This is a genomic window from Streptomyces sp. MMG1533 (assembly GCF_001279775.1).
Lineage (GTDB): Bacteria > Actinomycetota > Actinomycetes > Streptomycetales > Streptomycetaceae > Streptomyces.
In genome coordinates this window covers 57,231-100,581 of record NZ_LGDG01000210.1, presented here as the reverse complement: position 1 = coordinate 100,581, position 43,351 = coordinate 57,231, and the positions used below count along the sequence as shown (strand labels likewise).

Genomic DNA, 43,351 nt, shown 5'->3' with positions numbered 1-43,351 from the left:
CCCGCACTCGAATCGCCCGCACCCCCACCGGAAACCGCCGCCCCCGAGCCGGCGACCACCGCCACCCCCAAGCCGAAGCGCCGCTCCCTCCGCCGCCCCGCCTCCGCCGCCCTGCTCGCCACCCTCCTCGTCGGCGGCATATGGCTGGGCACGTCCTCCTACCTCACGGAGACCGAAAGCGGCTCCGCCGCGAAGCTGCCCCGCACCCCCGCGGCCCTCGACCCCTCTTGGACCACCCGCCGCGAGCCGGGCATGAACGCCACACTCGCCCTCCCGGCCGACTACAAGGAAGCCGCGCGAGAAGGCGGCGCGAGCGACCCGCCCCGTGTCGTCGTCTACGACCACGACGACACCATCCAGATCCGCCTCACCCAGTGGGACAAGGCCCCCGGCTCCCCGATGGCCCAGGCGCAGAAGGCGCACGCCACCTGGAACGGCTACAGCGGGGACGCGAGCACGCAGACGACCCCCACCAGCTTCCACGGCTACGAGGCGGTCCTCGCGGACACCACGTACGACATGGACGAGCATCCCACCCGGGTCATGCAGCTGATGATCCTGACCTCCGACAGCCGGATGTACGAGCTGCGGGTGGACATGCCCAAGGGGACCCCGGACGAGAAGAAGGGCACGGCGGTGTTCAAGTCGACCCGTGACCGTCTTGAGATCGAAAACACCGGAAGCGACTGAACTCCCGGCGGCCGCCACCGGCCAACGCCCTGATCAGCGCATTCACTGCCAGCGACCACTGGCACCATGTGAGCACTCGGTGAATCCCGATTACCGACGGGTACACAAAGCCTTCCCCGCGTCATACCCTGCGGCTCATGACCGACGCGCAGGCCCCGGCCAAGACCGGTACCAACCCCATCGCCCCCGCCCCCGAGGGCGCCCGCACCGCAGCGGACGTGGTCACCCCGGAGCTGGTCGCCCAGCTCACCAAGGGCGTGGCCGGCTCCGGCCGGACCGCGAACCACACCCCGTTCACCGGCGAGAAGCTGGCGGACCTGCCCGCGTCCACGCCCGAGGACGTACAGAAGGCCTACGAGGCGGCCCGCAAGGCACAGTCGGTGTGGGCGCAGACGCCGGTGCGGCAGCGTGCCGCCGTGCTGCTCCGCTTCCACGACCTGGTCCTCGAACGCCAGGCCGAGGTCCTCGACCTCATCCAGCTGGAGACCGGCAAGGCCCGCCTGCACGCCCACGAGGAGGTGCAGGCCGTGGCCGTCGCGGCCCGGCACTACGGCCGCAGGGCCACCGCGTACCTGAAGCCGAAGCGGCACGCCGGCGCCGTACCGACGCTCACCAAGGTCACCGAACTGCGCCACCCGCGTGGTGTCGTCGGTCAGATCGCCCCGTGGAACTACCCCCTGGAGCTGTCGGTCGGCGATGCGCTCCCCGCCTTCGTCGCGGGCAACGCGGTCGTGATGAAGCCGGACACGGAGACGTGCCTCACCGCGCTCTGGGCCCGCGATCTGCTCATCGAGGCCGGTCTGCCCGCCGACGTCTTCCAGGTCGTCCTCGGCGAGGGCCCGGTCGTCGGCCCCGAGGTGGTCAAGCACGCCGACTACGTCTCCTTCACCGGCTCCACCCGCACCGGCCGCGAGGTCGCGCAGGGCGCCGCCGCCCGCCTGGTCGGCGTCTCCCTCGAACTCGGCGGCAAGAACGCCATGCTGGTCCTTCAGGACGCCGACATCGAGAAGGCGGCGGCGGGCGCCGTGCGCGCCTGCTTCTCCTCCGCCGGCCAACTGTGCATATCCATCGAGCGGTTGTACGTCCACGAGTCCGTCGCCGACGCCTTCCTGGAGCGCTTCGCCGCCCGCACGAAGGCGATGCGGCTCGGCACGTCCCTCGCGTACGGCGCCGACATGGGCTCCCTGGTCGGGGAACGGCAGCTGGAGACCGTCACCCGGCACGTCGAGGAGGCCGTCGCCAAGGGTGCGAAGGTCGTCGCCGGCGGGGTGGCCCGCCCGGACATCGGCCCGTACTTCTTCGAGCCGACGATCCTCGACGGCGTCGAGGCGCCGATGTCCGTGTGCGGAGAGGAGACCTTCGGCCCGGTCGTCTCGATCTACCGCTTCACGTCCGAGGACGAGGCGGTCGAGCAGGCCAACTCCACGCCCTACGGCCTCAATTCTTCCGTCTGGACGAAGGACGGCCGACGCGGCCGCGAGGTCGCCGCCCGCCTGCGCACCGGCACGGTCAACATCAACGAGGGCTACGCCCCCGCCTACGGCAGCGTCCAGTCCCCGATGGGCGGCATGAAGGACTCCGGCCTCGGCCGCCGCCACGGCTCCGAGGGCATCCTCAAGTACACCGAGGCCCAGACGGTGGCCCAGCAGCGGCTGCTGCCGATGGCCCCGTCCCTGGGGATGGACGACGAGAAGTACGCGCAGTTCATGAGCCGCAGCCTGCGGCTCATGAAGGCATTCCGGTTCCGCTAGACCGCACCCGTTCTCAACGAGGAGAGCACGTGTCCCAGGACGCTTACGACTTCGACGTCATCGTCGTCGGATCGGGCTTCGGCGGTTCGGTGACCGCCCTGCGCCTGACGGAAAAGGGCTACCGCGTGGGCGTCCTGGAGGCCGGCCGCCGCTTCACCCGCGAGTCCCTCCCCAAGAATTCCTGGGACCTCAAGAACTACCTCTGGGCGCCGAAACTCGGCATGTACGGCCTCCAGCGCATCCACCTGCTGGGCAACGTCATGGTCCTGGCCGGGGCGGGCGTGGGCGGCGGCTCCCTCAACTACGCCAACACCCTCTACGTACCGCCGAAGCCGTTCTTCGAGGACCCGCAGTGGCATGACATCACCGACTGGCAGGAGGAACTGGCGCCGTACTACGACCAGGCGCGGCGCATGCTCGGCGTACGCCTCAACCCGACGATGACTCCGTCCGACGTGCACCTCAAGGCGGCCGCCGAACGGATGGGCGTCGGCGACAGCTTCCACATGGCGCCGGTCGGGGTGTTCTTCGGCGACGGCGAGGACGCGGACGGCACCACGAAGGCCAGACCCGGCGAACAGGTCGACGACCCCTACTTCGGCGGTGCGGGCCCGGCCCGCAAGGCCTGCAAGGAGTGCGGCGAGTGCATGACCGGCTGCCGGCACGGCGCGAAGAACACCCTCAACGAGAACTACCTGTACCTCGCCGAGAAGGCCGGCGCGGTCGTGCACCCGCTGACGACGGTCGTCTCGATCACGGACGACTCGCAGGGCGGCTACGCGGTGGCCACGCTGCCGACCGACCGGAAGAAGAGCGAGGGCCGGACGTTCAAGGCCCGCCGGGTCGTCCTCGCGGCCGGCACCTACGGCACCCAGACGCTCCTGCACCGGATGAAGGCGGGCGGCCAACTGCCGTACGTCTCCGAGAAGCTGGGCGAGCTGACCCGCACCAACTCCGAGGCGCTGGTCGGCGCGCAGACCAGCGACCGCCGCTACCGCAAGATGACGGGCGAGCAGAAGGCCGACTTCACGCGCGGGGTGGCCATCACCTCGTCCATCCACCCGGACGCCGACACCCACATCGAACCGGTCCGCTACGGCAAGGGCTCCAACTCGATGGGCAGCCTGTCGATCCTCCAGGTCCCGTACGCCGAGGGCTCTTCCCGTGTCCTGGCCTGGCTGCGCAACGCGGCCCGCCATCCCGGCCTGGTCCTGCGGTCCCTCTCCAACCGCCGCTGGTCGGAGCGGACCATCATCGGCCTGGTGATGCAGTCGCTGGACAACTCCCTGACTACGTACCTGAAACCGGACGGAGTCGGCAAAGGCCTGCTGACCGCCCGTCAGGGCCACGGATCCCCCAACCCCAAGCAGATCAAGGCGGCTTCGGAGGGCGCGTCGGCGATCGCCGCAGAGATCAACGGCTTCGCCGGCTCCAACGTGGGCGAACTGATGGGCACCCCCCTCACCGCCCACTTCCTCGGCGGCTGCCCGATCGGCTCCTCCCGCGACACCGGAGTCATCGACCCCTACCACCGCCTCTACGGCCACCCCGGCATCTCGGTGGTCGACGGCGCCGCGGTCTCCGCGAACCTCGGCGTGAACCCCTCCCTCACCATCACCGCCCAGGCCGAGCGAGCCATGTCGTACTGGCCCAACAAGGGGGAGGCGGACCCGCGTCCGGCCCAGGGCGGGACGTACGAACGTCTCAAGCCGGTCGAGCCGAAGTCCCCGGCGGTCCCGGCGGACGCCTTCGGCGCACTGAAGCTGCCGTTCCTGGGGATACCGGCGGTGCCGCCGAAGAAGTAGGCACCCATGGCACGGAGAAGGACCTGCACCCCCCTCCGAGTGCAGGTCCTTCTCTGTTCTTGCAATGAAGCCTTGCTGAGTCCTACTGAGCCCTACCGGACCCTTACGCCTCGGCCCCGGCCTTCCGGCGCCGCACCACGAACACCGCGCCCGCACCGGCGACGACCGCGACACCGCCCACCAGGCCGATCATCGGCAGTGCCGAGCTCGAACCGGTCTCGGCGAGGGTGCCGGTGGCGGAGACCTCGTTCACGTCCGTGAGGTCCGTCTTGCCGCCCTGCGGCTTGGCGTCGTTCGGGTCACCGGCGTCGGAGCCGGCGGCGAGGATGTCGAAGAAGTAGATCCAGCCGTTCGGGTCGTCGGCGACCCAGCAGCCCTCGTCGTCCGCGTACTGGGCGAGACCGCCGGTCAGGCCGAGGGAGTCCGGCACCTTGCCGCTGACGCTGAGCCGCAGCTTGTACGAGATCGACTGGCCCGCGCCGAGCGAGAACGCGGGGAACGTGCCTCCGTCGCCCGCGGCGTCCGCGATCGTGTCCCACGAGTGGGTGGCCGTGTTGAAGACCTGGACCTTGATCTCGCCGGAGTAGTCCTCCGCGTCGTCCCAGCCGATCGCGGCGACGCCGATGAGGGGCTTGATGTCCTTGATCTCGTCGTCGCCGTGGTTGGACACGTTGAACGAGAACGCGGTCCAGCCGCTGCCGGCGACGATCGTCTCGGGCAGTCCGGCCAGGCCGCTGGTGACCTCGTCGCTGAGCTCGGCGGTGCTGTTGCCGTCTTCGTCCAGGCAGAGCTCGGGGTCCTCGGGCGTGCTGGCGCTCGGCGACGGGGAGGTGGCCGGGGAGCTCTCGGCGCCGGCCGGGGTGCTGGTGTCGGCGGCGGGCGTGCTCGTGTCCGCGGCGGGGGTGCTGGTGTCCGCCGCCGGGGTGCTCTGGTCCGCGGCCGGGGTGCTGGTGTCGGCGGCGGGGGTGCTGGTGTCCGCGGCCGGTGTGCTCACCTCGGCTGAGGGAGTGGTCTCCTCGGCCGCAGGGCTGCTCGTCGACGTGTCCGGAGTCCCGTCCGTCGCGAACGCGGCGGGCGCGGAGAGCAGGGCGAGCGGAGCTATGACGGCCGTCGCGGCCGCTGCGGCCATGGCGCGGCGAAGCTTCATGAAGACCTCGAAAATCCGGTGTGCCACGGATGGCAGCACGCTTGGGAGGCCTCCGCTGTGGGGCGCGGGTGTGGCCTTTGATTCGCATGGTTTGATCCGCGAGACCTGTGAATGGTTGCCCCCGCCTTCACAGGGTTTTTATGTGACCTGGCTCACTGTTCGGGCCGGGCGGGAGCTGACGTACGCTCAGCTGCCCGGAATCCACTCGCAGAAAGGCCTACGGCGCCGTGGCCGACAGATCGTCCGAAGAGCCGAGATCCGGTTCGGGTGAGGGGGGCGACTCCTCCGGTGACTCCTCCGGTGGCTCCTCCTCCATGCCCGACGAGGTGTGGGAGAAGTTCATCCGGGACAGCGAGCTCGACATACGTGCCGCGGCCCCCAAGGAGCCGTCCGCCCGCGCCCGCATGGTGACCGAACGGCTGCGGCAGCAAGAGGCGCGGGGTGAACGGCCCGAGGGCTGGCGCACGGTTCCGGCCCGGCAGGAGAGTCACGGGCGGAACGCTCGGCGCCGCAGGCTGTGGGCGGTCATCGGCGTGCCCGTCGCCATCGCCGTGGCCGTCGTGGCGCTGAAGCCGTCGCTGCTGCCGGGCGACCCCTTCGGCGACGGCACACCGGACGCCGCCGCGGCCTCGCCCCTGGGCGAGGAAACCACGGCCCCGACCGCGCCCCCCGCCGCCATGGACCCCGAAATCCCCACCCTGGACGAGCCGTTCGCCGGTTCCCCGGCACTGCGGTGGGCCGACGGGGCGGCCGGCATCGTCCTGCCGAAGGCGACAGCGGTCGGCGGAATACCGAAGGACCGGGTCGAGTCGGCGCTCCGGCTGACCAGGAAGCTGCTGGTCGGGGCCAACCTGGACCCGAAGACCGTACGAGGTGAACGCCCTGAGGCGGCTCTCGCGGTGCTCGACCCGAAGCAGCCGGAGTTCGTCGACGACCTGAACCGGTCCCTGCGCGCGCCCGACGAGGAACACGACCCGCTGGACCTGCTCACCCGCTTCGACCCCGCGGACGTACGACTCGTCGGCGACGTGATCAAGACGCGGGGCCGGATGACGTTCGAGAAGGGAGACCAGGAGGGGGTGGCCGTGCACGCCGACTACACCTTCGTCTACCCGGTCGTCCGCACCGACGGTTCGACCGAGGTCACCCGCACCGTCGTGCGCCGCGTCCTCGACGTCGAACTCCTCGACCCCGCCCGCTATGTGGCCACCCCCGACCGCCTGAACGTCCTGCACTACGACCGCGACGTCGGCAACACGGCCTGCGAGGTCCACGACGGCTATCTGCACCCGCAGTTCCCGTCGGCCGCCCCCTCGGGCGAACCGGCGAGCGGCCCGACGGTCGATCCGTACGACCGCAGCCGTGACATCGCGGACGGCGACGGGAGGTGCGGGACGGTGTCGCGAACCTGACGCCGGACGCTTGCCGAGGCATGCGGAAGGGCCCCGCAGACCGCAGTCGCGGGGCCCTTCTTTCGTCAGCACCGACGTCAGGGCAGCGTCGGTGCCTGGGAGCGGCGCCGGGGGGTTGCGCCGCTTGCCTGTTGCCCTCGGTCGGCGCCCCGGCGCATTCGGGGCGCACAGTTGGTCTCGACCTTTGGCAGTACGGCCGTGCACGTCAATGCAATTGTCTACGGGGGGACTTGGGGGCTTTCCAGGCATCGTGCTCGATGGATGCCGCCACCGCAACCGTTTGACTCAGACTTGGACATTTTGACTCGGACACTTTGACTTGGACGTCCCGCCGGTCGGCCCCGGGCGTCCCCGGAGCCGACCGTTCTCTTGGGTGACCGGGCTGCTGTCCCCTGCCGTCCGGTCACTTACCTGGAGCGAGGTCCCACGACGCACAGCACGATCCGTACGTCTCATCGCTCCAGCGAGCCACGCGTGGTTCTTTCGGGCCCGCCCCTGGCTGGCACGGACACCACCACCAACGAAGCGCTTCGCGTCGCGGTCACGCGCCGTACGGGTGAGAGCGGGCCCGAACTCAGATGCGACCCCGGCACAGTTCGAGGAGCGTCATCGCGAGGGACGTACCGGGCTTGCCCAGCGCGTCCCTGTAGTGGCCGAGGATGTCCATCTCGCGGGAGAGGTTCACGCGCCGGCCGCCGGAGGAGATCCGCGCCTCCTGGATGACGGCGGACACGGCCATCCGTTCCTGGATCAGCCCGATGATCCGGTCGTCCAGGGCGTCGATGCGCTCACGCGCGCCGGAGATCACATCGGCGGCCTCGGAGGTACGGGCGCCGGTCACGTCGGTGGCGGTCATGTCGGGGCTCCTCATGGGGTGGGGATCGGGGTGAGGTGCCCCGGAGCGACAGGACCCGGAGAACGCCAGACGCCCCGGGCCTTGTCGGCCCGGGGCGCCTGGGAAGTCGCTTGTCAGTTGCTCAAGCAGTACGACCATGGCAGCCGGCGGGCCGGGTGCCATAGGTAAAGACGAAGGTCGGGTGCGTGAGCATGGGGGTCAGTATGCCACGGAACTTTTCGGCGTCGGTCCGTGCATCTCGGGTGCCCGGGGCCCCGCCCCCGCCCACCTCGGTAGAATCGGGTAACACAGAGACCCCGCCCCACCGCCGGAAGGCCCCCGTGTCATCAGCGACCCCCGCCCCCGACACCGTCCTGGTCGTCGACTTCGGCGCGCAGTACGCCCAGCTCATCGCCCGTCGCGTCCGCGAGGCCCGGGTCTACAGCGAGATCGTGCCGAGCACCATGCCGGTCGCTCAGATGCTCGCCAAGAACCCGGCGGCGATCATCCTCTCCGGCGGCCCCTCCTCGGTGTACGCCGACGAGGCCCCCCGCCTCGACCGCGAGATCTTCGAGGCCGGCGTCCCCGTCTTCGGCATGTGTTACGGCTTCCAGCTGATGGCCACGACCCTCGGCGGCATCGTCGACAACACCGGCGCCCGCGAGTACGGCCGTACGCCGCTGCACGTCTCCAAGTCCGGCTCGACCCTCTTCGAGGGCACCCCCGACGAGCAGTCGGTGTGGATGTCGCACGGCGACGCCTGCTCCGCGGCCCCCGAGGGCTTCTCCGTCACGGCCTCCACGGACGTCGTCCCGGTCGCGGCCTTCGAGAACGACGAGAAGAAGCTCTACGGCGTCCAGTACCACCCCGAGGTCATGCACTCCACGCACGGCCAGCAGGTGCTGGAGCACTTCCTGTACCGGGGCGCGGGCCTGACCCCGGACTGGACCACCGGCAACGTGATCGACGAACAGGTCGCGGCCATCCGCGAGCAGGTCGGCGACCGGCGCGCCATCTGCGGTCTGTCCGGCGGCGTGGACTCCGCCGTCGCCGCGGCCCTCGTGCAGAAGGCCATCGGCTCCCAGCTGACCTGCGTGTACGTCGACCACGGCCTGATGCGCAAGGGCGAGACCGAGCAGGTCGAGAAGGACTTCGTGGCGGCGACCGGCGTACAGCTGAAGGTCGTGGACGCCGAGGAGCGGTTCCTCACCGCGCTCAAGGGGGTCAGCGACCCCGAGGAGAAGCGGAAGATCATCGGCCGGGAGTTCATCCGGGTCTTCGAGCAGGCGCAGGCGGAGATCATCGCGGACGAGGGCCCGGCGGTCGAGTTCCTCGTCCAGGGCACGCTGTACCCCGATGTGGTCGAGTCCGGTGGCGGTACCGGCACCGCCAACATCAAGTCCCACCACAACGTCGGCGGCCTGCCCGAGGACCTCGAGTTCAAGCTCATCGAGCCCCTCCGGAAGCTGTTCAAGGACGAGGTCCGGATGGTCGGCCAGGAGCTCGGCCTGCCGGACGAGATCGTCCAGCGCCAGCCGTTCCCCGGCCCCGGCCTGGGCATCCGTATCGTCGGCGAGGTCACCAAGGAGCGGCTCGACCTGCTCCGTGACGCCGACGCCATCGCCCGCGAGGAGCTCACCGCGGCCGGCCTGGACCGGGACATCTGGCAGTGTCCGGTGGTCCTGCTCGCGGACGTCCGCAGCGTCGGCGTCCAGGGCGACGGCCGTACCTACGGCCACCCGATCGTCCTGCGGCCCGTCTCGTCCGAGGACGCCATGACGGCCGACTGGTCGCGACTGCCGTACGACGTCCTCGCGAAGATCTCGACGCGGATCACGAACGAGGTCGCGGACGTCAACCGGGTCGTGCTCGACGTGACGTCGAAGCCGCCGGGCACCATCGAGTGGGAGTGAGCTCCTGCTCGAAGGTCAGGTCCGCCTGAGCGTGCGCACCGGCTCCGAGGGCTTCCAGACCTGGACGACCAGGTAGGTGTCGTCCTCGACGCAGGTCCGCACGACCTCCGTCAGCTCGGTGCGGAAGAGGTGGAACGGCTGCGGCGGTCCCACCTCTTCGACGTATCCGGCCCTCGCCTGCGGGTCGTCCACCTCGATCGCCCGCCCGCTGATCCGGACGTCGCCGCCGCCCATGCCGGTGCCGTCCCCGGGGTTCGCCTGGAGCGCGAACCGCGGGTCGCGGCGCAGGTCGAGCGCCTTGAGCGAGTCCGGCATCATGCCCAGCCACAGCTCACCGTTCAGGAAACGCACCTCCAGGCCGGTGGTGCGCGGCGACCCGTCCGCGCGGAGGGTCGCGAGGACATGGTGGGTGTAGGCACCGAAGCGTTCTTCGACGGTCTTGGCCAGGTCGGGTTCCGCGGAGGAGAAAGCTGCCCAGTTCATATCAGCCAGTCTCCTGCCGATACCCGACATCTTCTGTCGGGTATCGGCCGGGTGCGCCATCTTTACCCACCAGCGCTGTTCTCCTGCGCTGACCGACGGTAACTTCCGCCCCGTAAACCAACCCAGTGCTGGAGGACGACACATGCACGGGACGCCCGAAGCCGGGCCCACTCCACCCCAGCCGCTCCCCACCGACCGGCTCCGCTTCGCCATGCCGCCGATGCACGAATCGGTCGACGACGAGCGCCGGCACCGCAAGGAACGGCTCGCGGGCGCCCTGCGGATCTTCGGGCGGCTCGGCTTCGAGGACGGAGTCTCGGGGCACATCACCGCCCGCGATCCGGAGTACAGCGACTGCTTCTGGGTCAATCCGTTCGGGATGCCGTTCAAGCACGTCACCGTGAGCGACCTGGTCCTCGCCAACGCCGACGGCCAGGTGATCGAGGGCCGTTACCACGTCAACCAGGCGGCCTTCACCGTGCACGTCCAGGTGCACGCCGCCCGCCCCGACGTCGTCGCCGTCGCCCACTGCCACTCGGTGCACGGCCGTGCGCTGTCGGCCCTGGGCGACTTCCTGGACCCGATCACACAGGAGAGCTGCGCCTTCTACGAGGATCACGCCCTCTACGACGCCTACACCGGCGTCGCCGTCGACGCCGACGAGGGCCGCCGCATCGCCACCGCCCTCGGCACCCGCAAGGCCCTCGTGCTGCGCAACCACGGGCTGCTGACCGTCGGCGACTCGGTGGACGCGGCGGCCTGGTGGTTCCTGTCCCTGGAACGCTCCTGCCAGGTCCAGCTCACCGCGAAGGCGGCCGGACGGCCCGTCCTGATCGATCACAAGGCGGCGGTGGCCACCCGGGAGCAGCTGGGCGGCGACCTGGTGGCGTGGATCAACTACCAGCCGATGTGGCAGGACATCAGCCGCAGCGAGCCGGATCTGCTGAGCTGACGCTTCAGATTCGTCCCGGAATCCTCGGATCGTCTCAGAATCCTCTCAGGACGGCGGCTTTCGTCATCGCGAACTCCTCGTCCGTGAGCACCCCGTCCCGATGCAGCTCTCCCAACTCCCGCAGCCGCCGCAGGAGCACGTCGTGATGGTCGGCCTGGTGCGGTACGGCCGCCGTCGGTGCGCGCCGGACGGTCTGCTCGCCGCTCTCGACGGCGACGCGGGTGGAGGGGTGCGGCAGCCGGGCCGTCACCGCGGTGGCGACGAGGGCCGTCAGCAGGTCGCGGCGGGCGCTGCCCCACAGGTCCAGGGCGTAGGGGTCCTTCTCGGGCGGCAGCTTGGAGAGCGTGGTCTCGCGGGTCACGAAGCGCAGGAAGCCGTCCTCGTAACCGGAGTTGGGCAGCCACTCGACCTGGACGAGATCGCCGAGGCCGATGATGCGGGGGCCGGTCGCGCGTTTGACCCGGTCCGAGGTGTCGGCCCAGTCGATCCGGACCCGGGTGCCGTCGAAGGAGACCGTGCCGTCGGAGGACCGGACCGAGACCGGGACCGGCGGGCCGGGCAGGAGGTAGGCCTTGGTCGGCTCGGTCGGGATCTGGTCCAGGAGCAGGGAGCGGCGGATCTCCTCGGCCACGTACTCGGCGACTCCCGCCCGGTCGACCTCCACCAGCAGCCGGTACGGATCGGCCGGGTCGGGCAGGCGGCCCCCGGTCGCGTGCAGGAGCGGGTCGGCGCCCTCGCGCAGCCGCATGCGCAGCCGGCCGCGCTTGCGTTCGGGTTCGAAGGCGACGCCCGAGATGGCCTCCAGGGGCACGGCGATCTCGCCGTACGTCTGCCGGAACAGCGGCACGGAGCGGTGGAGTCCCGGCGTGATCCTGACCGTGCTCCCGTCGAAGGCCCAGGTCCCGTCGCGCTGGATGATCTCGGCCATGGAGGAATTCTCGCAGCCGGGTCAACACGGCGAACCGTCCTTCCCCCGCCCTGACCGGACCTGCCCGGCACGGACCGTGTTCCGTAGGGCACAATTCGCTGTCATCGCACGTGAGTTGTGAGGCACAAAAATGCGGGGAAGGGCGGCGTCGGGCGTGGCGGTGCAGGAGGCGAGACAGGGCGCGGACTCGGGCGCGCACGGGAGCGCGCACGAGGGCGGCTGCACCTGCGGGGACTGCCCGCACGGGGCACGTGCGGGACACCGTAGGGCGGTCGCCGAATTCCTGCTGAAGCGGGACGAGTTCGCGGCCGGGCAGGGGTTGCCGGCGGCGGTGGCCCACTCGGCCTCCGCCTCCCGCCAGTGGGTCTCGGAGGAGCTGACCCAGTCCGCGGACCTCGTCGCCGAACGCGGCCGGGCCGAGGGCTTGGCGTGGCTGGCGCGACTGTGGCGCCGGACGGCGGGTGCGGTGTGGGCGCTGGTCGTCCTGCTCCTGCTCGTGCAGTCGCTCACGGCCATCGGCGCGGGCTGGACCTCGGCCCGGACGGCCGGACTGCTGGCCGCCCTGCTCATGGCCGGCGCGCTGACGGCGGCCTCGTGGTTCCACCGGGCGCGCGGCGGCGCGCTGGCGCCGCTGATCGGCGAGGACAACCGCCTCTCCACGTCCCGGGCGGTCGCGGTCGGCTGGGTGCTGTTCGTCGCGTACGCCGTGCTCGTGCTGGTGGGCCGCCTCGCCGCGGCGTCCGACCACGCGGAGCGCGATGCGCTGATCTCCGGGTTCGAACTCGCCCGGGCTGCGGGCGTGGTGACCGTCCTCGCCGTGGTGTGCGCGATCGCCGTCCTGGTACGGCGCGTGGTCGGGCTGCGGGTGCTGGGGCAGCGGCTGCAGAAGGTACGGGCGGACCGGCCGAGGGCGGCCGACCTGCTCACGGACGACGCGGGCCGCGGGACCTTCGCCGACATCCAGTACGTCGTCATCAGCACGGTCGCCCTCCTGTTCGCCGCCGTACGGCTGGCCCGGCGCCCCGACCAGCTGCCGGACCTGCCCTGGGGCCTTGCGGTGGTGGTCCTGGTGTCCGCCGCGACCTACCTCGCCGGGAAGTACGCCGAGGGCGGGCGGCCGGTGATCCTCTCCGTCGTGCGCGCCCGGGAGGCCGGCGACCTGGACGGGCCGATCCGCACGGGCGACGACATCGAGATCCGCGGCGCCGGGTTCGTGCCGCCGGGAGCGCAGGGCGCGGACCGGCTGTCCCGGATGGTCGTACGCATCGGCCCGGTCAACGTGCACGTCCCCCTGGTCCCGGTGACCGGCGGCTTCAGCAACCCCACGGACGCCGTCCTGACCGTGCCGGTCCCGGCCGACGTGGAGCCGGGCCGGGTGGACGTGCAGGTGGTGACGGTGGCGGGCGTCGAGACGAACCGGTACGCGATCGACGTCACGGACTGATCCGTGCGTTCGTCACCCATGCGCCTTTCGTGTCGTGGGCGTGGCCGAAGCCGGTCAGGTCGGAGAAACTGGTCGGGACAGGGACGCAACTGGCCGCGACGGGATTGAGCGGGGCCTCCCTGTCGTACGTATCGTCACCTGAGGGGTCACGGCACGGCGGGCGAGAGGCGGCTAGCAGCTATGACTCACGGCATTCGCACGGATACGCACTCCCCTTACGCGAACGGCGGCCCGGACTGGCGCGACACCGCCACCCGCTACGCCCTCCTACCGCTCCGTGTCTTCCTCGGCGTCACCTTCATCTACGCCGGCCTGGACAAACTCACCGACAGCGCCTTCATGAAGGACTCCGGCTCCGGCTCGATCGGCGACCTGATGCGCACCGTGCGCGACTCCGCCGCCATCCCGGACCTGGTCGACCTGGCCCTGAAGAACCCCGTCGGCTTCGGCTACGCCATCGCCTTCGGCGAACTCGCCGTCGGTATCGGCATCCTCGTCGGCCTCCTCGCCCGCCTCGCCGCGCTCGGCGGCGCACTGATCTCGCTCAGCCTGTGGCTGACGGTGAGCTGGGCCACCGACCCGTACTACTACGGCAACGACCTCGCCTACCTGATGGCCTGGATCCCCCTCGTCCTCGCCGGCGCTCCCGTCCTCTCCCTGGACGCGGCTCTACGGTCACGGCGACGGCGGCGGGTGGGGGACTACCGGTAGCTCCGGCAGGCGTGGGGCGCTGTTGCCGACGCAGCAGTGCCCTCGCCGACCGGCAGTGCTGCGTCGCACGGCGCTCGTCAGTGCGGTTCCACCGGCTGCGGCCCGGCGGGGTTCGTACGGCCCACTGCGCGGCGTCTGCGTATCGCCCGGGTCAGGACTCCGACCGCGCCCGCCAGGCAGAGGCCGCCCGTGACGACGGGGATGACCACGAACCACGGGGTCTCCCAGGTGCCGCCCGCGTCACCGGCGTAGATGACGCCCGCGAGGATCAGGAAGAACCCGGCGACCAGTTTCCCCGGCTGGAACTCATGACGCAGCACGGCTCACCTCCGCCTGTCCGATGCCGACCCTGAGATCGAGGTCCAGCGTGCCGGTGCCGGTGCCGCCGCCCGTCGGCGTCAGGGTCACCTCCTTGTGCTTGCCCGGTGCCACGTCCACGTCCTTCTCGTCGTCGCCCGGCAACTGGATGTCGCCCATCCCCACGTCGATGCTCAGCTTCACGGTCACGTCCGCGGGCACGATGATCAGGAGCCGGCCCATGCCCACGTCGGCCTGCGTGGTCACCGTCTGCCCCTTCGCCAGGTCCAGCCGGCTCAGGTCCAGGGTGCCGACGCCGGTGCCGAGGTCGTAGTCCTGCGCGACGTCCGCCACCGTGGCCGGCCGCCAGTCCGTGCGCTCCCAGTGCGTGTTGATGTCCGCGGGCAGGGCCGCCGCCCCGGCGAGCAGGCCCGCCGTCACGATCGCCAGGAAGATCGACCCCGCCCCCGTGCGTCCGAGGAACGCGCTGACCGCTATGCCCACGCCGAGGACGATCAGCGCGCAGGCCAGCCCGGTCTGCAGGCTGGTGCCGAGGGTGTGGTCCTCCCACGTCAGGCGTGTGCCGAGACCGCCCGCGAGCAGGGCGAACAGGAACACCCAGCCGCCGATCCAGCGGGGGCCGCGCGGTTTGGGCGGCCGGCTGTCCGGGGTGCGTACGTGCTCGCGGCTGCGCCAGGACGTGCCCAGGCCGATGTTGACGGCCGCCGAGATGTCCCGGTCCCGGGAGTCCGCGGGACCCCACAGATAACCGGTGCCGCCCACGTGCGTGCCGTCCTTGACTATGGGGTCGCGCCACCAGGACGGGTAGGCGGTGGGCACCGGCGGCGCCTGGGCCTCCGGCGGGGCGTCGGCGACGGCCTGCGCGGCCAGTGGATCGGTGTCCGGGGCGCCGCGGTGCCGCGACCAGTACCCGGCGCCCGCGAGGAGCAGGGAGAGGACGACGGCGAAGGCCAGCACGCCGCCGTTGTTCAACAGGGTCAGGAACACCCCGCAGCCGACCAGCGCGAACAGCACGGCCGTCAGGGCCTGGCCGTCCACGCGGCCGGTCAGCAGCTTGCGCACCTCGTTCTCGTCCTCGTCGTCGTACGGGACGAAGAGCCACGCGAAGCCGTAGAAGAGGAGGCCGATGCCGCCGGTCGCGGACAGCACCGCGAGGGTGATCCGGAAGATCACCGGATCCATGTCGCACTGCCGCCCCAGCCCGGCGCACACTCCGGCCAGCATCTTGTGCCGCCGGTCGCGGCGGAACTTGAGGGGCAGCTCGGCCGCACCCGCTTCCGCCGCGGCCGCCTCTCCTTCCCCCGCCGCTTGTCCCTCGGCGCCCGCCCGCACGTGCGCGCGCGAGGCGCCGCCCGGGGCGCCCGCGTGCGGATCCGCCCCCGCGGCGAGCGGAGGGGTGGCCGCGGCATCCGCGGCGGGCGCGGCATCCTGCGGCCCGGCGCCCGGTCGGGGGCGCGGGCCGGAGCCGGGTCCCGGACCCGTCGCGGCGTGCTCGTGCTCTGTCATGTGTCCATGGTGACGGCCGAGCCGCCGTCGCGGCAGTCGGAACGACCCTGGCCGGACCCTGATATCTGCCCTGAGCCGACGCCGGGGAAGCGTTCGACGGACCCGCCCGCCGAAGATCAGGGGAGTCTCGGGGGACAACCCTGATGCCCGGGCCCTCCCGCCGTGTGAACATCGGTGGCATGCCGGAAGCCGCAGCAGCGCCACTCGTGGAACCGCGGCCGCCGCGCAAGCTCTACCGCAGCAGTGACGGACGCTGGCTCGGTGGCGTGGCGCGGGGGCTCGCCGGACATCTCGGCCTGCCCGTGATCTGGGTGCGGCTGGTCTTCGTCGGCCTGTTCCTGGCGGACGGCCTCGGCGCCCTGCTGTATGCCGCGTTCTGGTTCTTCGTACCGCTCGGCGTCGGCGGCGTCGGCGGGCAGAAGCCCCCATCGCTCGTCGCCACCGAGACCTCGGCGGACGGCCGCCGCAGACTCGTCACGCGCAGGCCCGACAAGGGCCAGATCGTCGCCCTGCTCCTCATGGTCGTCGTGGCCATGGTCTTCGTGGGCAATGTGAACCTCGGCAATGGCGCCAAGGCCTACCTCTGGCCGGTCGTCCTCGTCGGCGCGGGCGTCGCCCTCGTCTGGCGCCAGGCGGACAACGCCCGCCGGGCCCGCTGGGTCGAGGCCGGCCGCCGCCGGCGCACGCTCACCCTGCTGCGCGCCGTGGCCGGCGTCCTGCTGGTCACCGCCGGTGTCTCCGGCATCTTCGTCCTGCAGGGCTCCGCCGCCCACCTCGGCTCGGTGCTGCAGGCGGCCCTCGCGGTCCTCGTCGGCATAACGCTCCTGGCCGGCCCCTACCTCGTGCGCATGACCCAGGACCTCTCCGAGGAGCGCCTGATGCGCATCCGCGCCCAGGAGCGCGCCGAGGTCGCCGCCCATGTCCACGACTCGGTCCTGCACACCCTGACCCTGATCCAGCGCAACGCGGAGAACGCGAGCGAGGTGCGTCGCCTCGCCCGCGCCCAGGAGCGCGACCTGCGCACCTGGCTGTACAAGCCCGAGGGCACCGGCAAGGACGAGGCCGACGAGCCCACCACCCTCGCCGACGCGGTGCGGCGCAACGCCGCGGAGGTCGAGGACAAGCACGGCGTCCCCATAGAGGTGGTCGTCGTCGGCGACTGCCCCCTCGACGAGAGAATCGGGCCACAGATGCAGGCCGCACGCGAAGCGATGGTGAACGCCGCCAAGTACGGTGGCGAGGGTGGCGCAGTCCAGGTCTACGCCGAAGTCGAGGGAAAGACGGTCTTCGTGTCCGTCCGGGACCGCGGCCCCGGCTTCGACCTCGACTCGATACCCGCCGACCGCATGGGCGTCAGAGAATCGATCATCGGCCGCATGGAGCGCAACGGCGGCACGGCGCGGCTGCGCGCGGTGCCGGACGGCGGCACGGAGGTCGAACTGGAGATGGAGAGGGCGGAGAAGACGTGATGAGCGACCCGACCGAGGGGAACGAGACGGCAGGCGGCGGTGCGGGTTCGCGCCATGTACGCGTGGTCCTCGTCGACGACCACCGCATGTTCCGTACCGGCGTCCAGGCGGAGATCGGCCAGACCGAGCAGACCGGGGTGGAGGTCGTCGGCGAGGCGGCCGACGTCGACCAGGCGGTCACCGTCATCACCGCGACCCGACCCGAGGTGGTCCTCCTCGACGTCCACCTCCCGGGCGGCGGCGGCGTCGAAGTCCTGCGCCGCTGCGCCCCGTTGATGGCCGACGCCGAACAGCCCGTCCGTTTCCTCGCCCTGTCCGTGTCGGACGCGGCGGAGGACGTGATCGGCGTGATCCGCGGCGGCGCGAGGGGCTACGTCACGAAGACCATCACGGGTACGGACCTCGTCAACTCCGTCTTCCGGGTCCAGGAGGGCGACGCGGTCTTCTCACCGAGGCTCGCCGGTTTCGTCCTGGACGCCTTCGCCTCCACCGACGCCCCGCCGGTCGACGAGGACCTCGACCGCCTCACCCAGCGCGAGCGCGAGGTCCTGCGGCTCATCGCCCGCGGCTACGCCTACAAGGAGATCGCCAAGCAGCTCTTCATCTCGGTGAAGACGGTCGAGTCCCATGTCTCGGCGGTGCTGAGGAAGCTGCAGCTGTCGAACCGGCACGAGCTGACTCGGTGGGCGACGGCACGCAGGCTGGTGTAGGCGGCTCCTGGACCGGGAGTTCGAACCAGACCGTCTTTCCGATCCCATGAGGCCGCGGTTCCGCACCCCAGGTGTCCGCGAGCGCGGCCAGCAGCGCGAGGCCCCGGCCGGACTCCTCGTCAAGGGACGCTTCCCGGGGCGTCGGCAGTGTGTCGTTCGCGTCCGTCACCGAGATGTGGAGGCGGTCGGCCGCCAGGACGCAGCGACACCGGATCTCGCGGCCGGGGGAGACCTTCGCGTGGCGGTACGCGTTCGCCATCAGCTCGCTGAGGAGCAGCACGGCCGTTTCCGTCACCTCGTCCGGGAGCTTCCAGGAGCCGGCCTGTTCACGGAACAGGGCTCGGGCTCGGCCGACGCTGCGGGCGTGGCGGGGCAGGCGCCACTCGACGTCCTCGGACATGCGCGCTTCGTTCCTTGCGTGTGATTCTCCGTCATTTCCGGTGATCAGGCTGATGGCAGGCGCGTAGCCTCGGGGAGTGGCGAAGCGGGTACACAGCGTGCTTGTACACGCTGTGTCGGCGGGAGGCGGACGCGCGCGGTGACTTCCGGGGCATCTCAGCAGGCGCAGCAGAACTGGCGGTACTGCGGCGGCCAGATCAAGTTGTGGCGCGAGGAGGCGGGGGTCGACCGACAGGCCCTGGCGGCGGAGGCCGGCTACGACTACGAGTACGTCAAGTCGATGGAGTGCGGGCGGCGTCGGCCGACGTTGAGGCTGTTGCAGGTGGCGGATCAACTGTGCGGGGCGCGCGGGAAGTTGATCGCCGGGCATGAGTTCCTGAAGCCGGAGCCGTTTCCTGCGCGGTCGCAGGAGTACATGGGGATCGAGGCTGAGGCGATCGCCGTGCACGACTACTCGTTGGGGCTGGTTCCGGGGTTGTTGCAGACCAGGGAGTACGCGCAGGCCCTGATCAGCGAGAGCTGCCCGCCGCTGGACGATGAGACGGTCGAGGAGCGCGTTCGGGCTCGGCTGGCGAGGCAGGAGGCGCTGACGCACCGTTCCAAGACGGTGTACGGGTTCGTCATCTACGAGGCTGCGTTGCGGGCCGGGGTCGGTGGACGGGAGATCATGCGACAGCAGGTGCTTCATCTGCTGCAAGTTGGTGTGCTGCGCAATGTGTCCATCCAGGTGCTGCCGTTCGCAACAGCTCCCCCGGTCGCACTCGGCGGCGCGTTGATCCTGGTGGAGACCAAGGAGCACGAGCACTACGCCTATGTCGAGGGGCAAGAGACAGGAGTGCTGTACGGCGATCCGGACAAGCTCAACGCCTTGACGCAGCGCCATGGCATGATCCGCATGCAGGCGCTTAACGTCGAAGAGTCTGCTCGGTTCATCAGGAAGGTGGCGGAGGAGATATGAGCGCCAAGCTGGCGTGGTTCAAGTCCAGCTACAGCGATGACCAAGGCGGCGAATGCCTCGAAATCGCCTACACCTGGCGCAAGTCCAGCTACAGCGATGACCAGGGCGGCGCCTGCCTAGAAGTCGCCGCCTGCCCCCACACCATCCACGTCCGTGACTCGAAGCTCGGAGCTCGAAGCCCTCGCTTCGCCGTCCCCGCCGACGCGTGGAGCACCTTCGTCGAGTACGCCGCCCGCGAGGCCTGAGCCCCGGGCTTCGGGACTCGGGATTCGAGCCCCTTTTGCAAGGAATGGGCGGGAAGACTGAACCCACCCTCCCACCCTCCCGTGCGCACAACCGCCGTGCCCGCCTGCGTACATGACTTTTCGTGATCGGCTTGCGACGCAACGTCGCGACCCTCTAGCGTTCGCGACAACAAACAACCCCGGTCGGGTGTTACCAGCACCCGCCGGGGTCTCACCCCAAGATCGAAGAGGCCGATCTCGTGGCTTACGAAAACTCTAACGCCGCCCTGCCCGCACCCGCAGCGCATCCCATGGCCAAACCCGGCTACGGCAAACGATCCGCGCCGGACCAGTCACCGCCCAGGCGGGACGACTTCGACCGGCTCCCTCCCCGTGAGGCGTACCTCGCGAGTCTCCTCGACCGGCTTTGCGACAACGCGGCGATGGACGCCAAGACCATCGCGAAGGCGCAACCCCTCTACGGACAGCAGGCGGTCCGCTCCGCGCTCAACGAACTCGGCCGGGCCGGACACCTGCGCCGCGTACGCCGCCGTATCCAGCCGGAGCAGGGCGACACCGGCATGCGGTGGGTCTTCCACACCTACTGGTCCCGGACCGCACGCGACGACGAATGGTGGGCCCGGTTCCTCGCAGGTGACGTGACGTCGTCCCAGACGCCCGCCGAAGCGGCACCCGTGCCCGAGCCCCGGACCGCACCGGCGCAGCCCGCCGCCTACGTCGTCCTCGCCGGTCTCGGCCTCCGGGAACCGCGGCTGGCGCTCTCCTCCGCCGACTGCACCGCTCTTGAGCCGCTGGCCGCCGACTGGCTGGCCCGGGGTGTGACGCCCGATCAGTTGTCCCGGATCCTCGCCGCGGGGCTTCCGGAGCGGGTGCATGCGCCGCGCGCCTTCGTACGCCGTCGGCTCATGGACAAGCTGCCCCCCGCTCCCGCTGTCACCGCACCGAGCCGAGCGCCTCGCGCCCTGATGGAGTGCACCGACTGCGGTGTACCCGGCCGGCCGGAGGCACTGCCCGGCGGCCTCTGCCGGGCTTGCGACGGCCGGGAGGGCAGCGCGGACGGCGAGCCGAACGAGACGCGGACCCGGGTGGTGCAGGCCAGGGTCGCAGAGGTGCGAGCCGCCATGCATGCACTTCAGGGCACCTGAATTCACGACCCCGGGGTGATTGAACGGCGCTCGTTCCGGCGCGACGTGTAGAGGGACTGAAACGGGATGAGAGCGGCGCCGACGGCCGTAATCGCCGAGAGGAGGACTGACTCGTTCTTGAACCAGATGACGCCCACGGCGCCGGCTGCGAACATGAGGACGACTATGAACACGTTGCTCAGAAGGCGTACTCTGCGCTTCTTCCTGGCGTCAGCCTGCGACTCCGTCAGATAGGCCGTTTCGAGTGGCCCGAGCCGGATCCGCAGGTCTGCCGTTGCGGTTCTGACGAATGACACGCTCTGCTCACCGAGGAGTCCTTCGCGATCGCGGCCGGAACGGTCCCAGTCCTCGGCGGCCAGGGACAGCTTCTGGCGCAGCGCGAGCTCGGACATGGCCTCCGCGATCCACTCCCGGAACCTTGGCCACGCGTCCATGACCGCTTGGTGGGAGAGCCGTACGCAGGGTTCGTTCTGAGCGTCCTCGGTGGTGACGAGCAACCGATGGCGCAGCATCAGCTCACACACGTCGGCGGCCCCCATCGCCGTGACGGTACTTGTGAGGACTGTCCGCCCCATGTGGTGACCGTTGGGATCGATCGCGACAAGGCTCAGCAGGAGTTCACGAAGGAGGCGTCGGTCTTGCGGTGAGAGGGAGTCGAACAGTGTTTCCGCGGTGTGGGCCAGGCCACCCTGCACCCCGCCGGCCATTTCGTACGACCGGTGGGTGAGGTAGCCGTCCTCCCGCCGCCGCCACATGTCGAGGAGAGTGGACTGCATGAGTGCCAGGGCACGTGGCTCATCGCCCATGTCCTGCAACAGCCGTTCGACGAGCCCCGGCTCCAGCTGTAGTCCGGTGGCCCGGGCCGGCAGCAGTACCGCCTGCCGCACCTCGTCGGTGGACATGGGCGGGACGAACACGGTACGTCTCGTCAGGAAGGGCGCGTGCTCGTTGGCCTGGACGAGGAAGTCGGTGCGCAGGACGGCGAGGGGGAGGATCGCCGGATCACGAGCGTCCATCATTCTCTGCAGCAGCGCGATGACGGGCGCGCGCCCGTCGGCAGGCGTGGTGGTGAGCAGTTGCTCGAACTCGTCGAGTACGACGACCACCCGCCCGACGCGTGCGCCGAGCACTTCGTTCAGGGCCTCCGGGCTGAGTTCAGTGCCGTCCTCCCGAGGCTCCGCCAGCGCACGCAGCGCCTCCAGCAATCCCTGTCCATCGCCTTGGAAGGGGACTTCGACGATCGGCCAGAGATGGCTTCCCGGCAGTGCACCCCTGCGCAGCGCCGGAAGCACCCCCGCCTGCACGAGGCTCGTCTTGCCGCTGCCCGGGCCGCCGATGATGGTGCACATCCGGTCCTGGTCCAAGGACATCAGGACACGGCTGACCAACTCGTCCCGTCCGAAGAACACATCGGCGTCGGCTTCCGAGAAGGGCATGAGTCCGAGGTACGGGCTACGTTCGGTCCGGCCCGACCCCGGGCGAGACGATACCGGTGGCCTCAGGCCCGCTTGAACGGTCTCCAACAGCCGTTCCGCGTCCACCCCCATACTGAAGTCCAGAAACGCGTACCCGCGCAGCTCCTCCGGCGGCGAACTGACCCCAGGCAACAAGACCGGCAGCAGACTCGCGTCCTCCCTGGCGGCCAGGGCTGCGAGTTCGTACCGCTGGTACATGCTCAGATCGCCCGGCGGGCTGACGAGCACCAGGCTCACCTTGGCCCGGCGGGCCTCCTCCGGCGGCGATTCGCTCAGTGCCTCGGCGACGAGCAAGTTGCCCCGCCCGGTGAGCAGTTCACGGATCTCGTCCGCCGTCTCCCTGTCGGTGTGGCGGTACGACAGCAGGACATCCGGCGAAGCGAACCGTGTCGTGGGGTCGTAGCGCGTCTCGACCGGCCCCGGTCCGCCCCCGAGCGGGTCGTCGTCCGTGAGTGCGGGTCGCAGTGCCGCCAGCGGGTTCCCGTCAGGCGCCAGCAGCGCGATCGCGTTGCGCAGGCTGGCGTACGCGTTCGCGAGACCGCGGCGTTCCTCCGCTCGGCCCGGGTCGGTGATGACCTGTTCGTCGAAGGCGTACGCCGGCTCGTAGGGGATCTGGAGTTCCCAGAAGGTCATTCCCGCCTGGGTGAGGGCGGCCGGGGTGAACGGGTCGAACCCGCTCCGGAAGCGGTCGGCGAAGGTGTCGAGGAGGCCGGTGTCGTTCTGGTCGACACGGGCGGGGGCCACCAGGACCTCAAGCGGGCGGTCGCGGCGTACGGCGCGGACCTGGGGGGAGAGGAAGTGGCGGACCATCCACGCCGTGCCCTCGATGTTCTGGAGGTTGGGCGCGCACAGGGTGACGATGGTGTCGGCCAGCTGGTAGGCGCAGACGCCACCCAGTTCGGTGACGCCGGTGCGGCTGTCGACGAGGACGATGTCGTACCGGTCGGCGCAGGTCCGGCGGAACCATTCGAAGAACAGCTCGCCCGACCAGACGTAGTAGAAGTCCTGCCAGTCGAAGCGCCGCAGCTCGGCACCGTAGCGGGCGATCTGTTCGTCCGTCAGGCGAAGACCGGCCGGCATCAGGTCCAGGGAGCCGCCGGTCGAGCCGCTCGGGTACACGGTGGAGATGTAGCGGTCGAGGTCGCGGAACGCGTCGTCCTGGCCTTCGTCCGCGTCCGAAGAGGCCACGGACATCGCGTACTTGAAGGCGAGCAGCAGGTCGAGCAGGCCCTCCCGGCCGCGTACGCGCTCGTGGTTGATGGGGAAGAAGTGCTCCAGGCCGGGCGCCTCCAGGTCGAAGTCGACCATCAGGACCCGCATGCCGCTTCGGCACAGCTGGTCGGCGATGTTGGCGAGGGCCATGGAGCGGCCGACGCCGCCCTTGTAGGAGTAGAAGGTGACGATCACGTCGCTCCGCCTTCCGTGATGAGGCGGGCCATCGAAACGCTGGGGCGGGTGCCCAGTTCGGCTTCCAGGCGCCGGGCCTTGTCGGCGCTGGGCCGGGCGTTGCGGTAGGCGTCGAGGGTCTGGGGCAGGCTGGCGCGCAGCCACCGGTCGAGGTGGGGTCTGCTGGCGACGTTCATCTCGCAGAGCGGGTCGAGTTCGCGGCCGAAGCGATGGTCGGCGTGGCGGAGGCGGCCGGCCAGTTCGCGCCGGATCAGTTCGTGCGGGGTTCCGGCGGCCGGGTCGCCGGGGGAGAGGGTGATCAGGGAGACCTGGGCGCCTTGGGAGAGCGGGGACGCGAGGAAGGCGGACTCCAGGTCCTGGTGGAGGAGGGAGAGTTCGTCGGCGACGACCAGGCAGCCGTTGCGGGCGATGTCCTTGAAGACCAGGGAGAGGACCGGGTCGTAGGAGAGCAGGTCGTCGAAGAGGTAGGGCTGGAGCCTGATCTTCCTGCCGCGCAGGAGCAGGTCGGGATCGTTCACCCCGGTCACGGCGTTCTCCAGGACCTGTCCGATGGTCCGGCCCTGTTCGCCGAAGGGTCTCCAGTCCGCCCGGGACGTGCCGTACCGGGCACGGGCCGACTGCGGGGACAGCCCGAAGCCCCGCACGATGTCCGCCACCGGCCCGGCCGGAGTACCGATCAGGTCGTCCGCCTCCGTGTCGGTCATGGCGACCACGACGACGGGGAGGCCGATCTCGTGTTCGGGGCGAAGCAGCCCGACGGCTTTCGAGAGCGCCGCGTGCACCTGGTTCTGCAGCGGGTGTGCCGGGGACTCGGCCAGGACCTCGGATATCCCCCATCGCGCGCTGTCGGGCGGCGCCCAGTCGCCGTAGCCCGGTGCGGTGATGCCGAACAGCGGGCCGAGGGCGCGGGCCCGGGCCAGGTTCAGGATGCGGCGGGCGCGTTCGGGGTTCTCTTCGAGGACGGTCACAAGTGACGGGGACAGCAGGAGGCCGACCGTACGTGCCGATGTCACCGCGCGGTCCAGGGCGAGCATCTCGTCGGGAGCGGACGCCAGCAGGTCCGTGGAGGAGGTGGTGATGTTCCACATGCCTCGGAGCGCGGAGACCAGTCTGTCGGCAACGGCCTGGTCCTTGGCGGCATGCAGCAGATGCAGGTCACCGGTCAGTCGCCGGGGATGCGGCGGCTCCGCGACGGGCCTGGGCGGATGGGCGCCGCCCACCGGAAGCTGCAGGTGTGCCGCGACGGCCGACACCACCGCGGAAGCGAGCTGGTCGGGGTTGCTGAACCAGCCGACGCCGTGGCCGTTCATCAGCTCGGTGCGCAGCTGCTTGATGCTGTCGCCGGAGCTCTCGCCGGGGTTGGTCAGGGCGTCGATGTGGCCGGTCGGCCAAGGGGCGCCGTCCTTGGCCAGGAAGATCAGCCGCTTACGGCCGGTCGCGCTCGCCTTGCGGTACTCCAGCTCGGTGATCGACCGTCCGTCCGGGTTCAGTGCACTCGGCTCGGGCACGAAGCCGTAGCGGAAGGCGAACAGTCCGATGTAGAGGTCGCAACTCTCCACGTCGGCCAGGCACTTCTCCAGCGGACGCTCGTCGAAGGCGGTGTACGCCTCCATCGTGACGATGTCGAACGGGAGCCGACGCAGTGCGGCCAGCGCCGCTGCCCTGTATTCCTCCAGGTCGGACACCGTCGACGACAGATAGACCCTCACCCTACGTACCTCGCTCCTCACGCGGTGCAGAACAAGGTACAGGTGGCCGGGAGGAGTTGGTGGTGGACTCCGCTGGGCCGTCCACTCCTCACGCCACCCGAGTCGCCCCCGCGAACGGCATCTCGCTGATCGGCGCAACCCGCACCGGCGCCGACGGGTTGGGGGCGTGGACCATCTGGCCGTTGCCGACGTAGATGCCTACGTGGCTGATGGCGGAGTAGAAGAAGACCAGGTCGCCCGGTAGCAGTTCGGTGCGGGAGACGCGTTGGCCGGCGTCGATCTGGGCGTAGGTCGTGCGGGGGACGGAGATGCCCGCGGAGCGGTACGCGGCCTGGATGAGGCCCGAGCAGTCGAAGGCGTCCGGGCCGGTCGCGCCCCAGACGTAGGGGCTGCCGAGTTTGGCGTAGGCGTAGGAGACGGCGGCCGCGGCACGGGAGTTGGGTGCCTGGGAGGTGGCGGAGCCGGGTGCCGCGAGGCCGTCGCGGGCCGCCGTCGAGGAGCGGGAGGCGCGGGACTGTTCGCCGCCCTCACCGAGCCGCGCGCGCTCCTCGGCGGGCAGCTGGGACAGCAGGCGGCGGGCCGCGACCAGCTTGCCGTTGATCGTCTCCTTGTGCCGCTTCAGCTCCGCCTGACGGGAGTTCAGGGAGACGAGTTCGATGTGGGCGGCACCGCGCAGCTGCTCGATCTCCCGCAGCTGTTCGCGCACGCCGGCGACGGACGAGGCCTGGCGGTTGCCGGCCCGTTCGGCGAACGCGGCCCCGTCCAGGTACTGGTCGGGGTCGGCGGAGAGCGCGAGCTGCAGGGCGGGGTCGAGGCCGCCGTCGCGGTACTGTGCGGCGGCCATCGAACCCAGCGCGTCCCGGGCCGAGTTGAGGCTCTCCGTCCTGCGCGCCGCCTCGTCCCGCAGGTTCGCGAGCCGGGTCTCGGCCGTCTCCGCCTTCTCCTTCGCGCCGTTGTACTTCTCGGTGGCGACCTCCGCCTCCTGGTACAGCTTGTCCACCTTCGCCTTGACCTGCGCCGGCGTGAGCTGAGGCTCGGCGTGTCCGGTCCCGTCGAAGCCGGTCGCGGTCGCCGCGCCCGCGAGGGCGATGGTCGCCGCCGTACGGGCCTTGGTGCCACTGACCGAGCGTTGACGGGGCTTGCGGTGCGCTGCCACGTGGACTGCACGTCCTTTCGTACGACCGCCTTGTCCGTACGAACGCCAAGCGGAGCGGACGTACGGCCGCCCTGGGGCGGTCACGCGTCCGGCGGCGGCCCGCACAGGGGGAGCGGGACGCCGCCGGACCTTCTCGGCGGTGGTGGCCGACTGCCGCCCCTGGCCGGGCGGCGGTGGGGAGCCGGTCACCTGGTGGAGGACGCTAAACCTGACGGTGACGGCGGGGTAACGCGATGTGCGGAAGTTCTCCCAGCTGATCGATGGGTGACCGTATGTGACCGTGATCCGCCGTCGGTGTCGTCGGCTTCACGCAGAGCGATGACCGATGTGCCGAATCCGGACCCATGAGGGCGATGGGGTGCTACGGGTCGCATATATGCGAGATCAGGTCGACCGGGGAGGCGGCGAGGCGAGGCAGGGGGAGGAGGGGGCCCTTGAGGCGGGGCGGTGTCGGGTGGTGCCCGAGCCCCTGATTAGGCTCCGGCCTCATGGACGTACTCATCCATCTCTTCGTCGGCCTGCACATCATCGGCATCGCCGCGCTGCTCGGCGGCTTCTTCACCCAGCTGAAGGCGATGGGCCAGGGCACCGCCCGCTTCGTCCCGGCGATGCTGCACGGCGCCCTGACGATGCTGGTCACCGGTGTGATCCTGGTCGGCCTCAACCAGGCCGACGACCAGTCCGTCAACAACATCAAGATCGGCGTGAAGCTGGCCCTGCTGATCGTGATCCTCGGGCTCGTCTACGTGAAGCGGGACGACGAGAAGGTGGAGAAGGGGGTGTTCGGTCTGGTGGGTCTGCTGACCACGGCGAACATCTTCATCGCGGTGCTGTGGACGTGACCTCGGCCCTGCCGGCGACGTAGGCCGCCGGCAGCGCCTCCGGGCGGGGCGTCAGGCCGGCCGCACCACGCTGTAGATCGACGACTCGCCGTCGTAGAAGATGGACTCCTCGCGGACGTAGGCGCCCGGCTTCGGGGCGTGGATCATCATGCCGTTGCCGATGTAGATGCCGACATGGCTGATGTCGTCGTAGAAGAAGACCAGGTCGCCGGGCTGGGCGGCGGAGAGGGAGACCGTGGTGCCGGCGTTGACCTGGTCGTAGGTGACGCGTGGGATGTCGACGCCGGCGGCCTTCCAGGCGGCCTGGGTGAGGCCGGAGCAGTCGTAGGACTCGGGGCCGGTGGCGCCCCAGACGTACGGCTTGCCGATCTGGGCGCGGGCGAAGGCGAGCGCCTTCTCGGCCTTGGTGGCGTACGAGGAGTCCGTGGCGGTGGAGGAGGAAGAGCTCGACGTGCCGCTGCTCGCCTCCTGCTGAGCCGCCGCCGCCTCCTCCTGGGCCTTCTGCTCGGCCGCCTGCTGCCGCGCCAGCTCCGCCGCCTTGGCCGCGGCCTCCTCCTGCTTCTTCTTCTCGATCGCCGCGAGCCGGGCCTTCTCCTCGGCGGTCAGCTGCGACAGCAGCGCGCGGGCGTCGGCGAGCTTCTTCTGAACGGTGGCCTTGGCGGTCTTCAGGTCGCCCTGCGACTCGGTGAGCGTCTCCAGGCTCTGGGTGGCCTCCTGGCGCTTCTTCATCGTCGCGGACTGCTCGGCGACGTAGTCGTCGACCGCGCCCTTCTGACGATTGGTCATCCGACCCATCAGCTGGGTCTGGTCGAAGTAGTCCTGCGGGGAGTCCGCGAGCAGGAAGGTCGCCGTGTCGGGGGCGGACGCGCCGGTCCGGTACTGGGCCGCGGCGAAGGTGCCCAGCTCCTCGCGCGCCTCGTTGAGCTTCTGCGTGCGCTTGGCCACGTCGTCGAGGAGGGTGTCGACGCGCGTGCGCTGCTTCGCGGTCTTCTCCTGGGCGGCGTTGTACTTGTCGGTCGCCGACTCCGCCTGCCGGTACAGGTCGTCGACCTTCTTCTCGACCTCTTCGAGGCTCGGTTTGTCGTCGGCCGACGGGGCGGCGTTGGCCGTCTGGGACAGCAGGGCCACGGAGGTGAGGGCCGCCGTGGCAAGGGCGGGGGTCCGTAGGCCTGCTACGCGCGTACCCGAAGGACGCGACTTGCGGTGCGACGCCAAGGGAGGCGACTCCTTCCACGTTCCGCCTACCGAGTTAGCTGTCGGGTTCGGGCGGGTGGTTAGGAAGGTTTGCCCTACGGCCGCTCCCTGGAAGGGAGTCGGGTCGATTCACCCCAAGGTCGGTGGGTCCCCGGCTCCGGGCGCACGGCGGCGCGTCGGACTCGGCGGAGGCCGTGCGGCCCGGCGACGTTCGCCGGTGGGTGTCGTACGGCCTGTCCGGCACCGTAGCCAACGGGTGTGGTCCCTGTGAAGGTTGATGTGCGATATGCCCGATACATTTTCGTGACCTTGGGTCAGGACATCGCATGGCGCGGCAAATGCGGAGTGATCTGCGACGACTTGTGCGTATTTTCACCGGAGTGGCGACGTCCGCCCGCTTCGGGGCTCTGACTTCCGGCCAGTCGCGCTCGCCGTCACCGCGGGCACCGCGCCCGCCAGTGCGGAACAGGGCGGTCACCCGGGCGGCAAACCGGTCGTCCGGGTGACCGCGACCGGCCTCGACAAGCCGCGCCGGCTGGCGGGGAAGCACCACAGGGTGGTGAAGGGGCTGCCCTCGGGCGCCGCCCCCGACGGCGGCTACGCGACCGGCCTCGACGGAGTCTCCGCCCTGCACGGCAAGGTCTGGGGCGTCGAGACGTACGCCCCGCCGGAGGCCGGAGGCCGGAGGTCGGAGTCCGGAGTCCGGAGTCCGGAGTTCCGACGGCCCCGCACTGGAACACGCTCGGCAAGGTGCTGGACCTCAAGCACGGCAAGGCGAAGATCGCCGCGGACATCTCCGCCGTCGGGTTCAGGCACAACCCGCACAAGGCGTCCGAGGCGTCCCTGGAGTCCAACACGTACGCCGTCCTCGCCCTCCCCGACGGACGCAAGGTCGTTGCGGACGCGGCCGGAAACGACCTGGTCGTGGTCTCGCCCGGCGGCAGGGCGCGCCCCCTCACGGTCTTTCCGAACCACGACGGCAACGAGGCCGCCAAGCCCACCGCGCGCGTCTGGAAGGTCGGCCCCCGGACCGGCAGGATCCTCGGCTGGAAGTCCGGCTTCGGCTCCATCGGCGGCCCGCCTTCTACGACAAGCTTCAACGACAAGGGCGACCTGTACGTCAGCCGGCTCTTCGCCGGCCAGGTGACGAAGGTCTCGCACGGCACACGTACGAGCGTGAAGGTGCCGTTCCCGGCGGGCGTGGCCGTCGACCCGTACGACGGCAAGGTCCATGTCTCGGCCTGGTCGATCGCCGACCGTGACGGGACGCGGCTAGGGGGGCAGGAAGACACCGGGCGGCCGGCTCTGGAAGATCCTCGCCTTCTGAGCCGGCTCGGGATCGGCTTGAGACCTTCTCCGGACCTTCTCCGGACCTTCTCCCGATTCCGGTGATGTTCTCAGGGCGGCGGCGGGCTGTCAGTGGGGCGCCCTAGACTCGGAGAGCGATGAGCAGCCTCTTTGACGACAGCTTCCTGGCGAACCTCCAAGCCCCCCGGGGCCACGAGGAGGAGCCCCCGCCGCCGCCCGACGACGACCACGTACCGGAGCCGGTTCCGGACGATCTGTTCGGCGGGAAGTTCGACGTGCCGCCGGACCGGGACGCGTACTACCGCGACGGCGCCCCGCGCCCGGTGGTGGACCCCGCCGCGCTCCTGGACGGGCTGAACGAGAACCAGCGCGCCGCGGTCGTGCACCACGGCACCCCGCTGCTCATCGTGGCCGGCGCCGGCTCCGGCAAGACCCGCGTGCTCACCCACCGCATCGCCCACCTGTTGGGCGAGCGGAACGTGCACCCGGGCCAGATCCTCGCGATCACCTTCACCAACAAGGCCGCGGGCGAGATGAAGGAGCGCGTCGAGCAGCTCGTCGGCCCGCGCGCGAACGCGATGTGGGTGATGACGTTCCACAGCGCGTGCGTGCGCATCCTGCGGCGGGAGTCGAAGAAGCTCGGCTTCACCTCGTCGTTCTCGATCTACGACGCCGCCGACAGCAAGCGTCTGATGGCCCTGGTCTGCCGCGACCTGGACCTCGACCCCAAGCGCTTCCCGCCGAAGTCCTTCAGCGCCAAGATCAGCAACCTCAAGAACGAGCTGGTCGACGAGGAGGACTTCGCCGCCCAGGCCACCGACGGCTTCGAGAAGACCCTCGCCCAGGCCTACGCCATGTACCAGTCGCGGCTGCGCGAGGCGAACGCCCTCGACTTCGACGACCTGATCATGACGACGGTCAATCTGCTCCGCGCGTTCCCGGACGTGGCCGAGCACTACCGCCGCCGCTTCCGGCACGTCCTCGTCGACGAGTACCAGGACACCAACCACGCCCAGTACGCCCTGGTCAGGGAGCTCGTCGGCACCTCCGAGCACCCGGTGGACGTACCGCCCGACGAGTACGACCTGCCGCCCGCCGAGCTGTGTGTCGTGGGCGACGCCGACCAGTCGATCTACGCCTTCCGCGGCGCGACCATCCGCAACATCCTCCAGTTCGAGGAGGACTACCCGGACGCGACGACGATCCTCCTGGAGCAGAACTACCGCTCCACCCAGACGATCCTCACCGCCGCCAACGCCGTCATCGAGCGCAACGAGTCCCGCCGCCCCAAGAACCTGTGGACCAACGCGGGCGCGGGCGCGCGCATCACCGGCTACGTCGCCGACACCGAGCACGACGAGGCGCAGTTCGTCGCCGAAGAGATAGACCGACTGACGGACGCGGGCGACGCGAAGGCCGGAGACGTCGCCGTCTTCTACCGGACCAACGCCCAGTCCCGTGTCTTCGAAGAGATCTTCATCCGCGTCGGCCTGCCCTACAAGGTCGTCGGCGGCGTCCGCTTCTACGAGCGCAAGGAGGTCCGGGACGTCCTGGCCTACCTGCGGGTGCTGGCCAACCCTGAGGACTCGGTACCGCTGCGCCGGATTCTGAACGTCCCCAAGCGGGGCATCGGCGACCGTGCCGAGGCGATGATCGACGCCCTGTCCCAGCGGGAGAAGATCAGCTTCCCGCAGGCGCTCAAGCGCGTCGACGAGGCGTACGGCATGGCCGCGCGCTCCACGAACGCCGTGAAGCGGTTCAACACGCTGATGGAGGACCTCCGTACGGTCGTCGAGTCCGGCGCGGGCCCGGCGACCGTCCTGGAGGCGGTGCTCGAACGCACCGGCTACCTCGCCGAGTTGCAGGCCTCCACCGACCCGCAGGACGAGACCCGGATCGAGAACCTCCAGGAACTCGCCGCCGTGGCCCTGGAGTTCGAACAGGAGTCGGCGGAGGGGGAGGCGTCCGGCGGGCTCTCCGACTTCCTGGAGCGGGTGGCCCTCGTTGCCGACTCCGACCAGATCCCCGACGAGGACGAGGACGGCTCCGGGGTCATCACCCTGATGACCCTGCACACCGCCAAGGGCCTCGAGTTCCCGGTCGTCTTCCTGACCGGCATGGAGGACGGCGTCTTCCCGCACATGCGCGCCCTCGGCCAGACCAAGGAGCTGGAGGAGGAGCGGCGCCTGGCGTACGTGGGCATCACGCGCGCGCGGGAGCGGCTGTATCTGACGCGGTCGTCGATGCGCAGCGCGTGGGGGCAGCCGTCGTACAACCCGCCGTCGCGGTTCCTGGAGGAGATCCCTGCACAGCACGTCGACTGGAAGCGCACCGGCGCCACCTTGCCGATGCCCTCGGGTCCGGCGTCCGGCGTGGCGGCCTCGCTGTCGTCGTCCCGCTCCCGCTCGTCGGCCTCGGGCGCGTCCGGCTTCGCCACCCGCCGGACCTCGGAGAAGCCGGTCGTCTCGCTGGCGGTCGGGGACCGGGTGACGCACGACCAGTTCGGCCTCGGCACGGTCGTGGGCGTGACGGGCACGGGCGGCAACGCCGAGGCGACGATCGACTTCGGGGACACCAAGCCGAAGCGGCTGCTGCTGCGGTACGCGCCGGTGGAGAAGCTGTAGGAGGTGGGGTCCGGGGGCTGCGGCCCCCGGGTCCTACGTCGGGTCGATCCCGTGGCTGCGCAGCCACGGCAGGGGGTCGATGGCCGAGCCGCCGGACGGCCGGACCTCGAAGTGCAGGTGCGGGCCGGTCGAGTTGCCGGAGTTTCCGGAGTACGCGATCGGGTCGCCGGCCTTGACGGTCGTACCGGAGGCGACGCGGTAGCTGGAGAGGTGGCAGTACCACGTCTCCGTGCCGTCCTTCGCGGTCACGATCATCATGTTGCCGTACGCGCTGTTCCACTGCGTCCGCACGGTGCCGTCGGTCGCGGCCATCACCGTGGTGCCGTAGGAGACCGGGAAGTCGATGCCGGTGTGCACGGACATCCAGTTGATGCCGGACTGGCCGTAGTAGGCGCTGAGCCCGTGCTGCGCGACCGGCAGCGCGTACTTGGGCCGCAGCCGCTCCTTGCGCGCCGCCTCGGCGGCCGCCTTCTTCTTCTCCGCGAGCTGCTGGGCCTTGAGGTCGATACGTTCCTGCGTACGGCTGGCCCGGTCGGCGAAGTCGTCGGCGCCGGCGGAGAGGTTCTTCAGCTGGGAGTCCAGCTTGTTGTTCGCGGCGGACGGCTTGACGGCGGTGACGTCCGCCGCGGTCGTCGACGTGTCGCTGCTGTCGTCGGCCAGGGCGCTGACGGACGCGGCCGCGATTCCCGCGACGCCCATCACGCAGGCCGAGGGCACGGCCACCGTCAGCAGCGCGGAGCGCTTGGGCGGCGTACGACGGCGGGAGCGGGAGGCGCCGCGGGCGGCGGCGCGCGAGGACGGGGCGGGCGACGCGGCCGGTGTGGCTGCGGCGGCCGGGGTGACTTCTTCCTGCTCGTCGAGGAGAAGCGCGTCGGCTTCGACGGGCAGGACGCCGGTGGCGGTCGAATCCCCGTCGTGCGAGGCGGCTTCGTCGTACGCGACCTGCTCGAAGGTGGCCGTCGCGTGCTGCTCGTACTCTTCGTGGCCGGTCGCGGCGGCGGCGCCGTCGGAGTTCCACTGCGTGGCGTCGTACGCGCCCGTGTCGAAGGCCTGCGTGCCCCATTCCCAGTGCTGGGTCTGGTCGGCCGGGCCACCGGACTGGTCGGGCTGGAGCCAGGCGCTCGCGTCCCACTGGCCACTGGCGTCGGGGCTCGTGGGCTGCGGCGGGATCGAGGAGAGCTGCTGGTGGCCGGTGTTCCAGGCGGTGGTGTCGTACGCACCGGTGTCGTAGGCGGCGTGGTGCTGGGCCGCGTACGCGTCGTAGTTCACGGTCTGGTGACTGCCCGTCGACCAGGTCGAGGAGTCGTACGAGCCCGTGGCCTCGCCGGGCATGCTGCCGAAGAGGGGGTCGGCCTCGAAGGACGCGGTGGCGTGGGTGCCGGTCTGGAAACCGGTGCCGGACGTCGTGTCGAAACCGGTGGCGTCGTAGTTGCCGTACGTGGTGAAGTCGCCGTACTGGCCTTCCTGGGTGCCGTACGACGCGTAGTGCGACGAGGCGGCCTCGGAAGCCGGAGCCGGGGTGGTCATGGTCCCCGACGGGTGACGGTCGTTCACCAACTTCTCTTTCGCCTCGACAACAGGGGCTGCCAGAGCAGTGCGGTGACTGTACCCGGCGGTACGCGGGCACGACAATCTTCGTCAGGTTTCGCGCCCGAAGGAAACGGGCATTCGGCCGTGTTTCGGGGGACTGTGGGCGCGAGTTTGGCCCTGTGTTCGAAGAGTGTTCGATGTCGGTCGGGCTGATTCGGCTGTCCGCGGCTTGTCCGCGGCTTGTCGGGGGGCTGTTCGCGGGCTGTCGTCCGGCCGGCGTCACGCCACGGTCAGGCCGCCGACGTGCGCGTCCGTCTCGGTTGCTGTCCGTGCCGTGTCGAGTACCTGCCGTATTCCGGTCGCGACGGCGGGGTGCACGGGCAGGGCGAGATGCCCGATGCCGCTCACCCGGACGTTCTGCACGGACAGGTCGGGGTGGTCGATGCAGGCGGTCTCCAGCGGGTCCATCAGGTGGTCGAGGTCGCTCCAGAAGCTGACGAAGTGCGTACGGCAGCCGGGGGCGGGCCGCGTCAGCTCCTCGAGCAGCTGCGAGCCGGGGCGCATCTGGCGCACTATCGGGTGCGCGTTCGCCAGCGGCACCACCCGCGTGCCGGAGTGCGGGGTGCCGAGTGTGACCAGGGTCCGGACGCGGAGGTCGCCGCCGAGCCGCTGGACGTAGTACCGCGCGATCAGCCCGCCGAGACTGTGCCCGACGATGTCGACCTGCTGTTTGCCGGTGCGCTCGCAGATCTCCTCTATGTGCCGGGCCAGCAGCTCCGCCGCGGTGCGGATGTCGCAGGTCAGCGGCGAGTAGTTGAGCGACTCGATCTGTTGCCGGCCGTGCTGGGCGAGGCTGCGGCGCAACATCACGAAGACCGAGCGGTTGTCGATGAAGCCGTGCAGCAGGACGACCGGGGGCTTGGCCTCCGTGGGCAGCTGAGGCGTGCCGGCGTCGTCCGGTGACGGGAGCGGGGGCATGGGGGACCGGCGCTCCTGGATGATGCCGGAGGGATAGAGCAGCAGGTGGCCCGCGAGGATCGCGATCTCCAGGGCAGTCGCCTTCAGGAGTGCCAGGGAAAGGTCCGCCAGTCTGCCCGGGAGCTTGTCCGGGAGAAGACGCTGGCAGAGCGGGAGAAAAGGCAGTACTGCCCTGGTGACCTTCATGGCCGACCTCCTGTCGGCACACGGCAGGACGGCTCTGTCCCCCGTGTGCCCTTGTGGGGAGGCGCTGCGGAGGTCTTCGACGGAGCGCGAGTGGGGCACGTGGGGTGAGGATGGTGCGCGGCGCGTGTTTCCGGGTTTGTCGATGCGGTTGGTGTGCTGGTGTGCGGGTGGTGCTGGTGGTGCGCCGATGACCTGACGAGGTTCCCTGTCGGTGTGGCGACGAGGCTCCCCGCTGTCGTGCCTTACCTGCCCTGCGTGCCCTTCGTGCCCTCGCCGAAACGCCTCACCGCCGCGGCGCGCGGCCTGCGGCGCGGCGGTGCGACGACCTCGTCGCGGCTCCCGAACGTGTCCCACGTGTGATTTCCCCCTCGGTATCCACCGCGAAACTGCCCGTTGCGGGATCCTGGCGATAACGTTCGTTCACTTCCCTGCCGATGCGGTACTTGTCGGTACGGATGGATGTAGTCGCTTCATGGAGGCAGTGATGGGTGTGGCAGCCGGTCCGATCCGCGTGGTGGTGGCCAAGCCGGGGCTCGACGGCCACGATCGCGGGGCCAAGGTGATCGCGCGGGCGCTGCGCGACGCCGGTATGGAGGTGATCTACACCGGGCTCCACCAGACCCCGGAGCAGATCGTCGACACCGCGATCCAGGAGGACGCCGACGCGATCGGCCTCTCGATCCTCTCCGGGGCGCACAACACGCTCTTCGCGGCCGTGATCGCGCTGCTCAAGGAGCGGGACGCGGAGGACATCCTCGTCTTCGGCGGCGGGATCATCCCCGAGGCGGACATCGCTCCGCTGAAGGAGAAGGGCGTCGCGGAGATCTTCACGCCGGGGGCGACGACGCAGTCGATCGTGGACTGGGTGCGCGCGAACGTGCGTCAGCCGGCGCAGGCCTAGGCGGTCGCGCGGTGCGGCTGGGCCGGGGTGCCTGTCGTCCGAGGGCCTACGCCCCCAACTCCTCGGCCATCGCCGCCCGCAACCGCAACGTCGTCACCAGGCGCTGGAAGGCCTCCGCCCAGTAGCCCCCGGCTCCGGGACTGGCGTCCTCCGGTTCGTCCGGCACCGCCAGCAGTCCGTCGAGGCGGCTCGCTTCGGACGGGGCGAGGCAGCGTTCCGCCAGCCCCATCACTCCACTGAAACTCCATGGGTAACTCCCGGCATCCCGTGCGATGTTGAGCGCGTCCACCACGGCCCGCCCCAATGGCTCGTCCCACGGCACGGCACACACCCCGAGCAGCTGGAACGCCTCGGACAGCCCGTGGGCCGAGATGAATCCGGCCACCCACTCGGCCCGTTCGGCGGAGCCCAGCGTGCCGAGCAGCTTGGCGCGTTCGGCCAGTGACACCGCGCCCGGACCGCCGGCCTCCGGTGCCGCGGGCGCCCCGAGCAGTGCCCGCGCCCACCCTGCGTCCCGCTGCCGCACCGCCGCCCGGCACCACGCCGCGTGCAGCTCGCCCTGCCAGTCGTCCGCAACCGGCAGAGCCACGATCTCCCGGGGGGTACGGCCGCCCAGTCGCGCCGACCAGGTGGCGAGCGGCGCCGCCTCCACCAACTGACCGAACCACCAGGACCGTTCACCCCGGCCCGCCGGAGCCTTGGACACGACTCCGTCGCGCTCCATGCTCGCGTCGCACTCGTGCGGCGCCTCGACCGCCAGGGTCGGTGCGTCCCCCGTGTGGTCGACGGCCACGCACGCCCCGGCCCGGACCGCCATCCGCGCCGCGAGTGCCGAACCCGGCAGCGCCGACAGCAACTCCGCCGCCGTGGCCCGTACGTTGCGGCTCCGGTCGGACAGCGCCTGCTCCAGGAACGGCTCGTCCGCCGCGGCCAGCCCCGTACGCAGCGAGTCGAGGAACATCAGCCGGTCCTCGGCCCGCTCCGTCGCCCAGGTCGTCGTGAGCAACTCGCGTGCGGCGGCGGGCTCGCGGGCGCGTATCGCGCCGAGCAGGGCGACCCGCTCGGCGAACAGCCCTTCCTGCCAGAGCTGTTGGATCCTGTCGGTGTCCTCGGAGTGCGGCAGTGCCGCGCCCCCGCCCGGTGTCGCACGCAGGGCGAACCGCCAGTCCGGGTTCAGCCGGGCCAGCCACACGGCACGCGGTCCCGCGAAGGTCAGCGCGGCCGGCCGCAGGTCCGTACGTCCCCGGGCCGCGTCCAGCAGGGCGGGCAGCACCTCGGGAGGCGCGGCGAAACCACGGTCATTCGTCGCCGCCAGCCACTGCGGCAGCAGTTCCATCAGGTCCGGTGCCGTGCCTCTGCGGCCACCGCCGCCGGTGCCGGGACGGTCGGCCAGGAGCATCGCCAGCCTGCGCGCCGCCGCGGCGGGCAGGGGCGGGCGCGGGTCCGGGGCCGCCGGTTCCGGACGCCGGGCCGCCCGCCCGGGCCGCAGGCCGGCCCGCCGTCGTACGGTCTCCACGGCCGCCGCGTCCAGCAGCGCCACCGGCGCCTCCCGGCCCGGCGCCGAGCCAGGCGGTGTGCGCCGCTCCGTGCCGAGCAGCGCGGCCGTGACGAGTTCCTCCCAGGCGCCCGGCGCGGGCGCGTCCGCAGGAGCGGAGGTGCTGTTCATTCGGTTCCTTTCCGTGCGGTGCCCGGAAGTGGTTGAAGGCTCACCCGATGCGTGTGTCCCGTGGGGCAGGCCAGGTGTGGGTGGCCTGCGTCGGTCGGGGGCGGTGGTGCCGAGGCCGGTGGGCAGAGCGCTCTGCTGGTGACGGCCGGTGCCGCACGGCGGTCGCGGTGCCGTCGGTTCAGCACAGGGACACCGCCTCGCCCGGCCCCTCCGGCCAGGCCGTCAGCGGGGTGAAGCCACGATGGCCGCACTCGCCGAAGACCTTGACGGGTGCCCCGCCGGAGAGGGCGACGAGCCGCCACAGGCCCGGACGGGAGCGGGCCGTGGGACTGATCGGCAGTGCCTCGTCCCCGTCGGCGTCCGCCAGCTGCCAGGAGTCGCCGTCCGGGGTCGGGACGACCCGGTCCAGCGTCACCGGGACCGAGTCCAGCCAGGGATCGTCCCGGAGGGCCTCGCCGTAACGGTCGGCCGCCCGGGCCGGTGTCACCCCCGGCGGTCGGGTCGCCGCGGGAGCGGGCGGGGCGAACTGCTCGCCCAGGGCCGCACGCAGTTGCCCGGCCCCCGGATAGGAGGACACCTCCGCATCCAGGGCAAGACCCACCGGGAGCGCGAGTTCGGGTGCGCGGCCCGCGGCGCCATAGGAGAGGAGCAGCGCCGTACGGGCCGACTCGGCGCCGTACAGCCATGTCCGACGGGTCGTCAGGCGCGCGTCCGCCGTGTCGTACTGGGCGAGGACCAGCCAGTTGTCCCGCACCGGCGGGCCGTCCGCCGAGGCGGACAGACCGACGCGGGAACGGACCGTCGCCGCCAGGCCGTCGGGCAGTCGCTCCCGGCGCAGCCAGCCCTGGTCGAGGAGGTGGAGCAGGGCACACTCCTCCAGCAGCCGCACCGGCCAGCCGGGACCGGACGACGGAATCGCCCCCAACTCCCGCACCCGCGCCGCCAGTCCGGAGGCCTGGGCGTCCACCATGCGGGCCGCCGTCTCCTCCCACAGCCCGTACCCCGTCTGCTCCGCGCCCGCGAGGCCGCCGCGCAGCAGGTCCGCCAGCCGCTGCTCCAGCTCGGTGGCACCCGCGGTGATCCGCTCGGCCCGGCGCTCCGCCCTGCGCCGCGCCGCCTCCGGATCACCGGAGCCCGCCGAGGCACCGGCCGCACCCGCGGCCCGCTTCTCCGTCGCGCGCCGCCTTCTCCCCTCTATCCACTCCCCGGCCCAGTCCGGCGGCTGCGCGGCCGGCACCACGCCGTCCTCGCCCGCCCAGAGCAGCAGCAGCCCGAGCGCGTGCTTGCACGGGAACTTGCGGCTCGGACAACTGCACTTGTACGCCGGGCCGGACGCGTCCGCGATGTCGACGACCGTCTGATACGGCTTGCTGCCACTGCCCTTGCACAGCCCCCACACCGTCCCCTCGCCGGAACTTCCCGCCTCGGACCACGGCCCGGCCGCGCCGAGTTTGCTTCCCGCTTTGCGTGATGAGGCGTCAGGCGCCAGTGCCAGCACCTGATCCGCACTCCAGCGCACCCCCTGCTGAGTCATGACATCGAAGGTAGATCCCACCACTGACAATCGGTCCGGCGAACGCCTTCGCCAGCGCGTTTGTGCAGGTCAGATCGCATTGTCAGTGCCGTGGTGCACGGTTGGTGCCAGATCCGAACCGGCCGAGCTGGAGGGGGCCTCAGCCATGTCTGTGTCTGTGGAACCGATGTCTGTGGAAGTACCTGACGGGGAGCCTGCCGTCGCGTTGCGGCCGCACGCCGAGGACGCCTTCGCCGGTGAACTCGCCGCACTCGCCGCGCAGGACGACCGACCGCGCCCGGAGCGCTGGAAGCTCTCGCCGTGGGCCGTCGCCACATATCTGCTCGGCGGCACCCTGCCCGACGGCACGGTGATCACACCGAAGTACGTCGGCCCGCGCCGGCTGGTCGAGGTCGCCGTCACCACCCTCGCCACCGACCGCGCCCTGCTCCTGCTCGGCGTGCCCGGCACCGCCAAGACCTGGGTGTCCGAGCACCTGGCCGCGGCGGTCAGCGGCGACTCGACGCTCCTGGTGCAGGGCACGGCCGGCACACCGGAGGAGGCGATCCGGTACGGCTGGAACTACGCGCAGTTGCTCGCGCACGGCCCGAGCCGCGACGCCCTCGTGCCCAGCCCGGTCATGCGGGCCATGGCGGAGGGGATGACGGCCCGGGTCGAGGAGCTGACCCGTATTCCGGCCGACGTGCAGGACACGCTCATCACGATCCTGTCGGAGAAGACGCTGCCGATACCGGAACTCGGCCAGGAGGTGCAGGCGGTCCGCGGCTTCAACCTGATCGCGACCGCCAACGACCGCGACCGCGGGGTCAACGACCTGTCCAGCGCCCTGCGCCGCCGCTTCAACACGGTCGTGCTGCCACTGCCGGAGAGCGTCGAGGCCGAGGTCGACATCGTCTCGCGCCGCGTCGACCAGCTCGGCCGCTCCCTCGACCTGCCCGCCGCGCCCGACGGCATCGACGAGATCCGTCGCGTCGTGACCGTCTTCCGCGAACTGCGCGACGGCGTCACCTCCGACGGACGTACGAAGCTGAAGTCGCCGAGCGGCACGCTCTCGACGGCCGAGGCGATCTCCGTCGTCACCAACGGACTTGCCCTGGCGGCCCACTTCGGCGACGGCGTGCTGCGGGCCGGCGACGTCGCCGCGGGCATCCTCGGTGCCGTCGTCCGGGACCCCGCGGCCGACCGGGTCATCTGGCAGGAGTACCTGGAGGCGGTCGTCCGTGAGCGCGACGACTGGAAGGACTTCTACCGGGCCTGCCGGGAGGTGAGCGCGTGAGCGCCATGGGGAGGGGGCGTCAGGGCGACGAAGACTCGGGGTGGACTCGGAGAGCGAGGGGGACGGTGTGACGGGCACTGAGGAGTCCGGGAGCAGGGGGGCCGGGCCGCTGCTGCTCGGGGTGCGGCATCACGGGCCCGGGTCCGCGCGGGCCGTGCGGGCGGCGCTGGCCGCGGCCCGGCCGCGGGTGGTGCTGATCGAGGGGCCGCCCGAGGCCGACGCCCTGATCCCGCTCGCCGCGGACGAGGACATGCGGCCGCCGGTCGCGCTCCTCGCCCACGCCGTGGACGAGCCCGGCCGCTCGGCGTTCTGGCCGCTGGCCGAGTTCTCCCCGGAATGGGTCGCGATCCGCTGGGCCCTGGAGCACGACGTCCCGGCCCGCTTCATCGACCTGCCGGCCACGCACTCGCTGGCGTGGGAGAGGGACGAGCCTGGAGAGGAGACGCAGGAGCCCGCAGGCGGGGAGCGCGAGGAGCCCTCGGCCGGGGGAGACGGCGAGTCCGACAGCGACGCGGCCGGCCAGAGGGCCGTCGGCGTCGACGTTCGGATCGATCCGCTCGCGGTGCTTGCCGAGGCTGCCGGTTATGACGATCCGGAGCGCTGGTGGGAGGACGTCGTCGAGCACCGGGGGGTGGGCGAAGGGGATGCGTTCGGGCCGTTCGTCGTGCTCGAAGAGGCGATGGGGGCGCTGCGGGAGACGTACGGGAGCGGGGGCCACGACCGCGACCTCGTGCGGGAGGCGTACATGCGGCTCCAGGTGCGGGCGGCGCAGCGGGAGTTCGGGGCCGGCGTCGCCGTGGTGTGCGGAGCCTGGCATGTGCCCGCGCTGCGGCAGAAGAGCGCCGTCGCCGCCGACCGGGCGCTGCTGAAGGGGCTGCCCAAGGTCAAGGCGGACATGACGTGGGTGCCGTGGACGTACCGCAGGTTGTCGCGCCGCAGCGGGTACGGCGCGGGCATCGACTCGCCGGGCTGGTACGGGCATCTGTTCGGCGCGCCGGACCGGCCGGTCGAGCGGTGGCTGACCAGGGTGGCGGGCCTGCTGCGGGACGAGGACCGGCTCGTGTCCTCGGCGCATGTCATCGAGGCGGTGCGGCTGGCGGAGACGCTCGCCGCGATGCGCGGGCGGCCGCTGCCCGGGCTGAGCGAGACCACCGACGCCGTGCGGGCGGTGATGTGCGAGGGCTCGGACGTGCCGCTGGCGTTGGTGCACGACCGGCTGGTCGTGGGGGACGTGCTGGGGGAGGTGCCGCAGGCGGCGCCCGCGGTGCCGTTGCAGCGGGACCTCGACCGGCTCCAGCGCAGGCTGCGGCTCAAACCGGAGGCGCTGGAGCGGGAGTTGGAGCTCGATCTGCGCAAGGACACCGACGCGGAGCGCAGCCGGCTGCTGCACCGGCTGCGGCTGCTGGGCGTGGGGTGGGGCGAGCCGGTGGCCGCGCGCGGGAGTACGGGCACGTTCCGGGAGGCGTGGCGGCTGCGGTGGGAGCCGGAGCTGTCGGTGCGGGTCGCGGAGGCGGGGGTGTGGGGCACGACCGTGCTCGGCGCCGCGACCGCCAAGGCCGAGGCGGACGCCGTCTCCGCGCAGGGCCTCGCCGACGTCACCGCGCTCGCCGAGCGCTGCCTGCTGGCCGAACTGCCGGACGCGCTGCCCGTGGTGATGCGCGTCCTCGCCGACCGTGCGGCGCTCGACGCGGACGTCGGCCACCTCGCCCAGGCACTGCCTGCCCTGGTCCGCTCTCTCCGCTACGGCGACGTACGGGGCACGGACACCGGCGCGCTGACCGAGGTCGCCGCGGGCCTCGCGGAGCGGATCTTCGTCGGCCTGCCCCCGGCCTGCGCCGCGCTCGACGCCGACGCGGCGGAGGAGATGCGGCGTCATGTGGACGCGGTGCACGGGGCGGTGGGGTTGCTGGGCGATGCCGTCGTGTCCGCGCACGGCATCCCGGGCGGCGATGGCGCCCCCGTCCCCGCCCCAGCCCCTGCCGCCTCCGCACCCGCCCCCGCCCCCGCACACGGTGATCTGCGCGAGCGCTGGTGGGCCGTGCTTCGGGTGCTGTCCGGGCGGGACACCGTGCCCGGCGTCGTCCGGGGACGGGCCGTACGGCTGCTGCTGGACGAGGGGGAGCTGGCGCAGGACGAGGCGGCGCGGCTCATGGGGCTCGTGCTGTCGCCGGGGACACCACCGGGAGACGCGGCTGCGTGGATCGAGGGCTTCGTCGGCGGGGGCTCCGGCGGCGGAATGCTGCTCGTGCACGACGAGCGGCTGCTCGGGCTGGTCGACGCATGGCTGACGGGTGTGCCGGCGTTGGCGTTCACGGACGTGCTGCCCCTGCTGCGGCGGACCTTCTCGGCGTACGAGCCGGGGGTGCGTCGGACCCTGGGCGAGCTGGTCCGGCGTGGGCCGGGGCAGCGGGGGAGCGGGGCGGCGGCCGGTTCCGGCATACCCGGCTTCGCGGCCGACCTCGACAGCGGGCGGGCGGACGCGGTGCTGCCGGTGGTGCGGCTGCTGCTGGGGCTGGACGCCGAGGTGGGGAGCACCGACGACAACGACCTTGTGGGGGTGGCGTGATGGCGACCGTGACGACCGACCGGCTGAGCGAGCCGAGGACGAGGGAGAGGGCCGAAGCGGTGGACGCCGTCAGGGACGGCCACGGGCGCCGGGCGGAGGGCCGTCTCACGACGACCGTGCCGGTGATTCCGCTCTGGGAGCGGCTCGGCACGGGGGTGCGCGGATGACGAACGGGTCG

Annotated in this window: 34 protein-coding genes, 1 pseudogene and 1 riboswitch; of the genes and pseudogenes, 20 read left to right on the top strand and 15 right to left on the bottom strand. The window is 71.2% G+C overall.

The window, feature by feature from the left end; translation table 11 throughout:
- The 3 genes and pseudogenes from ADK57_RS49140 to ADK57_RS20270 all read left to right on the top strand — a co-directional run.
- Positions 1 to 690 (top strand): annotated as a pseudogene (locus tag ADK57_RS49140) (serine/threonine protein kinase); the annotation flags it as partial.
- A 137-nt stretch (positions 691 to 827) separates the two neighbouring features.
- Entirely contained in the window at positions 828 to 2,441 is a 1,614-nt protein-coding gene (locus ADK57_RS20275; protein WP_053750888.1) for a succinic semialdehyde dehydrogenase, read from the top strand.
- Positions 2,442 to 2,470: 29 nt separating this feature from the next.
- Positions 2,471 to 4,246: a GMC oxidoreductase gene (locus ADK57_RS20270; RefSeq protein WP_053750887.1), complete on the top strand. Its 1,776-nt coding sequence runs from the start codon at positions 2,471 to 2,473 to the stop codon at positions 4,244 to 4,246.
- Positions 4,247 to 4,349: 103 nt separating this feature from the next.
- Here the strand turns inward: ADK57_RS20270 and ADK57_RS20265 are convergent, their stop codons facing one another.
- Positions 4,350 to 5,393, bottom strand: a complete 1,044-nt coding sequence (locus ADK57_RS20265; protein ID WP_053750898.1) for an LAETG motif-containing sortase-dependent surface protein — start codon at positions 5,391 to 5,393, stop codon at positions 4,350 to 4,352.
- A gap of 227 nt (positions 5,394 to 5,620) precedes the next feature.
- Here ADK57_RS20265 and ADK57_RS20260 point away from each other — a divergent pair, with 227 nt between their 5' ends.
- Positions 5,621 to 6,805 carry a hypothetical protein gene (locus ADK57_RS20260; RefSeq protein WP_420711873.1) on the top strand — a complete coding sequence of 395 codons (1,185 nt, stop codon included), beginning with the start codon at positions 5,621 to 5,623 and terminating at the stop codon, positions 6,803 to 6,805.
- A 574-nt stretch (positions 6,806 to 7,379) separates the two neighbouring features.
- On the opposite strand, the gene ADK57_RS20255 is transcribed toward ADK57_RS20260, so the two are convergent.
- Positions 7,380 to 7,661, bottom strand: coding sequence for a chorismate mutase (locus tag ADK57_RS20255; RefSeq protein WP_053750885.1), 282 nt, complete (start codon positions 7,659 to 7,661; stop codon positions 7,380 to 7,382).
- A 320-nt stretch (positions 7,662 to 7,981) separates the two neighbouring features.
- Between ADK57_RS20255 and guaA the strand changes: the two genes are divergently transcribed.
- Complete coding sequence (gene guaA, locus ADK57_RS20250) at positions 7,982 to 9,553, top strand: glutamine-hydrolyzing GMP synthase (protein WP_053750884.1); 1,572 nt, start codon at positions 7,982 to 7,984, stop codon at positions 9,551 to 9,553.
- A 15-nt stretch (positions 9,554 to 9,568) separates the two neighbouring features.
- Here the strand turns inward: guaA and ADK57_RS20245 are convergent, their stop codons facing one another.
- Positions 9,569 to 10,036 (bottom strand): pyridoxamine 5'-phosphate oxidase family protein, encoded by a 468-nt coding sequence (locus ADK57_RS20245; protein ID WP_053750883.1) that lies wholly within the window; start codon positions 10,034 to 10,036, stop codon positions 9,569 to 9,571.
- A gap of 142 nt (positions 10,037 to 10,178) precedes the next feature.
- Here ADK57_RS20245 and ADK57_RS20240 point away from each other — a divergent pair, with 142 nt between their 5' ends.
- Positions 10,179 to 10,988, top strand: a complete 810-nt coding sequence (locus ADK57_RS20240; protein WP_053750882.1) for a class II aldolase/adducin family protein — start codon at positions 10,179 to 10,181, stop codon at positions 10,986 to 10,988.
- 34 nt (positions 10,989 to 11,022) lie between these two features.
- Here the strand turns inward: ADK57_RS20240 and ADK57_RS20235 are convergent, their stop codons facing one another.
- Positions 11,023 to 11,916, bottom strand: coding sequence for a DUF4429 domain-containing protein (locus tag ADK57_RS20235; RefSeq protein WP_053750881.1), 894 nt, complete (start codon positions 11,914 to 11,916; stop codon positions 11,023 to 11,025).
- Between the two features lie 154 nt (positions 11,917 to 12,070).
- Between ADK57_RS20235 and ADK57_RS20230 the strand changes: the two genes are divergently transcribed.
- Both ADK57_RS20230 and ADK57_RS20225 read left to right on the top strand, forming a co-directional pair.
- Positions 12,071 to 13,360, top strand: a complete 1,290-nt coding sequence (locus ADK57_RS20230) for a hypothetical protein (RefSeq protein WP_053750880.1) — start codon at positions 12,071 to 12,073, stop codon at positions 13,358 to 13,360.
- A gap of 180 nt (positions 13,361 to 13,540) precedes the next feature.
- Positions 13,541 to 14,071, top strand: a complete 531-nt coding sequence (locus ADK57_RS20225; RefSeq protein ID WP_053750879.1) for a DoxX family protein — start codon at positions 13,541 to 13,543, stop codon at positions 14,069 to 14,071.
- 77 nt (positions 14,072 to 14,148) lie between these two features.
- Here ADK57_RS20225 and ADK57_RS20220 read toward each other — a convergent pair whose 3' ends face one another.
- On the bottom strand, positions 14,149 to 14,391 hold the full coding sequence (locus ADK57_RS20220; RefSeq protein ID WP_053750878.1) for a hypothetical protein: 243 nt from the start codon (positions 14,389 to 14,391) through the stop codon (positions 14,149 to 14,151).
- A complete protein-coding gene (locus ADK57_RS20215; protein WP_053750877.1) occupies positions 14,378 to 15,895 on the bottom strand; it encodes a PspC domain-containing protein in 1,518 nt (505 codons plus the stop codon). Before ADK57_RS20215 ends, ADK57_RS20220 begins: the two co-directional genes overlap by 14 nt.
- Positions 15,896 to 16,074: 179 nt before the next feature.
- On the opposite strand from ADK57_RS20215, the gene ADK57_RS20210 reads away from it, so the two are divergent.
- Complete coding sequence (locus ADK57_RS20210; protein ID WP_053750897.1) at positions 16,075 to 17,364, top strand: ATP-binding protein; 1,290 nt, start codon at positions 16,075 to 16,077, stop codon at positions 17,362 to 17,364.
- On the top strand, positions 17,364 to 18,074 hold the full coding sequence (locus tag ADK57_RS20205; protein ID WP_053750876.1) for a LuxR C-terminal-related transcriptional regulator: 711 nt from the start codon (positions 17,364 to 17,366) through the stop codon (positions 18,072 to 18,074). Before ADK57_RS20210 ends, ADK57_RS20205 begins: the two co-directional genes overlap by 1 nt.
- On the opposite strand, the gene ADK57_RS47635 is transcribed toward ADK57_RS20205, so the two are convergent.
- Positions 17,965 to 18,474: an ATP-binding protein gene (locus ADK57_RS47635; RefSeq protein ID WP_078973230.1), complete on the bottom strand. Its 510-nt coding sequence runs from the start codon at positions 18,472 to 18,474 to the stop codon at positions 17,965 to 17,967. The two genes, ADK57_RS20205 and ADK57_RS47635, sit on opposite strands and share 110 nt — an antisense overlap.
- Before the next feature lie 138 nt (positions 18,475 to 18,612).
- On the opposite strand from ADK57_RS47635, the gene ADK57_RS20195 reads away from it, so the two are divergent.
- From ADK57_RS20195 to ADK57_RS20185, 3 genes are all read left to right on the top strand, one after another.
- A complete protein-coding gene (locus ADK57_RS20195; protein WP_053750874.1) occupies positions 18,613 to 19,431 on the top strand; it encodes a helix-turn-helix domain-containing protein in 819 nt (272 codons plus the stop codon).
- On the top strand, positions 19,428 to 19,676 hold the full coding sequence (locus ADK57_RS20190) for a DUF397 domain-containing protein (RefSeq protein WP_053750873.1): 249 nt from the start codon (positions 19,428 to 19,430) through the stop codon (positions 19,674 to 19,676). Before ADK57_RS20195 ends, ADK57_RS20190 begins: the two co-directional genes overlap by 4 nt.
- 239 nt (positions 19,677 to 19,915) lie before the next feature.
- Positions 19,916 to 20,821, top strand: coding sequence for a hypothetical protein (locus tag ADK57_RS20185; protein ID WP_053750872.1), 906 nt, complete (start codon positions 19,916 to 19,918; stop codon positions 20,819 to 20,821).
- A 2-nt stretch (positions 20,822 to 20,823) separates the two neighbouring features.
- Here the strand turns inward: ADK57_RS20185 and ADK57_RS49135 are convergent, their stop codons facing one another.
- The 3 genes from ADK57_RS49135 to ADK57_RS20170 form a co-directional block, all read right to left on the bottom strand.
- Positions 20,824 to 23,703: a KGGVGR-motif variant AAA ATPase gene (locus ADK57_RS49135; protein WP_053750871.1), complete on the bottom strand. Its 2,880-nt coding sequence runs from the start codon at positions 23,701 to 23,703 to the stop codon at positions 20,824 to 20,826.
- Positions 23,700 to 25,412: a DUF4062 domain-containing protein gene (locus ADK57_RS20175; RefSeq protein WP_053750870.1), complete on the bottom strand. Its 1,713-nt coding sequence runs from the start codon at positions 25,410 to 25,412 to the stop codon at positions 23,700 to 23,702. The genes ADK57_RS49135 and ADK57_RS20175 overlap by 4 nt, the downstream gene beginning before the upstream one ends.
- Positions 25,413 to 25,500: 88 nt before the next feature.
- The gene (locus tag ADK57_RS20170) at positions 25,501 to 26,568 is read right to left on the bottom strand and encodes a C40 family peptidase (RefSeq protein ID WP_053750869.1); all 1,068 of its coding nucleotides are present in this window, start codon (positions 26,566 to 26,568) and stop codon (positions 25,501 to 25,503) included.
- 488 nt (positions 26,569 to 27,056) lie between these two features.
- Here ADK57_RS20170 and ADK57_RS20165 point away from each other — a divergent pair, with 488 nt between their 5' ends.
- Positions 27,057 to 27,410 carry a hypothetical protein gene (locus ADK57_RS20165; protein ID WP_053750868.1) on the top strand — a complete coding sequence of 118 codons (354 nt, stop codon included), beginning with the start codon at positions 27,057 to 27,059 and terminating at the stop codon, positions 27,408 to 27,410.
- Between the two features lie 51 nt (positions 27,411 to 27,461).
- On the opposite strand, the gene ADK57_RS20160 is transcribed toward ADK57_RS20165, so the two are convergent.
- Positions 27,462 to 28,625, bottom strand: coding sequence for a C40 family peptidase (locus tag ADK57_RS20160; protein ID WP_053750867.1), 1,164 nt, complete (start codon positions 28,623 to 28,625; stop codon positions 27,462 to 27,464).
- 7 nt (positions 28,626 to 28,632) lie between these two features.
- A riboswitch (cyclic di-AMP (ydaO/yuaA leader) is annotated at positions 28,633 to 28,802 on the bottom strand.
- A 552-nt stretch (positions 28,803 to 29,354) separates the two neighbouring features.
- Between ADK57_RS20160 and ADK57_RS20155 the strand changes: the two genes are divergently transcribed.
- Positions 29,355 to 29,996, top strand: a complete 642-nt coding sequence (locus ADK57_RS20155) for a hypothetical protein (RefSeq protein WP_053750866.1) — start codon at positions 29,355 to 29,357, stop codon at positions 29,994 to 29,996.
- 53 nt (positions 29,997 to 30,049) lie between these two features.
- Positions 30,050 to 32,536 carry a DNA helicase PcrA gene (pcrA, locus tag ADK57_RS20150; RefSeq protein WP_053750865.1) on the top strand — a complete coding sequence of 829 codons (2,487 nt, stop codon included), beginning with the start codon at positions 30,050 to 30,052 and terminating at the stop codon, positions 32,534 to 32,536.
- A gap of 33 nt (positions 32,537 to 32,569) precedes the next feature.
- On the opposite strand, the gene ADK57_RS20145 is transcribed toward pcrA, so the two are convergent.
- Positions 32,570 to 34,090 (bottom strand): M23 family metallopeptidase, encoded by a 1,521-nt coding sequence (locus tag ADK57_RS20145; RefSeq protein ID WP_078973227.1) that lies wholly within the window; start codon positions 34,088 to 34,090, stop codon positions 32,570 to 32,572.
- Between the two features lie 255 nt (positions 34,091 to 34,345).
- Positions 34,346 to 35,230, bottom strand: coding sequence for a lipase family alpha/beta hydrolase (locus ADK57_RS20140; RefSeq protein WP_053750864.1), 885 nt, complete (start codon positions 35,228 to 35,230; stop codon positions 34,346 to 34,348).
- Positions 35,231 to 35,714: 484 nt separating this feature from the next.
- Between ADK57_RS20140 and ADK57_RS20135 the strand changes: the two genes are divergently transcribed.
- Positions 35,715 to 36,131, top strand: coding sequence for a cobalamin B12-binding domain-containing protein (locus ADK57_RS20135; RefSeq protein ID WP_053750863.1), 417 nt, complete (start codon positions 35,715 to 35,717; stop codon positions 36,129 to 36,131).
- A gap of 46 nt (positions 36,132 to 36,177) precedes the next feature.
- Here ADK57_RS20135 and ADK57_RS20130 read toward each other — a convergent pair whose 3' ends face one another.
- Together ADK57_RS20130 and ADK57_RS20125 are read right to left on the bottom strand one after the other, a co-directional pair.
- Positions 36,178 to 37,797, bottom strand: coding sequence for a DUF5691 domain-containing protein (locus ADK57_RS20130; protein WP_053750862.1), 1,620 nt, complete (start codon positions 37,795 to 37,797; stop codon positions 36,178 to 36,180).
- A 178-nt stretch (positions 37,798 to 37,975) separates the two neighbouring features.
- Complete coding sequence (locus tag ADK57_RS20125) at positions 37,976 to 39,331, bottom strand: SWIM zinc finger family protein (RefSeq protein WP_053750861.1); 1,356 nt, start codon at positions 39,329 to 39,331, stop codon at positions 37,976 to 37,978.
- A 145-nt stretch (positions 39,332 to 39,476) separates the two neighbouring features.
- Here ADK57_RS20125 and ADK57_RS20120 point away from each other — a divergent pair, with 145 nt between their 5' ends.
- From ADK57_RS20120 to ADK57_RS49985, 3 genes are all read left to right on the top strand, one after another.
- Positions 39,477 to 40,607: an ATP-binding protein gene (locus ADK57_RS20120; protein WP_053750860.1), complete on the top strand. Its 1,131-nt coding sequence runs from the start codon at positions 39,477 to 39,479 to the stop codon at positions 40,605 to 40,607.
- 67 nt (positions 40,608 to 40,674) lie between these two features.
- Positions 40,675 to 43,173: a DUF5682 family protein gene (locus tag ADK57_RS20115; protein WP_053750895.1), complete on the top strand. Its 2,499-nt coding sequence runs from the start codon at positions 40,675 to 40,677 to the stop codon at positions 43,171 to 43,173.
- Entirely contained in the window at positions 43,173 to 43,340 is a 168-nt protein-coding gene (locus tag ADK57_RS49985; protein ID WP_159050107.1) for a hypothetical protein, read from the top strand. Before ADK57_RS20115 ends, ADK57_RS49985 begins: the two co-directional genes overlap by 1 nt.
- Positions 43,341 to 43,351: the final 11 nt, after the last annotated feature.

Coding starts and splice junctions, on each gene's coding strand:
- ADK57_RS20265 (WP_053750898.1), bottom strand. CDS start 5,393: ATGAAGCTTCGCCGCGCCATGGCCGCAGCGGCCGCGACGGCCGTCATA.
- ADK57_RS20165 (WP_053750868.1), top strand. CDS start 27,057: ATGGACGTACTCATCCATCTCTTCGTCGGCCTGCACATCATCGGCATC.
- ADK57_RS20255 (WP_053750885.1), bottom strand. CDS start 7,661: ATGACCGCCACCGACGTGACCGGCGCCCGTACCTCCGAGGCCGCCGAT.
- ADK57_RS49985 (WP_159050107.1), top strand. CDS start 43,173: ATGGCGACCGTGACGACCGACCGGCTGAGCGAGCCGAGGACGAGGGAG.
- ADK57_RS20135 (WP_053750863.1), top strand. CDS start 35,715: ATGGGTGTGGCAGCCGGTCCGATCCGCGTGGTGGTGGCCAAGCCGGGG.
- ADK57_RS20205 (WP_053750876.1), top strand. CDS start 17,364: ATGAGCGACCCGACCGAGGGGAACGAGACGGCAGGCGGCGGTGCGGGT.
- ADK57_RS20190 (WP_053750873.1), top strand. CDS start 19,428: ATGAGCGCCAAGCTGGCGTGGTTCAAGTCCAGCTACAGCGATGACCAA.
- ADK57_RS20210 (WP_053750897.1), top strand. CDS start 16,075: ATGCCGGAAGCCGCAGCAGCGCCACTCGTGGAACCGCGGCCGCCGCGC.
- ADK57_RS20120 (WP_053750860.1), top strand. CDS start 39,477: ATGTCTGTGTCTGTGGAACCGATGTCTGTGGAAGTACCTGACGGGGAG.
- ADK57_RS20215 (WP_053750877.1), bottom strand. CDS start 15,895: ATGACAGAGCACGAGCACGCCGCGACGGGTCCGGGACCCGGCTCCGGC.
- ADK57_RS20245 (WP_053750883.1), bottom strand. CDS start 10,036: ATGAACTGGGCAGCTTTCTCCTCCGCGGAACCCGACCTGGCCAAGACC.
- ADK57_RS20130 (WP_053750862.1), bottom strand. CDS start 37,797: ATGAACAGCACCTCCGCTCCTGCGGACGCGCCCGCGCCGGGCGCCTGG.
- pcrA (WP_053750865.1), top strand. CDS start 30,050: ATGAGCAGCCTCTTTGACGACAGCTTCCTGGCGAACCTCCAAGCCCCC.
- ADK57_RS20225 (WP_053750879.1), top strand. CDS start 13,541: ATGACTCACGGCATTCGCACGGATACGCACTCCCCTTACGCGAACGGC.
- ADK57_RS20140 (WP_053750864.1), bottom strand. CDS start 35,230: ATGAAGGTCACCAGGGCAGTACTGCCTTTTCTCCCGCTCTGCCAGCGT.
- ADK57_RS20235 (WP_053750881.1), bottom strand. CDS start 11,916: ATGGCCGAGATCATCCAGCGCGACGGGACCTGGGCCTTCGACGGGAGC.
- ADK57_RS20125 (WP_053750861.1), bottom strand. CDS start 39,331: ATGACTCAGCAGGGGGTGCGCTGGAGTGCGGATCAGGTGCTGGCACTG.
- ADK57_RS20240 (WP_053750882.1), top strand. CDS start 10,179: ATGCACGGGACGCCCGAAGCCGGGCCCACTCCACCCCAGCCGCTCCCC.
- ADK57_RS20275 (WP_053750888.1), top strand. CDS start 828: ATGACCGACGCGCAGGCCCCGGCCAAGACCGGTACCAACCCCATCGCC.
- ADK57_RS47635 (WP_078973230.1), bottom strand. CDS start 18,474: ATGTCCGAGGACGTCGAGTGGCGCCTGCCCCGCCACGCCCGCAGCGTC.